Source organism: Desulfovibrio desulfuricans, from assembly GCF_024460775.1.
Classification (GTDB): domain Bacteria; phylum Desulfobacterota; class Desulfovibrionia; order Desulfovibrionales; family Desulfovibrionaceae; genus Desulfovibrio; species Desulfovibrio desulfuricans_E.
The window spans coordinates 1-57,671 of record NZ_JANFYZ010000015.1 but is presented as its reverse complement, the minus strand read 5'-3'; the positions used below and the strand labels follow the sequence as shown (position 1 = coordinate 57,671).

The 57,671-nt window shown below is 57.4% G+C and carries 51 protein-coding genes (1 of these 51 running past the window's edge); 35 read left to right on the top strand and 16 right to left on the bottom strand.

What is annotated here, in order from left to right:
• On the bottom strand, positions 1 to 161 hold the start of the coding sequence (moaA, locus tag NE637_RS13545) for a GTP 3',8-cyclase MoaA (protein ID WP_227118850.1). Its footprint begins 919 nt before the window's first position; 161 of the gene's 1,080 nt are visible here — the first part of the coding sequence; the start codon lies at positions 159 to 161; its stop codon lies beyond the left edge, outside the window.
• Between moaA and NE637_RS13540 the strand changes: the two genes are divergently transcribed.
• Positions 160 to 438, top strand: coding sequence for a DUF5334 domain-containing protein (locus NE637_RS13540; RefSeq protein WP_192113747.1), 279 nt, complete (start codon positions 160 to 162; stop codon positions 436 to 438). The two genes, moaA and NE637_RS13540, sit on opposite strands and share 2 nt — an antisense overlap.
• Positions 439 to 548: 110 nt before the next feature.
• On the opposite strand, the gene NE637_RS13535 is transcribed toward NE637_RS13540, so the two are convergent.
• Complete coding sequence (locus NE637_RS13535; protein WP_192113758.1) at positions 549 to 1,085, bottom strand: hypothetical protein; 537 nt, start codon at positions 1,083 to 1,085, stop codon at positions 549 to 551.
• Between the two features lie 427 nt (positions 1,086 to 1,512).
• Between NE637_RS13535 and NE637_RS13530 the strand changes: the two genes are divergently transcribed.
• The 5 genes from NE637_RS13530 (at position 1,513) to NE637_RS13510 (ending at position 6,376) form a co-directional block, all read left to right on the top strand.
• The gene (locus NE637_RS13530; RefSeq protein ID WP_192113746.1) at positions 1,513 to 1,887 is read left to right on the top strand and encodes a hypothetical protein; all 375 of its coding nucleotides are present in this window, start codon (positions 1,513 to 1,515) and stop codon (positions 1,885 to 1,887) included.
• A 9-nt stretch (positions 1,888 to 1,896) separates the two neighbouring features.
• On the top strand, positions 1,897 to 3,252 hold the full coding sequence (miaB, locus tag NE637_RS13525; protein ID WP_227118852.1) for a tRNA (N6-isopentenyl adenosine(37)-C2)-methylthiotransferase MiaB: 1,356 nt from the start codon (positions 1,897 to 1,899) through the stop codon (positions 3,250 to 3,252).
• Positions 3,246 to 3,860: a bifunctional nuclease family protein gene (locus NE637_RS13520; protein ID WP_022657265.1), complete on the top strand. Its 615-nt coding sequence runs from the start codon at positions 3,246 to 3,248 to the stop codon at positions 3,858 to 3,860. Before miaB ends, NE637_RS13520 begins: the two co-directional genes overlap by 7 nt.
• Before the next feature lie 316 nt (positions 3,861 to 4,176).
• Positions 4,177 to 4,575 (top strand): hypothetical protein, encoded by a 399-nt coding sequence (locus NE637_RS13515; RefSeq protein ID WP_227118854.1) that lies wholly within the window; start codon positions 4,177 to 4,179, stop codon positions 4,573 to 4,575.
• 229 nt (positions 4,576 to 4,804) lie between these two features.
• A complete protein-coding gene (locus NE637_RS13510; RefSeq protein ID WP_227118855.1) occupies positions 4,805 to 6,376 on the top strand; it encodes a response regulator in 1,572 nt (523 codons plus the stop codon).
• A gap of 154 nt (positions 6,377 to 6,530) precedes the next feature.
• Here the strand turns inward: NE637_RS13510 and NE637_RS13505 are convergent, their stop codons facing one another.
• Positions 6,531 to 7,937: an MATE family efflux transporter gene (locus tag NE637_RS13505; protein WP_192113741.1), complete on the bottom strand. Its 1,407-nt coding sequence runs from the start codon at positions 7,935 to 7,937 to the stop codon at positions 6,531 to 6,533.
• 494 nt (positions 7,938 to 8,431) lie between these two features.
• Entirely contained in the window at positions 8,432 to 9,277 is an 846-nt protein-coding gene (locus NE637_RS13500; RefSeq protein ID WP_227118857.1) for a 1,4-dihydroxy-6-naphtoate synthase, read from the bottom strand.
• 84 nt (positions 9,278 to 9,361) lie between these two features.
• Here NE637_RS13500 and mqnE point away from each other — a divergent pair, with 84 nt between their 5' ends.
• The 7 genes from mqnE to NE637_RS13465 all read left to right on the top strand — a co-directional run bounded on the left by mqnE (position 9,362) and on the right by NE637_RS13465 (position 17,380).
• Positions 9,362 to 10,501, top strand: a complete 1,140-nt coding sequence (mqnE, locus tag NE637_RS13495; protein ID WP_227118859.1) for an aminofutalosine synthase MqnE — start codon at positions 9,362 to 9,364, stop codon at positions 10,499 to 10,501.
• A complete protein-coding gene (mqnC, locus tag NE637_RS13490; RefSeq protein WP_192113739.1) occupies positions 10,498 to 11,628 on the top strand; it encodes a cyclic dehypoxanthinyl futalosine synthase in 1,131 nt (376 codons plus the stop codon). The genes mqnE and mqnC overlap by 4 nt, the downstream gene beginning before the upstream one ends.
• Before the next feature lie 117 nt (positions 11,629 to 11,745).
• Positions 11,746 to 12,597 carry a menaquinone biosynthetic enzyme MqnA/MqnD family protein gene (locus tag NE637_RS13485; RefSeq protein ID WP_227118861.1) on the top strand — a complete coding sequence of 284 codons (852 nt, stop codon included), beginning with the start codon at positions 11,746 to 11,748 and terminating at the stop codon, positions 12,595 to 12,597.
• A gap of 303 nt (positions 12,598 to 12,900) precedes the next feature.
• Complete coding sequence (locus NE637_RS13480; RefSeq protein ID WP_192113737.1) at positions 12,901 to 14,448, top strand: SLC13 family permease; 1,548 nt, start codon at positions 12,901 to 12,903, stop codon at positions 14,446 to 14,448.
• A gap of 30 nt (positions 14,449 to 14,478) precedes the next feature.
• Positions 14,479 to 16,251: an adenylyl-sulfate reductase subunit alpha gene (locus tag NE637_RS13475; RefSeq protein ID WP_227118863.1), complete on the top strand. Its 1,773-nt coding sequence runs from the start codon at positions 14,479 to 14,481 to the stop codon at positions 16,249 to 16,251.
• A gap of 15 nt (positions 16,252 to 16,266) precedes the next feature.
• The gene (locus NE637_RS13470) at positions 16,267 to 16,596 is read left to right on the top strand and encodes a 4Fe-4S dicluster domain-containing protein (protein ID WP_192113735.1); all 330 of its coding nucleotides are present in this window, start codon (positions 16,267 to 16,269) and stop codon (positions 16,594 to 16,596) included.
• Positions 16,597 to 16,684: 88 nt separating this feature from the next.
• Positions 16,685 to 17,380, top strand: coding sequence for a Crp/Fnr family transcriptional regulator (locus NE637_RS13465; protein WP_192113734.1), 696 nt, complete (start codon positions 16,685 to 16,687; stop codon positions 17,378 to 17,380).
• A 335-nt stretch (positions 17,381 to 17,715) separates the two neighbouring features.
• Here the strand turns inward: NE637_RS13465 and NE637_RS13460 are convergent, their stop codons facing one another.
• Positions 17,716 to 18,495 carry a hypothetical protein gene (locus tag NE637_RS13460; RefSeq protein WP_225530084.1) on the bottom strand — a complete coding sequence of 260 codons (780 nt, stop codon included), beginning with the start codon at positions 18,493 to 18,495 and terminating at the stop codon, positions 17,716 to 17,718.
• Positions 18,496 to 18,558: 63 nt separating this feature from the next.
• Positions 18,559 to 19,350: a sirohydrochlorin cobaltochelatase gene (locus NE637_RS13455; RefSeq protein ID WP_192113732.1), complete on the bottom strand. Its 792-nt coding sequence runs from the start codon at positions 19,348 to 19,350 to the stop codon at positions 18,559 to 18,561.
• Between the two features lie 196 nt (positions 19,351 to 19,546).
• Between NE637_RS13455 and rfbD the strand changes: the two genes are divergently transcribed.
• The 7 genes from rfbD to NE637_RS13420 all read left to right on the top strand — a co-directional run bounded on the left by rfbD (position 19,547) and on the right by NE637_RS13420 (position 28,793).
• Positions 19,547 to 20,434 carry a dTDP-4-dehydrorhamnose reductase gene (gene rfbD / locus NE637_RS13450; protein ID WP_192113731.1) on the top strand — a complete coding sequence of 296 codons (888 nt, stop codon included), beginning with the start codon at positions 19,547 to 19,549 and terminating at the stop codon, positions 20,432 to 20,434.
• The gene (locus NE637_RS13445; protein ID WP_227118865.1) at positions 20,431 to 21,600 is read left to right on the top strand and encodes a DUF3179 domain-containing protein; all 1,170 of its coding nucleotides are present in this window, start codon (positions 20,431 to 20,433) and stop codon (positions 21,598 to 21,600) included. The genes rfbD and NE637_RS13445 overlap by 4 nt, the downstream gene beginning before the upstream one ends.
• Before the next feature lie 67 nt (positions 21,601 to 21,667).
• Positions 21,668 to 22,462: an HD domain-containing protein gene (locus NE637_RS13440; protein WP_227118867.1), complete on the top strand. Its 795-nt coding sequence runs from the start codon at positions 21,668 to 21,670 to the stop codon at positions 22,460 to 22,462.
• Positions 22,459 to 22,956, top strand: a complete 498-nt coding sequence (locus NE637_RS13435) for a hypothetical protein (RefSeq protein ID WP_227118874.1) — start codon at positions 22,459 to 22,461, stop codon at positions 22,954 to 22,956. Before NE637_RS13440 ends, NE637_RS13435 begins: the two co-directional genes overlap by 4 nt.
• Positions 22,957 to 23,129: 173 nt before the next feature.
• A complete protein-coding gene (dnaE, locus tag NE637_RS13430) occupies positions 23,130 to 26,618 on the top strand; it encodes a DNA polymerase III subunit alpha (RefSeq protein WP_256267758.1) in 3,489 nt (1,162 codons plus the stop codon).
• A 6-nt stretch (positions 26,619 to 26,624) separates the two neighbouring features.
• Positions 26,625 to 27,788: a metallophosphoesterase gene (locus tag NE637_RS13425; RefSeq protein WP_227118876.1), complete on the top strand. Its 1,164-nt coding sequence runs from the start codon at positions 26,625 to 26,627 to the stop codon at positions 27,786 to 27,788.
• 54 nt (positions 27,789 to 27,842) lie between these two features.
• Positions 27,843 to 28,793, top strand: a complete 951-nt coding sequence (locus NE637_RS13420) for a radical SAM family protein (RefSeq protein WP_227118878.1) — start codon at positions 27,843 to 27,845, stop codon at positions 28,791 to 28,793.
• Between the two features lie 66 nt (positions 28,794 to 28,859).
• Here the strand turns inward: NE637_RS13420 and NE637_RS13415 are convergent, their stop codons facing one another.
• Positions 28,860 to 29,918 (bottom strand): DUF1848 domain-containing protein, encoded by a 1,059-nt coding sequence (locus NE637_RS13415; RefSeq protein WP_227118880.1) that lies wholly within the window; start codon positions 29,916 to 29,918, stop codon positions 28,860 to 28,862.
• 154 nt (positions 29,919 to 30,072) lie between these two features.
• Here NE637_RS13415 and NE637_RS13410 point away from each other — a divergent pair, with 154 nt between their 5' ends.
• The 12 genes from NE637_RS13410 (at position 30,073) to NE637_RS13355 (ending at position 42,483) form a co-directional block, all read left to right on the top strand.
• On the top strand, positions 30,073 to 30,240 hold the full coding sequence (locus tag NE637_RS13410; RefSeq protein ID WP_022657287.1) for a hypothetical protein: 168 nt from the start codon (positions 30,073 to 30,075) through the stop codon (positions 30,238 to 30,240).
• Positions 30,237 to 30,650 (top strand): 6-carboxytetrahydropterin synthase QueD, encoded by a 414-nt coding sequence (queD, locus tag NE637_RS13405; protein ID WP_022657288.1) that lies wholly within the window; start codon positions 30,237 to 30,239, stop codon positions 30,648 to 30,650. The genes NE637_RS13410 and queD overlap by 4 nt, the downstream gene beginning before the upstream one ends.
• Positions 30,651 to 30,663: 13 nt before the next feature.
• Positions 30,664 to 31,599: a WcbI family polysaccharide biosynthesis putative acetyltransferase gene (locus NE637_RS13400; protein ID WP_227118882.1), complete on the top strand. Its 936-nt coding sequence runs from the start codon at positions 30,664 to 30,666 to the stop codon at positions 31,597 to 31,599.
• 331 nt (positions 31,600 to 31,930) lie between these two features.
• Positions 31,931 to 32,554: a flavodoxin family protein gene (locus NE637_RS13395; protein WP_192113724.1), complete on the top strand. Its 624-nt coding sequence runs from the start codon at positions 31,931 to 31,933 to the stop codon at positions 32,552 to 32,554.
• Between the two features lie 717 nt (positions 32,555 to 33,271).
• Positions 33,272 to 34,624: an SLC13 family permease gene (locus tag NE637_RS13390; protein ID WP_192113723.1), complete on the top strand. Its 1,353-nt coding sequence runs from the start codon at positions 33,272 to 33,274 to the stop codon at positions 34,622 to 34,624.
• A gap of 36 nt (positions 34,625 to 34,660) precedes the next feature.
• Positions 34,661 to 35,506, top strand: coding sequence for a fumarate hydratase (locus NE637_RS13385; RefSeq protein WP_192113722.1), 846 nt, complete (start codon positions 34,661 to 34,663; stop codon positions 35,504 to 35,506).
• A 9-nt stretch (positions 35,507 to 35,515) separates the two neighbouring features.
• A complete protein-coding gene (locus NE637_RS13380) occupies positions 35,516 to 36,079 on the top strand; it encodes a Fe-S-containing hydro-lyase (RefSeq protein ID WP_192113721.1) in 564 nt (187 codons plus the stop codon).
• 100 nt (positions 36,080 to 36,179) lie between these two features.
• Positions 36,180 to 36,809, top strand: a complete 630-nt coding sequence (locus NE637_RS13375) for a succinate dehydrogenase/fumarate reductase transmembrane subunit (RefSeq protein ID WP_022657294.1) — start codon at positions 36,180 to 36,182, stop codon at positions 36,807 to 36,809.
• Between the two features lie 9 nt (positions 36,810 to 36,818).
• Entirely contained in the window at positions 36,819 to 38,675 is a 1,857-nt protein-coding gene (locus NE637_RS13370; RefSeq protein ID WP_215648006.1) for a fumarate reductase flavoprotein subunit, read from the top strand.
• Between the two features lie 10 nt (positions 38,676 to 38,685).
• Complete coding sequence (locus NE637_RS13365; protein ID WP_192113719.1) at positions 38,686 to 39,468, top strand: fumarate reductase iron-sulfur subunit; 783 nt, start codon at positions 38,686 to 38,688, stop codon at positions 39,466 to 39,468.
• Between the two features lie 96 nt (positions 39,469 to 39,564).
• Positions 39,565 to 40,251, top strand: coding sequence for a CBS and ACT domain-containing protein (locus NE637_RS13360; RefSeq protein WP_192113718.1), 687 nt, complete (start codon positions 39,565 to 39,567; stop codon positions 40,249 to 40,251).
• A 312-nt stretch (positions 40,252 to 40,563) separates the two neighbouring features.
• Positions 40,564 to 42,483: a sensor domain-containing diguanylate cyclase gene (locus NE637_RS13355; RefSeq protein ID WP_192113717.1), complete on the top strand. Its 1,920-nt coding sequence runs from the start codon at positions 40,564 to 40,566 to the stop codon at positions 42,481 to 42,483.
• Positions 42,484 to 42,654: 171 nt separating this feature from the next.
• Here the strand turns inward: NE637_RS13355 and NE637_RS13350 are convergent, their stop codons facing one another.
• Positions 42,655 to 43,542 (bottom strand): LysR family transcriptional regulator, encoded by an 888-nt coding sequence (locus NE637_RS13350; protein ID WP_227118883.1) that lies wholly within the window; start codon positions 43,540 to 43,542, stop codon positions 42,655 to 42,657.
• A gap of 173 nt (positions 43,543 to 43,715) precedes the next feature.
• Here NE637_RS13350 and NE637_RS13345 point away from each other — a divergent pair, with 173 nt between their 5' ends.
• A complete protein-coding gene (locus NE637_RS13345) occupies positions 43,716 to 44,108 on the top strand; it encodes a CidA/LrgA family protein (RefSeq protein WP_192113715.1) in 393 nt (130 codons plus the stop codon).
• A complete protein-coding gene (locus NE637_RS13340; RefSeq protein WP_227118885.1) occupies positions 44,096 to 44,797 on the top strand; it encodes an LrgB family protein in 702 nt (233 codons plus the stop codon). Before NE637_RS13345 ends, NE637_RS13340 begins: the two co-directional genes overlap by 13 nt.
• A 95-nt stretch (positions 44,798 to 44,892) precedes the next feature.
• On the opposite strand, the gene NE637_RS13335 is transcribed toward NE637_RS13340, so the two are convergent.
• Entirely contained in the window at positions 44,893 to 48,933 is a 4,041-nt protein-coding gene (locus tag NE637_RS13335; protein WP_227118887.1) for a response regulator, read from the bottom strand.
• Positions 48,934 to 49,224: 291 nt separating this feature from the next.
• Between NE637_RS13335 and rfaD the strand changes: the two genes are divergently transcribed.
• Positions 49,225 to 50,208: an ADP-glyceromanno-heptose 6-epimerase gene (gene rfaD / locus NE637_RS13330; RefSeq protein WP_227118889.1), complete on the top strand. Its 984-nt coding sequence runs from the start codon at positions 49,225 to 49,227 to the stop codon at positions 50,206 to 50,208.
• Between the two features lie 73 nt (positions 50,209 to 50,281).
• Here rfaD and rfbC read toward each other — a convergent pair whose 3' ends face one another.
• From rfbC to NE637_RS13295, 7 genes are all read right to left on the bottom strand, one after another.
• On the bottom strand, positions 50,282 to 50,827 hold the full coding sequence (rfbC, locus tag NE637_RS13325; protein ID WP_192113711.1) for a dTDP-4-dehydrorhamnose 3,5-epimerase: 546 nt from the start codon (positions 50,825 to 50,827) through the stop codon (positions 50,282 to 50,284).
• Positions 50,818 to 51,711, bottom strand: a complete 894-nt coding sequence (rfbA, locus tag NE637_RS13320; protein WP_227118891.1) for a glucose-1-phosphate thymidylyltransferase RfbA — start codon at positions 51,709 to 51,711, stop codon at positions 50,818 to 50,820. Before rfbA ends, rfbC begins: the two co-directional genes overlap by 10 nt.
• Positions 51,712 to 51,725: 14 nt before the next feature.
• Positions 51,726 to 52,805, bottom strand: a complete 1,080-nt coding sequence (gene rfbB, locus NE637_RS13315; protein ID WP_227118921.1) for a dTDP-glucose 4,6-dehydratase — start codon at positions 52,803 to 52,805, stop codon at positions 51,726 to 51,728.
• A 13-nt stretch (positions 52,806 to 52,818) separates the two neighbouring features.
• The gene (locus NE637_RS13310) at positions 52,819 to 54,129 is read right to left on the bottom strand and encodes a nucleotide sugar dehydrogenase (protein ID WP_192113709.1); all 1,311 of its coding nucleotides are present in this window, start codon (positions 54,127 to 54,129) and stop codon (positions 52,819 to 52,821) included.
• 470 nt (positions 54,130 to 54,599) lie between these two features.
• Positions 54,600 to 55,445 carry a glycosyltransferase family 2 protein gene (locus NE637_RS13305; protein ID WP_227118893.1) on the bottom strand — a complete coding sequence of 282 codons (846 nt, stop codon included), beginning with the start codon at positions 55,443 to 55,445 and terminating at the stop codon, positions 54,600 to 54,602.
• 151 nt (positions 55,446 to 55,596) lie between these two features.
• Entirely contained in the window at positions 55,597 to 56,613 is a 1,017-nt protein-coding gene (locus tag NE637_RS13300; RefSeq protein ID WP_227118895.1) for a glycosyltransferase family 10 domain-containing protein, read from the bottom strand.
• 53 nt (positions 56,614 to 56,666) lie between these two features.
• Positions 56,667 to 57,569 (bottom strand): glycosyltransferase family 2 protein, encoded by a 903-nt coding sequence (locus NE637_RS13295; RefSeq protein WP_227118897.1) that lies wholly within the window; start codon positions 57,567 to 57,569, stop codon positions 56,667 to 56,669.
• Positions 57,570 to 57,671: the final 102 nt, after the last annotated feature.

Genomic DNA, 57,671 nt, shown 5'->3' with positions numbered 1-57,671 from the left:
GTGCAGCGCAGGTTGCAGCGGTCAGTGACCGAAAGACGCAGATACCGCACCACGCGGCCATGACCATCGCACAGGGGGGCGGGGTGCGCCAGTGGCGCGAGTTCTTCACCGGGGGCGGCACAGTTGCCAAGAGGGGCAAATGGATTTACACATGCTTGCATGAAACACCTGCTATTCGGAGCCGCCCTGCTGGGCTGCCTTTGCATGACCATACCCGCGCTGGCCTGGGACGGCTTTGACGCCGATTCCGCCGACCTTGTCGAGGTCATCCCCGACCGTGTTCCCTCCAAGGGCGACACGGTGGATGTGCGCAACTATGACAAGGACGCCACGGAAACCTGCCTCGTTGAATCGGTTGCCCGCAATGCCCGCACTGTGGAACTTGTGGTGCGCACCCCGGCCGGAGTAACCCGCACCCTAGTGATGGAAGGCCGTTAGCGGCTGTTGCCGAAAAGCATTCTGTGCCCCACATGGCTGTGGCCCGCGCTTTGCGGCGCGCAGCCGGGAGCAGAAACGGCATTTTCAGAAACAGCCGCCCGTTCCAGCACCTAGTTATCGCCCGCTTCCGCCTCATGCCCCGGCAAAAGAATGCTCGGGCTTTCAGCCTGACCCTGCCCCTTGGGACACTGGGCCTGAAGATGGCAAATCTCGCAGCCGCCCTTGAAGGGATAGTGCGTCACCACGGCATAACGGCGCGTAAGGGTGCCGAATGCCTCGCGGTATTCAATGCCCAAGGAGGCCAGCGCCTCGCGCAGCGTTTCTGTAGGGCGCGGTGAAGGCGCGCAACCGGCGTCTTCCACCTGGGGCAGGGCTTCCTGCACGGCGGCCATGCACATGAACTGGGCAAGGTTGTTGATCATAAAGCCGTCAGAGGCAGATTTGCCCCAGGCTTCATCCACAAAATTTTCCACTTCTTCCGGCAGCCAGACAGCCAGATACGAAATTTTGCCAGCCGCAATCTCACAGACGTTCAGTTGCGGCAGCCATTCGCCCCACAGGCCCACAAGGCGTTCAAGAATAGCACCGCCAAGGCGCGTTTCCTTGCTCATGGACATGAAGGCTTCCAGATCAAAGTAGGGCTGCATTTCATGCCGCCGGATTTCATACGGTTTGCTGCTTGCCTCGCTCACTTGTTCTCCTTGGATGCTCATTGCCTGATTAGCCCGCGCGCTGCCGCGCCTGGCCGTGCTTATGAGCCGCAGCAGATATTCTATCCATGCAAGGCACATCGTCAAGAGCATGTTTGCCGCAGCAAGGCTGTTGCATGGGCCGCAGAGCCGGGCTGGCGCTGCTTTTTGCGGTGATTTGATTCTTTCGCTCCAAATTTTTTACAGCGGGCCGACCGGGCATGATGCATGCGAAGCAATGCCGCCCCCTGCGCGAACAGCATGTTGCCTTTACTTGGCAGGGCCTCTTTTTTATCATATGCAATTGCCGCACAGCTGATGTCGTTGCTAACGGAGCCTCAGCCTGCGGCCAGGCCCCTGATACCACACACCACAAGGATGCCGCATGAACAAGCCCAGTGACCACCCCGCAAAGATCCGCTATAAATATCAGATGGATGAAAACGCAAGACTGCAAACAGCCCACGGCGTTTGGGGCGGCATAAACCCGCAGGGCGAGATCGAAATGAATTTTTATCACGAAAGCGATGCCCTGCCCGCTTTCTCTGAGCAGCTGGTGGCCCCCGACGGCTCCATCGGCCACGAAATGACCCCCGGCGAGGTGGACGCGCGCGAAGTGAACCGCTGCATCCACAGCCGTGTGCTGCTCAACTACCACACGGCCCGCGCCGTGCTTGACTGGCTTGAAGACCGCGTGGCCGCCCTTGAAGAAGAAGGCGCGCATGGCATGTACGATGCAGACCTGGACATTGAGCAGTAATACAAGATCATGATTGAAAAGACCTACCATATCATCACTTTTGGCTGTCAGATGAACGTGCACGACTCCCACTGGCTGGGGCGTGCCCTCGGCGCGCGCGGTTTTTTTGAAGCGCCGCTTGAAGACGCCCAGGTGGTGGTGGTCAATACCTGTTCCGTGCGTGAAAAGCCGGAACAAAAGGTTATGAGCACGCTTGGCCGCATCCGTCAGGTTTCGGGCGGCAACCCTGCAGTGCTGGTGTGCGTGGCCGGATGCGTGGCCCAGCAGCTTGGCGAAAGCATCTTTGAAAAAGAAAGCCAGGTACGCCTTGTGGCGGGCAGCGACGGCATAGGTAATGCCCCGCAAGCCATCGAGCGTCTGCTGGAAAACCCCGCCCAGCGCCTCTCCCTGCTTGATTTTACAAGCCAGTATGTGGAGCGCGAGGGCACAACCGAACCCGGCGTGGTCAGCGGCTCTGTGGCCTATGCCAATATAATGCAGGGCTGCGACAATTTTTGCGCCTACTGCATTGTGCCTTTCACCCGGGGCCGCCAGAAATCGCGCAGCAGCACGGCCATTCTTGACGAATGCAAGGCGCTGATCGACAACGGCGCGAGAGAAATCACCCTGCTTGGGCAGAACGTCAACGCATTCGGGCAGGATAAAAGCGGCGACGGCACGAGCTTTGCCGCTCTGCTGCGCAAGGTTGCCGCCTTGCCGGGCCTTGAACGCCTGCGCTACGTTACCCCGCACCCCAAGGATATGGGGCCGGAAGATATCGCCGCCTTTGCGGAACTGCCCCAGCTCTGCCCCCGCCTGCACCTGCCCATGCAGGCAGGCTCGGACGCTGTGCTGGCCCGCATGAAACGCCGCTACGACAGCGCGGCCTTTCTTGATCTGGTGGAGCGCCTGCGCGCCGCCCGGCCCGATCTGGCCCTCTCCACTGATCTTATTGTGGGCTTTCCCGGTGAAAGCGAGCAGGATTTTCAGGACACGCTGCAGATGATGCGCGCCAGCAACTTCATGTCCAGCTTCTCCTTTTGTTACTCGGACAGGCCGGGAACGCGGGCCTCGCTCTTCCCCGACAAAATTCCCGCCGATGTGGCCCAGGACAGGCTGCTGCGCCTCCAGGCCCTTCAGGATGAACTTGGCGCGCGCTGGTTGCAGCAACGGGTGGGCGGGGAAACCACCCTGCTGATCGAAAACCGCAGCCCCAAGGAAGGCCAGGGGCCGGAGCCAAGCTGGCAAGGCCGCGACCCCTACGGCGCGCCCGTGCATGTGGAACTGCCATCGCAAGTGGACCACACGGGCTACATGGTACGGGTGAGCATTACCGAGGCAAAGAAACACAGCCTCATGGCCCAACGATTGGGGGAACCATGGTAGAAATGCGCGTTTTCGGCCTCACCATCGACCCGCAGAGCAAAACGCCCATCGTGGTGTTGCGCGAAGCCAGCGGCGATGCCGTGCTGCCCGTCTGGGTAGGAGCCATGGAGGCCATGGCCATTTCTTTGGTGCTCAACAACGAAAGCCTGCCCCGCCCTCTCACGCACGACCTCTTTCTCATGACGCTCAAAGCCTTTAAGGCCGAACTGCGACGCGTGGAGATCAACGATCTGCGCGAAGGCACCTTCTACGCGGTGCTTGTGCTTTCCGGCCCGGAAGGCAGAACGCGGGTGGACTGCCGCCCCTCGGACGCCATTGCCCTGGCCATGCGCGCAGGGGCGCCCATTCTGGTGGAGGAGGAAGTACTGCGCCTTTCTGCCGAGGAGCAGCAGCGGGCAGAACAAAGCACTGCCGTGGAAGTTACCACGCCGATTCCTGATGCCGCCACCGACATGGTGCGCCGCGTCGGCGCCCAAAAAGAGGCGGATATGCTGGGCGGCGCCCTGTTGCGCCACGGCGAGCTGCCCCCCTCCCTCTCCGCGGATGAAGAAACCCGATACCGCGAGATGCTGCGTTCTCTTGACCCGGTTTCACGCCGCAAGATGTAACCAGCCGCAACAATTCTCTTTATCTTTGCCACATCCGCGTTGCTTGATTGCGCGCGTGGGTTTGGGCACCTCCTGTTTCCCCCATTTTTCATACAGGCAGCACTTTTCAGAGGCAATACAGCAGCCCTTGCGGGCAAGCCTGCACCCGGCAAATCCAGTTTTTTTCCAGAACTCTAAAAATATTCTAAATAAAAAATTCCTCACCAACTGGCTAAAATCATGGGTAAATTTTTTCAGCCCGCGCCAATAGCCGATTTCCGTTCCCTAAAGATATAGCGTCTTGCTCCGATTATTAGCAGCAATGGGGAAGCGAACCATGCTGCACTATCGACTATTCAAAGAAATCAACGACCTTTTTGCCTCCGGGCATGTCGAACAGGCCCGCCGCCTGCTTATGGAAGTGCAATCGCGCAGCATAGCCCTGCACGACGAGCTCAACCTGTTGCAGACCCGCCTGAAGACCCTTGAAGAAGTCGTTGAGCTTGCCAGCAACCTGTTCCGCCGCAACGGCCTCTACTGGCTCAAGGCCAAGGACATAAATCTTGGGCCGTTCTGCCCGCGCTGCTATGAAAACGAGGGAGGGCTTATCCGCCTTGAACGGGCAGATGGCACGCTGCACTGCCCATACTGCCACGCCGTTCTTTCCTGCCCGCCGGAATATTGCGGCAGCGAGGATGCGCAGCAACGTGCGCGCATAATACCCTTTGCCAATTAGGCTGGTTTTGACAGATCAGACACATAAACACCTTGCCGCCACGACCAGCGACAAGGTGTTTTTTATGGAGGCACAAGCCATTACGCCCATTCGCGACAGGCTTTCATTAAATTTCACGGCCCTGTTTTCTTGCGCAAGCCCGCTCCAGCGGGTATAGTGCAGTTACGGAAGCCACTGCCTGCCCTTCCTGCCGGCAGCTTTTCAACTGGTTATTCCGACAAGGACAAGCATGACCCGCCCACGGCAGATCCATGTTCTTCTTCTCAGCGAAAGCGAATCAATGGCCGCTCTGGACAGACGCGCATTGCGCGAAGTCGGGGTTGACCGCATTGAAGGTCTGACCTCCGGCGTGGCGGCAGCCCGCATGCTGGCTGGCCTTGACGAATTTCCCCCTTCTTTCAAGCCCGATGTGGTCATCTGCTCGCAGCGTCTTTCTGATATGGACGGCGAACAGTTCTGCGCCATCCTGCGTCTGCACCCCCTGCTGCTCGACATGCCCATTCTGCTGATTCTGCCCCACGACAGCGAGGTGGAGCAGCTCCGCACTCTTGGCTGCGGCGCAAGCGCCCTTATATCAAGGCCCTACTCCTTCAGCCAGCTCAAGGCTCATCTTGATTTTCTGGCCAACTCGCGTTCTTCGCTTGATGATCTGGAAAAAGCCGCCCACCTTGCAGACACCAGAGCCTTTGACGAAGCCGTGGCCACCTACGGCATCCTGCTCAAGCCCATTCGCCAGCCCGAAGACTATTTTCGCGTGGGCATGCAGTGCCTTGAACAGCGCAAATGGAACAGCGCCATCAATGCTTTCCAGCGGGCCATGCGGGGCGCGCTTATTCAGGGCAAGGCGGAGCTGGGCATGGCCGCGGCGTGGAAGGGCAAGGGCGACATGGCCCGCTACCGCCACTATCTTTCGCTGGCGGCAGCCACATTTGTGCGCGCGCGGCAGTGGAACCGCGCCCGCGCTGTTTATGCCCGCATGCTTCAGGAAGATCCCGCAGCGCGAAGCCCGTTTTTGTCCGAGGCCTTGCAGCAGATACGCCAGGGCAACTTTGATTTTGCAGCAGGAATTTTGGCTCAGGGCTACGAAATCACCCCCAGAGAACAGATCAGTGAGCGCATGGCGCAGATTTGCCTTGCAACGGATACCCCGGACGACATGCTGAAAAGCATGGAAGCCTGCCTTGAGCAGGCTCTGGGGGCTGATGCAGAAGCCTTGAGCGCAGAAATCCGCACCACGCTTGAAACCCTGACCCGCGAGGCCGAGGCCAAAAAGCTTGAAGACGCGGCAGAACGCCAGTGGCGGGCAGGCCGTCAGGCCGCCAAGGAGCGTGGGGACGCAGAAGGCGCGCCCGCAGAATGGACAAATGACCCCCTGATGCAGGTGGGTCAGGCTCAAATGGGCAATGTGCAGGCCAATCAGGCTCAGACAGCAGGCACAGCCCCGCAGGCTGGAGCACGGCAACGCGGGCAAGTTGGCATTGCCCTTGCCGACGAGGACGAACCGGATATGCCCTCCCAGCAGGGTTCTGCCGCCAGAGCAGGTAATCTGCGCGCCGGGCAGGGCGCATCCTCGCCAGTTATCCCCTTGTGGGGCGAGCACGAGGGCGCAGCCCAGTCAACGCAGAACACCCGCACCGCGCAGGATGCGCAGCCTGCCATTTCAGGCAATACCCCCATCCCGCCGCTGCTCGACCCGCTCGCGCGGGGCAAAAGTTCCGGGAGCCTGCTTGGCGGCAAGAGCAGCCTCACGGATATGATGTCCATAGTAAAATTTACCTGGAAGCAGGCCTTCCGCAAATAACAGCTAAAGGCCTGACGGTATTTCTTCTCCAGCGTACCAGTATTGAAGAGGCGCAGGCGGGCTTTGCCCGCCTGCGCCTCTTTTTACGCTCATACTGGTGCCCGACCGCAGAAAAAGATGTTCTGGCACGTCGGGATAAGGCGATGATGCCGCTCTAACGCTTCACGCGCTGGAGCATGTCTTCGGTTGTGAGCGAGTGCAGATGCCGCACCCGCCAGAGGTAGCATGCCGCACCGAATCCCAGGGCCACGATGTAGGCAATCCAAAAGCCCGCCGCCCCCATTGAGGGGACCAGAAGATTTGTACGCGCCAGGGCAAAACCCAAGGGCAGCCCGATAATCCAGTAGGCTGCAAAGCAGATGACAGAAATAATCCGCGTATCATTATGCCCGCGCAGAATGCCTATGCCCGTCACCTGCAAGCCGTCCACAATCTGATAGGCGGCCTGGTAGAGCAGGAGCTGCATGGCCAGGGCGGCCACTGCCGCATCCTGGGTATAAATGGCCACAATACTATGCCGGAACAGCACGGTAAGGGTAGCAATGAGCAACGCAAAAACAACGCTCAGGGTCAGGGCCGTGCGGGCCACAATTTTAGCGCGCTCGGCCTGCTGCGCCCCAAGGTAGCGGCCAACGCGTATGGTGGCCGTCATGCTGATGGAAAGCGGCACCATGAACACCAGCGCCCCAAAGTTAAGGGCAATCTGATGCCCAGCCACCATGACCGTACCCAAAGGAGCCAGCAAAATGGCACTGAGGGCAAAGAGCGAAACTTCAAAAAACAGGGCCAGCGCGCCGGGAAAGCCAATGCGGAACACCCGCAAGACCAGCGCCCCGTCAAAGCGCGGCTCTTCTGCGCTGCCGCCACGGAACAGAGGCGCAAACAGCGGCCCCAGGCATTTATACTGCGGGTCGCGGCGCAGATAATACAGCATGCACAGGCCCATAAACCAGAAGCTGATGGCAGAGGCCACGCCGCAGCCCACGCCGCCAAGCTCCGGCAAACCGAACTTGCCGTAAATGAACACGTAGTTGCAGGGAACATTAAGCGCCAGCCCGAGCAGGCCTATGACCATGGCGGGACGAGTGCGGGAAAAGCCCTCAAGAAAGCTGCGCAGGTTCACAAAAAGCAGAAATCCCGGCAAACCCCACATGATGGCGCGCAGGTAGGCCCCTGCCATGTCTGCAAGCGCGGGCTCAAGCCCAAAAAGCTCCAGATGGAACGAGATGGCATAATAAAAGCCCACCAGCACAACGCTCATGGCCAGGGTAAGCCACAGGCCCTGCCGCAGCAGGTGCGCCGCGCGATCAGGCCGTCCTGAGCCAACAAATTGCGCGCTCAGGGGAGAGAGCGCCAGCAGGCAGCCAATGCCAAGCAAGGCCACAGGGGCCCATATGGAACCCGCAACGGCCACCGCGGCCAGAGCCTGGGCGCTGTAAAGCCCGCTCATGGCTGTATCGGCAAAGGTCATGCCCGTTTGCGAGAGCTGGGCGATGAAGATGGGCAGACCCACCGCATAAAAACGGCGAGCCTCGGAAAGAGAGAATATTTTTTCAAACATAGGGTTCTCGCAGGTGATCCGTGGCGGGCGTCAGGGCCAGCGCCAGAGCAAGCCGGAAGAGTCCGGGGTAAAATGTGTTCCGTCCGCGCCGCAACGCGCGAAACATGGAGAGGCAAAAGAGTTACGGGCCGGGTTTGCCCTGCCTGGCTAGAGCAGTTAACTCATTTCATTCGTAACCTGCTTCAGGGGTTGTCTCTAAATAAATGATTTTGTGCCAAGGGCAAGGAAAAAGGCTTTTTTACGAAAGGAGTGTACTCGCTTTAGCCGTTGCGACAAAGGAAGCTACGGATGCTTCAAGCGTTGTGACGCAGGAAACTACGCTTAAAGACAGCACGCGTAACGACACGGTTTCATCGTTGCAATCGCTGTCGCCATCCGTAGGCCCTTCGGGCAACGGCTGCCGCGAAGACAGCAGCGCTTACGGTACATGACTGGAGTAAAAAATGGCCTTTTGACGCAGCCAGTTGGCCAAAAGAATTATTTAGAAACAGCCCCTAGCGCAAAAACAGCCCTTCAGAAGGCAGGGGCTTGCCCATGATATCCGCGGCACGCCCCACAAGGGCTTCAATAGCCGTACGCCCCGCCGGGCCGAGATCAAGGCTGAAATCCGTCACAAAGGTCTTGATGTGGGCGCTGGTGACGCTTTCTTCCATTTCCTGCGCATGTGATCGGATAAATTCGCGCGAATCATCGGGGTGCGCGTTGGCGTAAGCCAGGCTGGCAGTAATGGTATTCTGCACGCGCCGGGCCAGGGGTATGGACAGGTCGCGCCGCACGGCAATGGCCCCCAGCGGCAGCGGCAGAGAAAACTCCGCCTCCCACCACTGCCCCAGATCAAGCAGTTTTACAAGTCCCTGACGCGCATAGGTAAAGCGCCCCTCGTGGATGATCAGGCCAAGATCAGCCTCGCCGTTGCTTACGGCAGACATAACGTCGCTGAACAGCATTTCTTTGCGCGGCCCCTGGAAACCGCCGTGCAGGGTCAGCAGCAGGTTGGCCGTGGTCAGCAGGCCGGGCACGGCCACAGTGGCATTGCGCCAGTCTTCGGGCTTGAGGTTTTTACGCGCCACCACAAGGGGGCCGCAGCCCCAGCCAAGGGCCGCGCCCGAAGACATCAGGGCATAATCCTGCATGATCTCGGTGGTTGCGCCAAGCGACATCTTGGTGACGTCCAGCGCCTTTTGCCGGGCAAGGTTGTTCAGTTCTTCCACATCTGCCATATGCGGGGTGATGGGCGCAGGAACAGGCACCAGCCCGTGCAGCATGGCATGAAAAATATAGGTATCGTTGGGGCAGGGCGAAAGACCGAATGACAGATTTGGCGGCGGCAAGGCAGACATTTTTCCCTCACGTTGACAGTGTGCGGCGGCGGGGCTTAATCTGCGAGCGGCATTTTGCCCCCAATCCATGCACAGGATTCAGATATGCTAGACGCAACATACTACGCCGCACTGGGCCTTTCGTCTATCCGCGAAAAGGTGCTCTCCGGGGAGCGGCTTTCGCCCGAAGACGGGCTGACACTGTTCAACTGCCCCGATATTACCGCCGTGGGCGCGCTTGCCCTGCACGTGCGCTGCCGCCTGCACGGGCACAAGGCCTTTTATGTGGTCAACCGGCAGATCAACTATACCAATGTGTGCGTCAACGGCTGCACCTTTTGCGCCTTCCGCCGCGACAGGGAGGACGAGCCGGGCGCGTTTGCCATGAGCCTCGATGACGTGCTGGCCCGTCTGCGCGCCGCAGACGCGACCCCCCTGCATCTGGACGAGCTGCACATTGTGGGCGGCTGCCACCCCACGCGCCCCCTCGCCTGGTTTGAAGACATGATCCGCGCGGTGCGGGCCTTTAACCCCAACCTGCCGGTCAAGGCCTTTACCGCCGTAGAGATTGAGCATTTTGCGCACCTTGAAGGCATCAGCACCCTTGAGGTGCTCAAACGCCTGCAGAACGCGGGCCTTGTGATGATGCCCGGCGGCGGCGCGGAAATTTTTGATGAAGAGCTGCGCCCGCAGATCTGCCCGCACAAGGCCGATGCCAAGGCATGGCTGCGCATTCAGGGCGAAGCTCACAGTCTTGGCATTGTTACCAACTGCACCATGCTGTTCGGGCATATCGAATCATACGAGCACCGCATCGACCACCTCTGCCGTCTGCGCGAGCAGCAGGACAAAAGCGGCGGCTTTACCTGCTTTATCCCCCTGCCCTTCCTTACGGATCACAGCCGCCTCAAGCTGCCGGAAGACAAGGTGGGCCCCCAGCGCGGGCTGGATCAGTTGCGCACCGTGGCTGTTTCGCGCCTCATGCTCGACAACATCCCCCACCTCAAGGCCTACTGGATCATGATGGCCCCCAAGCTGGCCCCCGTGGCCCTGTGGTACGGCGCGGACGATCTGGACGGCACCATCATTGAAGAGCGCATCGGCCACATGGCGGGCTCGCAGTCCGCCCAGGGCATGACCATTGAGGAGCTGGAGCACCTTATCCGCGAATCGGGCTTTACCCCGGTGCGCCGCAACGCCACCTTCAATACCCTGAACGACGAATCCACGGAGGCGCGCCAGTGAGTACGTTTTTCCCCGCGCACAGCCCCTTTGACGAACAGGGCGCAGAATTTGAAGACGTGCGCCAGGCCGCAGCCCTTGCCGCCAGTGGTCAGCGCCTTGACCGCGCCGCCGCCGAAGCCCTGTACTACAAGGCCAGCCTGCACACGCTTGCCCAACTGGCCCATGCCATGCGACTGCGTCTGCACCCTGAGCCCATTGTCACCTACGTGGGCGACCGCAACATCAACTATTCCAACGTGTGCGTGTGCGCCTGCCGCTTCTGCGCCTTTTTCCGCGCGCCCGATCAGGACGGCGGCTACGTCATCAGCCGAGAGGAAATGGCGCAGAAAATCGAGGAGACTCTTGCCCTCGGCGGTACCCAGGTGCTGCTCCAGGGCGGGCATCACCCCGACCTGCCGCTGGAATGGTACGAAGACCTGCTGCGCTGGATGCGGGCCACATGGCCGCAACTGCACATCCACGCCTTTTCGCCACCGGAGATCTTCTTCTGGGCTGAAAAATTCGGTCTTTCCGTTACGGAAGTGCTGCGCCGCCTGAAAGAAGCTGGCCTGCACTCCCTGCCCGGTGGCGGCGCGGAGATTCTGCACACGGGCGTACGCGCCCAGGTTTCGCCCAACAAATGCACTGCCGAGCAATGGCTCGGCGTTATGGAAGAAGCCCACAAGCTGGGCCTGCGCACCACCGCCACCATGATGTTCGGCCATGAAGAAGAACCCGCTCACAGGCTGGATCACCTCTTTGCCGTGCGCGAGGTGCAGGACCGCACCCACGGCTTCACGGCCTTTATTCCGTGGACATTCCAGCCAGCGCACACGCGCATCGACGTCGACCCGCTGCCCGCGCCCGCATACCTGCGCCTGCTGGCAGTCTCGCGTCTGGTGCTGGACAATATCGCCAACATCCAGGCCTCGTGGGTGACCATGGGACCGCAGGTGGCCCAACTGGCCCTGTTCTACGGCGCCAACGACTTCGGCTCGCTGATGATTGAAGAAAACGTGGTGGCCGCAGCCGGGGTTTCCTTCCGCATGGATCGCAGCGACATCCACAAGGTCATCCGCACGGCGGGCTTTACCCCTGTGCAGCGCACCATGGATTACACGCCCGTGGTTCCCCAGCCTGAAGTGTAAGGCTTCCGACGCACTGTTAATTCCACGTTTCCGGGGGTTCGCCCCCGGAAACGCGTTTTGGCCGCACATTCAAATCTCGTCCATCGGCTTTGCCCCTGGCAAAAGGTAATCCGCCCCATGACCGAGCAAAAAAAAACGCCCCCAGTACTGCGCATGGGCCGCATTGGCTATCTCAACGTACTGCCCATCTATCATCCGCTGGAAGCTGGCATTCTGCCCCACGATTACGAGCTTGTTTCCGGCCCGCCAGCCCTGCTCAACACCATGATGGCGCGCGGCGAACTGCACGTTTCGTCCTGCTCGTGTTTTGAATACGCCAGCCGCCCGGAGCGCTACCAGCTTGTGGAAGACCTCTCCATCGGCTCCCACGGCCCGGTCATGAGCGTGCTGCTGCTCTCGCGCGTGCCCTTTGAACAGCTTGAAGGGCAGGAAATCCTCATCAGCGGCGAAACACATACCTCGGTGGCCCTGCTGCGCCTCATCATGCGCGACAGGTTCAAGCTCAACGTCACATTCACCACCGGACAGGTGACCCCGGCCCTGCGCGGCAAAAACCCGCCCGTGGCCTTTCTGGCCATTGGCGATGAAGCCCTGCGCCTGCGCAACCATCCCGAGTATCCGCACCGTCTTGATCTGGCTGAGGCGTGGCGCGACTGGACGGGCCTGCCCTTTATTTTCGGCCTGTGGGTGGTCAGCCGCGCCGCCGCCGAGGCAAAGCTCTTTACCAGCGACCCTGGCGCGCTGCTGCGACAGGGCCGCGACTGGGGCCTTGGGCACATGGACGTCATCCTCGACCTCACGGCCCACGGCTGCCCCCTCTCGCGCGAGGAGCTGGCCTTCTACTACAGCAAGGGCCTTGTTTACACCCTGGGCGAGGAAGAACAGCGCGGCTTGAGCCTTTTTTATCAAATGCTGGCAGATGCGGGCATGATCGCCAAGGCTCCGGCTCTGGAGTTTTTCAAACTCTAATTTTGCGCCGCGGGTATTTTTCACCTGAAAAAATTTTTGCCGCAGGGCAAAAAAAAAATCGGCATGGAGCAGCCGGAGCACATGGTGCGGGCTGCTCCATTTTTTTGCCGTATTTACATAGCAATTCAGTAAGTTGTCATTATCCACAGAGGTATGCTCAGCCTTAAAAATTACCGCAAAGCCTACAGACAAGCCAAAATATTTTTCTCCGAATTATCATCCAGCACATGGAATGGAAGAGCAAACTAACCTAGTGTCAGTGCCCACGCGCGTACTGACACTCTTTTATCGTGGGGTAGGTATATGACTCAGGTTTCTTCCGCCGCAGGGCGGTCTTTTTTGGGCTATCTTTGTGAAAATATTCGTAATAGGGGCAAAAATCCCCTGCGCGCTTTCACGGGTTTTGCCCTGGCATGGGTTGCGTTTTTTCTGCTGTGGACTGTGATCCCCGCTTTTGACGGGCTGACGCACAACGGCATGGCCGTTCTCGGCATTGTGGTATGGGCCAGCATCATGTGGGTCAGCGAGGCCATGCCCGCAGGCGTGACAGGCATTTCCATTCCCACCATGCTGCTGATCACCCAGGCCCTGCCCTGGAACAACGGCAAGCCGCCCATGGCTACCATCTTTGCCGGATTCACCGACCACGTTATCTGGCTGTGCCTGTTTGCCTTTATGGTGGCAGCGGTCATGCAGCTCATTGGCCTTGACCGCCGCATCGCTCTGGGCATTCTGGCCCGTTTCAAGGCTTCGTCCGTATGCCGGGTTATCTGGGGCATGTTCTTTGTAAATATTGTTCTGGGCTTTCTGGTGCCTGCGGCAAACGCCCGCGCCGCCACCCTGCTGCCCGTGGTGCAGGGCATCTGCAATCTGCTGGGTGATACGCCCGAAGAACGCGCCGCAAAAAAGGCCCTTGTCATCCAGTCTCTGGTTTACGGCTCCATGATCTGCGGCATGTTCATCATGACCGCCCACCTGCCCAACATGATTCTGGTGGGTATTTTTGAAAAAAACGGCTTCACCAACATCAACTTTCTCAACTGGATGCTCCTGCAGTTCCCGTATCTGGGGATGTTTGTGCTGACCAACTGGTGGACGCGCTACTACTTCAAGACCAACTGCGTTTCCATTGCGGGCGGCTCCGCCACCATTGAAAAAAGCTACAAAGAACTTGGCCCCATGAGCATGGCGGAAAAAACCCTGCTGGGCATTTTTCTGCTGGTCGGATTCATGTTTGTGACGGGCAAGGGCAGCTTTATTTATGAACTGCACCGCCAGCCTTTGGGCGTTATCGGTCTTGTTGGTATGATGGTGCTTTTTGCCCCCGGCATGATGCCCTGCTCATGGAAGGCCGTGCAGCAAAAGACCATATGGGGCACATTCTTGCTGCTGGGCGGCGCAATGACCATGACCACCGCCATGACCCAGGCTGGCGTGGCCCAGTGGCTTGCCGACCACATCCACAGCATGGTTGTGGGCATGAACTGGTGGCAGACAGTGCTGACCATGATGGTGGGCACGCACATTATCCGCCTTGGCATGCTCTCCAACGTGGCTGCCGTGGCCATGCTTGCCCCGGTGGTATTTGCCATGGCGCCCAAGCTTGGGCTGCACCCCGTGGCCTTTACCCTGCTGGTGTGCGATACGGATACGTTCGCCTACCTGCTGCCCACGCAGATTACCGCCGCCGTCATCGCCCACAGCACAGAAACTTTCTCTACCTCTGATTACGCCAAGGTGGGTTCTGTGGCCGTGCTTATCGCCATTGCCTACGGCGTCTGCATCATGGCCCCCTGGTACGCGCTGCTCGGCATGCCCGTGTGGAACCCCGCCGCAGCCTGGCCTTTTTAATCGCCCCAACCCTTTGCCCGAGAGGACATTATGGCACGCATAAAAACAACACATGCGGTCGATTTTCGGCCAACCAGCCTGAACGACATTGAAACCGTCGAGGTAACCGCCGACCTGCTGATCATCGGCGGCGGCAATGCCGGTTGCTTTGTGGCAACGGAAACTGCGCGTCTCAACCCCGCAGCCAAGATCGTTATTGTGGAAAAGGCCGACATCATGCGCTCCGGCGCGTGTTCTGCCGGTATGGACGCCATCAACACCTATATTCCGCCCAACAAGACGCCCGAAGACCTCGTGCGCTGGAGCCGCTCGCAGGTTGGCGGCGGCCCTCTGCGCGAAGATCTGGCCCTCTCCAACGCTCAGGAACTCAACGAATGCGTTGAAGACCTGGAGCGCTGGGGCCTGCCCATTCTCCGTGATGAGCAGGGCAACATCCGCTACCGGGGCAAGTGGGATATTTCCATCCACGGCGAGCAGCTCAAGCCCATCATGGCTGAAAAAGCCCTTGAAACCGGGGCGGATGTCTACAACCGCGTGGCAGCAACGGGCCTGCTGGTGCACAATGGCCGCTGCACAGGGGCCACAGGCTTTGGCGTGCGCGACGGCAAGTTCTACGTGTTCCGCGCACGTGCTACAGTGGTGAGCACCGGCGGCGCGGGCACGCTTTACAAGTCCTACACCGCAGACTCCACCGACAGCGGCTCGCAAATCTGGATGTGCCCCTACTGCGTTGGTTCCGGTTACGCCATGGGCCTGCGCCAGGGTGCGGAACTCAGCAGCCTTGAGCAGCGCTGGGTCGCCACGCGCACCAAGGACTTTTGCGGCCCGGTGGATACCATCTCCGTGGGTTATGGCGCGCCCATCATCAACTCCCTGGGCGAGCGCGTCATGAGCCGCTACGCAAGCCTTGGCGGCGATGCGGCCCCGCGCTACATCCGCGCAAACGCTCCCATGGAAGAATGGCTGAACGGTCGCGGCCCCTGCTTCTGCGACACCACTAACATGACCCCGGAAAAAACCAAGGCCATGATGGAAGACTACCTCAACGAGCGTCCTTCCTTCGTGCTCTTCCTCGCCAGCCGTGGGCAGGATCCGTCCAAGGAACCCATCGAAATCTTCGGTTCCGATCCCTACATCATGGGCGGGCACACCGGCGGCGGCTACTGGGTGGACATGGAACGCATGACAACCCTGCCCGGCCTGTTCGCAGCGGGCGAAACCGCAGGCGGCAATCCCAACAAGTTTGTGGGCGGCTGCTGCGCCGAAGGCAAACTGGCCGCGCGCGGCGCTCTTGCCTACATGGCCGTGTCCGATGCGCCGGAGCTTGATGCCGCCCAGATCGCGCAGGAAAAGGAACGCGTGTACGCTCCCCTGCTCACGCGCGAAGAAGAGGGCGTAAGCCCGCTGGAAATGAAGGAACGCCTGCAAAGGCTCATGGATGAATACGCTGGCGGTTCCAGCCAGTTTTATCGCGTCAACGAGCAGCAGCTTGATTACGCCCTGCGGCACATCAAGATTCTGCAAAGCCAGTTCAAGCATCTGCGCGCCAGGGATCTGCACGACCTCATGCAGGCCAACGAAACCATGGACCGCGTGGACGTGGCCGAAGCCGTGGTGCACCACCTCAAGGCCCGCAAGGAAACCCGCTGGGCCGGCTGGCAGACCCGCTCGGACTACCCCCAGCGCGACGATGAAAACTTTGACTGCTTTGTGGAGTCGCGCCGCGATCCCGCCACAGGAGAAATGACAACCTTTACCCGTCCCTACGAGCAGTTGCTGCCCGGCGACAGGTACAAGCCCTAAGTCAGGAGAAAAACAATGCCGCCAAAAATTGACACGCACAAATGCAACGGCTGTAACGGGCGCGAAGAAACCCATTGCGAAGAAATCTGCCCCGGCGATCTCATGGCTCTGAACCCCGCCACGGGCAAGGCCTACTTGCGGGCCGCCCGCGACTGCTGGGACTGCATGTCCTGCATCAAGGCCTGCCCCGCAGGTGCGCTTGAAATCAAGATGCCCTACCAGTTGGGCTACTTTAAGGCCACGCTGCGCCCCATCATGGGCTCCAACTTCATTATCTGGAAATGCCGCGACATCAACGGGCAGGAACAGACCTACCGTTATGTGAACAGGCTGGACAAGGCCTGATAGCGCAGAGTAGTATTAAAAATAGTCGCCAGCGTCCCGCCGTTCCTGCACGGCGGGACGCTGGCGCACCACATAGGGAAGGGCATTCATGGACACATTCTGGCATCTGGAAAAGGAAGACTTTTTCAAGGGCATTGACGAGGCCAAGAGCGCCTTTTTAAAAAACGCCCAGCGCCTTGAACTGTCCAAGAATGAGATGGTCTTTCTTGAAGGTGACGCGGGAGACTCCTGCTTTTATATAGAATCCGGCCTGATACGTATTTTCTGCATGGACCGCGCAGGCAAGGAAATGACCTTCTCGCTGCGTATGAAGGGCGAAATATTCGGCATTTCAGAAGTGCTGAACAATTCCCCGCGCAAGGCCAGCGCGCAAACGGCCAGCGCATCCGTGCTGTACGCCATCAACCGGCAGGATTTTGAAAGCATGCTTCAGGAGCATTATCCGCTGGCGCGCAGCGTCATTACCCTGCTTGGGCGCAGGCTGCGCCAGATGGGCGATCTGGTGCGCCGCCAGAACAGCGACGTGGCCAACCGCTTGGCAAGCCTGCTCATTTCTCTGGCCTACGAAACGCTTCGCACCACCGAGGGCTGGAACAAACCCTGCGAAATTCCACTGAGCATTCCGCAGGAGCAACTGGCCTCCATGGTCGGCTCCACCCAGCCCACAGTCAGCGCCACCTTGCAGCAATTTCGCAATGCGGGGCTTATTGTGGGCGCAGGCAGGCGCATTGTGCTGCTCAATCCCATTGAAATGATCTACCGCCTCGACCACAACCTGCTGTAGCCGCGCCACCACGCACTCCAGCGCTACGGGCGCGCTAGCCAACCCTTCTGCACAGAAGAAAGTTTGCCGCAGACCCAATAATCTTGCAGCTTATAGTCTGCCCTGTCTGGAAATGGTAAGCCAGAACAAGGGCTGCACCCAGTGCCTGCCATATGCCCGCCATTTGGCTGCCTGCGGCCCCCTTTCATTCCACTCCATTCCGGTTTCTGCCCCTGCAACGGATTTTGCCGTCCGTGAAAGGTAAAAACAAAGCCCGCTCTTTCGAGCGGGCTTTGCGGCATTATGCGTGCAGTTTCAGAAGGCCAAAGGCCGTCCGAATGTTTTGCGTCAGGCGGCTATTCCATGGCCTTGAGAATGCTGCTGGCAGAGACGGACGACAGCACGTTGCCGTCAACAATCACGGCAGGCAGGGTCTTGATGCCAAAATACTGGGCAATCTGCTGGGCCTGATACAGGTTCACATTGCCCGCATTGTAGCAGTATTTGCCCACGGCCAGTTCCTCGGCGGGGTTCACCGGGGGACGCAGCTTGCTCATGTAGCTGTAGTGGATGGGGAAGTCAGTGGATTCCGCCGTGGCGTCGTATTCGTTGTTAAAGGCCACAACGTGTCCCTTTTTCTTTTGGGCAGCCTTGATCTCGTTCCAGCGAGAGAGCGCGTAGGTCATGTAGGCCATGCCCTGACCGGGGCGGGAGTAAGAAATCCAGATGCCCATGCCCATGAGGTCGGTTCCGTAGTATTCCTTGCTGTTGGCAAAAACCGCCACCTTGCACTGCTGGGGCGAAACCGAGCGGCTGGCCTCAGCCACGGCATGCCAGACCTTCTCGCTCTGCGGCGAGGCAAAATCAAGCAGCACCAGAACTTCGTGAGGGGCCTTGGGTTCGCCGAAAAATACGGGATATATCTCGTTTTTCCACTGGGGCCGATAGGCAGCTTCACCCTCGATGGACGTAACGCGCCCTCCCATTTTTTGCAGCATGGCCTGGCTCTCTGCATCGTTCGTGCGGAGGTTGGGCAAAGTAGTACGCAAGTAGGGGTTAAAGGCATTGGCCTTGGCGTTCTGCACGCCAGCCGCAAGGTTTACTTTTTCTTTGGGGCCGGTATCACCCGTTCCCATAGCGCCGCACCCCCCCAACAACAAACCTGAAACCAGTATAGCCGCCAAAAATCCGCGCATACGTCACCTCTTCTCCCAGCCAGCAGCAAGGGATTGCACGGCATCTTCAAGATGCCGCAGCCATATTTCAGCCACATCGGCGTATTCCGCCGTCCCCATGAGCACGGGCAGGCATTGGTGCCCTTGGGCCTCAATGCGACTGCGCCAACTGTGCCCGTTCTCGCCCGCCATGTCCTCCAGAGCATGACGGCCCACCACCGACAAAAGCGGCATAAGCCATACCCGGCGTGAAGCGAGATTGGGCAAAATACTTTCTAGCGTCACAGCGCCGTTCATGGCCCCCACATGCACGCGGCTGTCAAGCTCGCGCACAGCGCTGGCCAAATCCACATAGCGGGCAACCGCCTCGTGTTCCGCGCCGTGCCCCATAAAGACCACGTCTTCATCCGCGCTGCGCTCGGCGGGCAGATGCCGCACCAGCGCCCGCGCCGTCGCGCGCACATCGTCCGCTGTGGCCAGCAGGGGCGCGCCAATCCGGCAAAACAGGTGCTCGTGCTCGGCGGCTTCTTCAACTGCGGCGCGCACATCACCATGCTCCTGACCGGGTATGGTCTGCAAGGGCTGCACCGCTACGGCCTCGAACCGCTCAAGCCCAAGACGGCAAACTGCCTTGAACACGGAATCACTCTTCTGGCGGGCCTGCGCCATGCGCTCGCGCAAGAGCAGCGAAGTATAGGCCCAGCGTACCGGAATACCGGGATAACGCTGGCGCACAAGGGCGTCAAATCCCTTGAGGGCGTTCTGCCCCTGCGGGCTGCTTGCGCCAAAGGCGACCAGAAGAATAGCGTGTCTCATGGGGGTTTTTTGTACGTCACTTGCGCCCTTGAAGCAAGGACGGCGCTTGCGGCTGGCAATGCCCAAGCGGCTTCGTATGAAATTGATGTTGACCTGCCTGTATTGTATTGACCCCGGCATCAATGCGAGGATAATGTGCCGGAGAATGGCCTGGATACCGCCAGCACAGCGCTGGCGGGCAAACCTTGGGGGTCGCATGGCAAAAGCTCTGGTACTTGGGGGGGCAACTGGCCTTCTGGGCCAGGCCCTGACGCGAGTGCTTAAAGCCCGCGAGTGGGAAGTTGCAACACTTGGCCGCCAAAACGGCAATCTGCTGGACATGGCGTTTCTGCAAACTGCCATTGCAGAGGCGCAGGCGGATGTGGTGTTTAACACTGTGGCCTGGACGGCTGTTGACGATGCCGAAGACCATAAGGAAGAAGCCTGCCAGCTCAACCGCGCCTTGCCCGCCTCCATTGCGCGCTGCCTCAAGGCGCAGGGGGCCGGATTTCTTGTGCAGTTCAGCACGGATTTCATTTTTTCCGGCCCGGGAGAAACCGCGTGGAAAGAAACAGATACGCCCCATCCGGCCTCTGTATACGCCAGCACCAAGCTTGAAGGCGAAAAGGCCGTTCTGGAAACACTGCCGGACCGCTCGTGCGTCATACGCACGGCATGGCTTTTTGGCCCTGGTCGCAAAAATTTTGTGGATACTATTCTTGCAGCCTGCCAGCGCCGCGATTCCATCAACGTGGTGCATGACCAGACAGGCTCGCCCACCTATACCCTTGATCTGGCGCACTGGAGCATCGCTCTGGCGGAAAAAAGGGCCACAGGCATCTGGCATGCGGTAAACGGCGGGCAGGCAAGCTGGTGTGATCTGGCTTGCGAGGCTGTTTCTCTGGCCGGTGCCCCGTGCCGGGTTGTGCCCATTGATTCGGCGGAATGGCCCCAAAAAGCGCGCAGGCCAGTATTTTCCGTGCTGGACAACAGCAAGCTGGCCGCCTTTCTTGGCAAAGCGCCGCGCCCGTGGCCTCAGGCCCTGCGTGATTATGTTTTCAGCGACTATCTGCCCGCGCACACCGGCAAAGGCGGGGCGCAGTGACAAGCCCAAGCCCTGGCCCTGCGCGGCTTTCAGCCAACCTGCCCGCATTGCGCACGCTTTGCCTGATCATGGCGGGCCTCACGCTGCTCACGCTCGCAGCGCTCTGGAATGCCAATGATGCCCAGGCCAGACCACGCAGCTTGCAGGAGCTTGCCGCCATCAACGGCAAGCTGATTGAAACAGGCGTCAAATACGGCTCCATCCCTTCCCTGTACCGCCCGCGCTACGACCGCATTCAGGATGCAAACCTGAGCCTCAGCGATGACGAGGTGGTGTTTATCGCCATGTTGCAAGGGGGCGCGCGCGTTTACCCGCAACGCATCATGGTATGGCATCAGGTTGTCAACGAAATCGTGGACGACAAGGCCTACGCCATCACCTACTGCCCCACCACCGGCACCTTCATGGCCTATGATTCTTCCATGGGGGGCCTGAACCTTATTTTTGACACGGAAGGCCGCCTCTACGACGGCAACAGCGTTCTGATTGACCGCAATTCCGGCAGTCTCTGGCTACAGGAAACAGGCATGGCCTTTGACGGCCCCCTGCTGGGCCGAGGGCTCCCCATGGTGCCCGTATACTGGACAACCTGGGGCGCGGCAAAGCGCACCTTTCCGCATGCCTTGGTGCTTGCCAAGCCTAACGGCAACAAGCCCTACGGGCGCGATCCCTACGGCAACTACCTGCGCAAGGGAACCTACTACGATAACGACAGGCTCATTTATCCAGTGGAGCGCATGGACAAACGTTTTGCCCGCAAAACGCCCATGCTGTGCATTGAATATGAGGGGTATCTTTTGGCTATCGACATAGGCTATGTGCGCAAAAAGGGGGCCGTGAATTTTTTTGTGGGGCCCAATGCCCTTCTGGCAGTCTATGACCGGGGCCTTGAGGTGGTGCGTCTTTTTAACCGCCAGATATGGGCCGAGCCATTCCTGTTCATATCCCAGAACGGCAAGCTCATGGATCTGACCACGCGCAGCCAGTGGGATCCTGCCACGGGCGTGGCGCTTGACGGCAACATGAAGGGCGCGTCCATGCCGCAGTTTTACGGCGCGTATTCCATGTGGTTTGCCTGGTACAGCATGAATCCGGAAACACTGGTCATTCCCGGTCCCGGCGAGGTGCCTGAAAAGCTGCTTTCGCCAGCTCCTCCGGGTGAATAACCCCACTGCCCACGTGCCCCGGTCAAGCCATTTGCATTGCGCAAAACCAGAGCGTATTTGATTACCCATGAACTGCACTGTCACAGCATCCGCCGACATATCCTTGCATCTGGCGTGGTTTACTGCATATGCCGCCGCCAAAACAGCCCTGGAACAGGGCGATGCCTCGCCCATGGATCTCAAACTCCGGCACTCCCTTGAAGTGCTGGAAAATGCCCGGCACACCGTTGAAGGCGAGGGCTTTGACCCACAGACTGCGCGGGCCTGCCTGCTGGCAGCACTGTACCATGACGTGGGCCGGTTTGAGCAGTACCTGCGCTATCACACGTTCAGGGACAGGGAATCGTGCAATCACGGGCAGATGGGCGTGCGGGTTCTCAAGGCCGAACGCCGCCTCGTCAGCGAGACACCGCAAATGCGCAAGCTGGTCATGGCGGCGGTGGGCATGCACAACCGTTTTGCCCTGCCCAAGGGGACGCCGGAGAACATCGCTCTGGTCACCAATGTGGTGCGTGATGCGGACAAGCTGGACATTCTGCGGGTCATGGACGAGCACTTGAGCGGCCCAGCCCCGTATAATCCCACAGTGGTGCTGCAACAGCCGGACGACCCCACCATCGCCAGCGAGGCGGTTCTCAATGCCGTGCGGGAAAAACGCGTGGCAGCCTATGCCGACCTGCGCTGCGTCAACGATTTTCGCCTGCTGCTGGGAACATGGTTTTTTGATCTGCACTTTGTCTCAAGCCGCCGCAAATTTCTTGAGGACGGGCATGCGCAAAATCTGCTGCGCCGCATGCCGGACACGGTTCCGCAGGCCGAAGCCCGCGACTGCCTGCTGCATATTCTGGAGGACGCGCAGTGACGCATGCCCCTACGGCAGCCAGCCTTGATACTTTGCCAGCCTGCCCTGCATTTTTTCCACAGGCGGCGCTGGCGCGGCGTGTGCCGTGGCCGGATGCGTACGCGCATGCCCCGCTCAACCCAGATGTGCAGACACTGCGAAGCGCCAGCCATGCGCCCCTGGCCTGTGCGCGCTTGGCTTTTACGCTGTTTTATCTGCCTGCGGCACAGGCAGAAGCCCTGCTGCGGCTCGCGCTTGAAAGCGCTGAAGTAGTCCTGGTGGCTGATTTCAAGCTGGCGGAACGCAACCTTGAGCTGCCCGCAACGCTGGCTGCGCGCGGCCTCATGGCGCTGACAAAAGCACGCAGAACAGCGGCGGCAGACGGGGCACCTCAAGCAAGTTTTATTCAAAGGGGCGGCATTGAGGGGCTTGTGCACCAATGCAATGCGCTGGTGCACGAGCGCCGCCCCATTTTTGCAGGCGCTGCGACTTTGCTGCATTTGCAGCGCGCCTGAGGCGTTGGATCTCCTCTCGCGGCCCATCCTGCATTTCTGGCCTCATGGCCCCGCCTTGAAGGCCCCCCCTGCCTGTGCTATAATCTGCTCTGGCGCTGCCGCACCCTGTGCAGGCGCTCGCCTGTCAGGCCTTTGCGCCGGTAACGCCCGCCTTTTCCGCTTCTGGAGTTTTCATGTCAGATTTTGTCCATCTTCATTGCCATACCGAATACAGCCTGCTTGACGGCGCCATCCGCATCAAGGATCTGTGCGCCCGCGCCAAGGATTTCGGCATGCCCGCCTGCGCCATCACCGACCACGGCAATCTCTTTGGCGCGGCCTATTTTTATCAGGGTTGCAAGGATTACGGCGTCAAACCCATCTTTGGGTGCGAGGTTTACGTCTGCCACGACCACAAGGATAAAAGCACGGACTCGCCCCTGGCGCGCCGCCGCAACCACCTGATTTTGCTGGTCCAGAACACCACAGGCTACCACAATCTGGTCAAGCTGGTCACACAGGGCTACCTTGAGGGTTTTTATTACAAACCCCGCGTGGATAAACCCCTGCTGCGCAAGTATTCCGAGGGTCTCGTCTGCCTTTCGGCCTGCATTGCGGGCGAAATCCCCCGCGCCATTCTTGCGGACGACATGGACAAGGCCCTGAGCCTCACGCGGGAATACGCCGATATCTACCCCGACCGTTTTTATCTTGAGTTGCAGTCCAACGGCCTGCCGGAGCAGACCAAGGCCAACAACGCCCTGCTGGAACTGGCGGAAACCACGGGCGTGCCGCTGGTTGCCACCAACGACTGCCACTATCTCACCGCTGACGATGCCGAAGCCCACGAAGTGCTGCTCTGCATTCAGACGCAGACCACCATGGACGACCCCAAGCGCATGCGCTTTGGCACCCATGAGCTGTACTACAAGTCCATCGAAGAGATGGAAAAACCCTTTGCCCATGTGCCCGAAGCACTGGCCAACACCATGCGCATTGCCGAGCAGTGCAATGTGGAGCTGGACTTCGGCCACCACTACTTCCCTGTGTACAAGCTGCCGGAAGGGGCCAGCCTTGATTCCGAATTTCGGCGGCTGGCAGAAGAAGGGCTGGAAAAACGGCTGGAAAAACACCCCGACAGAGACACTATTGATGTTCAGCTCTACCGGGACCGCTTGCAGTACGAACTGCGCGTTATCCTTGAAATGGGTTTTCCCGGTTACTTCCTCATCGTGCAGGAATTCATCAACTGGGCAAAAAACCACAATGTTCCCGTGGGGCCGGGGCGCGGTTCCGCCGCCGGCTCGCTGGTGGCGTGGGCTCTGCGCATCACCAACCTTGATCCCATCCCCTACAATCTGCTGTTTGAACGCTTTCTGAACAACGAACGCGTCTCCCTGCCCGATATCGACGTGGACTTTTGCGAACGCCGCCGCGTCGAGGTCATCAAGCACATGGTGGAAACCTACGGCGAAGGCTCGGTGGCGCAGATCACCACCTTCGGCACCATGAAGGCCAAGGGCGTTGTGCGCGACGTGGGCCGCGCCCTGGGCATGAGCTTTGCGGAAACTGACCGCATCGCCAAGCTGGTGCCCGCCGACCTCAAGATGACCATCAAAAAGGCCCTTGAGGCAGAGCCGGAGCTGGAAAACATTTACCACTCCGACCCCAAGGTCAAACACCTGCTGGACACGGCCCGCCGCCTTGAAGGTCTGGCCCGCCACGCCTCCACCCACGCCGCCGGGCTTGTGGTTTCAGACAAGCCCATGGAGGAATACCTCCCCCTTTATCAGGGCAAACGCGGCGAACTTGTGACCCAGTTTGACGGCCCCATGACGGAAAAAGCCGGGCTGGTGAAGTTCGACTTTCTTGGCCTGAAAACCATGACCCTGATTCAGGACACCCTGGACAACATCACCCTTCAGGGCCATGAACCGCCAGATCTCGACAACCTGCCGCTTACGGATACGGAAACCTACGAACTTTACGCCCGTGGCGACACGGACGGCGTGTTCCAGGTGGAAAGTTCGGGCATGCGGCAGTATCTGCGCATGCTCAAGCCCTCGTGCTTTGAAGACGTCATCGCCATGCTGGCCCTGTACCGCCCCGGCCCGCTCGGTTCGGGCATGGTGGACGAATTCATCAAGCGCAAGCACGGGCAGGTGCCCGTTGTGTATCCGCACCAGTCGCTCACCGACTGCCTGCGCGATACCTACGGCGTCATCGTCTATCAGGAACAGGTCATGCAGATCGCCCAGATCATCGCCAGCTATACGCTTGGCGGGGCCGACCTGCTGCGCCGCGCCATGGGCAAAAAGAAAGCCGAAGCCATGGCCAAGGAACGCGTCAACTTTGTTACCGGCGCGGAAAAGAACAACATTGACAAGGACAAGGCCAACGAAATTTTCGACTTGATGGAAAAATTCGCCGAATACGGCTTCAACAAGTCGCACTCCGCCGCCTATGCCCTCATTTCGTACTACACGGCCTACCTCAAGGTTCACTACAAGGTCGAGTTCATGGCCGCCCTGCTCACCTCGGAAATGGGCAATCAGGACAAGCTGCTCAAGTATGTCTCGTGCTGCAAGGACATGGACATCAATGTAGTGCAGGCCTCTGTAAACCAGAGCCAGCGCGAATTTACGGCCCACGACGGGCAGGTGGTCTTTGGCCTTGGCGGCATCAAGAACGTGGGCGATGAAGCCATACGCGAAATTGTGGAAGCCCGGGCCGAAGGCGGCGACTTTGCCTCGCTGTTTGACATGTGCTGCCGGGTAAACCTGCGCAAGGTCACCAAGCGCGTGCTTGAATCGCTGGTCAAGGGCGGCGCGTGTGACTGCTTTGGCGTACCCCGCGCCGCCATGCTGGCTGCCATTGAGATTGTGGTTGCCCGCGCGCAAAAAAAGGCCAAGGACAAAACATCCAATCAGGTTTCGCTGCTCTCCATGGCTCCGGTTGTGGAAAGCGCGCCCCAGCCCGGCATAGGGCTTGACTGCCCCGAAGCCTCGTTGCCCGAAATGGCGGACGACGACAAACTGCGGGCAGAAAAGGAAGCCCTGGGCTTCTTTTTGACCAGCCACCCGCTCCAGCCATTCATACGCGAAATCCGCCGCCTGGGGCTCACCACGCTGGAAGACGCGCGCGAACTGTTCCCCGGTGCGGAAATCCGCTGTGCGGCGCTGGTGGTCAGCGTCAAGGAAGTGCTGACAAAGTCCAAGGGCGAGCGCATGGCCTTTGTGGGTATTGAAGACCTCACAGGGCACGCCGAAGTGACGTTTTTTCCACGCACGTACGCCGAATGCCGCGATCTTTTACGCTCAGAGCAGCCCATCTGCCTGGTGGCGCGCCTCGACAGCCAGACCGACAACGGCGACAACGCAGACATGGATGAAGAAGCTGACGAAGGCCCGCGCGAAATCAAGCTGCTGGGCCAGACCGTCCGCTCGCTGGCCGAAGCCTGCGGCCAGAGCGACACCCCCATATGCGTGCAGATACCGCAGCACCGCCTTGGGCGCGAAGACATGCTGGCCCTGCGCAACCTTCTGGAAAAATTCCCCGGCCCGGTGGAAGCGCATGCCCAGGTTTTTCTTGATGGGCACGTGTGCATTCTGCACCTCGACAACTCTCTGAAAGTACGCCCCGGGCCGGATCTGGATAAAGCTCTTGCCGCCTGGGCTTCATAAAACCATATGTTCCGATTTTTTCTGGTAACAGGCATAGGCCTGGCCGTTATCAACGGCTGGATATCCTGGTGGCTGTGGCGCGCGCTTTCCGGCACGGGCTGGCTGCGCATTGTGCTCTGCATCCTTGTGCTCGCTTTGGGTGCGGCTTTTCCCCTGCTCTACAAGGGGCATGGCGATACCCTTGCCCATGTGTGGGTGCTTCGGGCCGGGGCATTCTGGATGGGCGTGGCCTTCTACGCCTTTGCGCTTGTGTTGATTGCCGACATCTGGGGCCTTGGCGCACGTTTATTTGGCGCAATGCCGCCCGCCACCCCACGCTGGGGCGCTGTACTGCTGGTCATGGGCCTGCCCCTGCTGCTGGGGGTAGGCAGCTGGTTCAACGCGGCCTTTCCCGTGCTGCGGCACTACGACATCACTGTGCGCACGCAAGGCCCCGTACCCAGCACCTACGTTGACAAGCTGCTGAAACTGGGCGTTATTACCGACATACATCTGGGCCGCCTCCTCACAGCAGGGCGGCTGGGCAGAGCCATCGAACTGCTGGCCCCGGAGCAGCCGGACGCAATCCTCTATGTGGGCGACATCATTGACGACCATATAAAACTGGATGCGGAAGCCACCGCCGCAGCCCTTGCCGTGGCCCAGCCGCGCCTTGGGCATTGGGCTGTGCCGGGCAACCACGAGTATATCTCTGGTTCCATCGATAAAAGTCTGGATTTTCTGCGCGCTGTGGGCATGCAGGTGTTGCGCGACCAGTGGGCCGTGGTGGACAACAGCTTTGTGCTTGCTGGCAGGGACGATTTGAGCAAGCCCGGTTTTACGGGCATCCAGCGGGGCAGCATGGAGGAAATTTTGGCCGATCTGCCAGAACAGTACCGTGGGCTGCCCCTTGTGGTCATGGATCACCAGCCTGCCGCCCTTGACGAAGCGCGCAATGCAGGCGCAGCGCTCGTGCTGTCAGGCCACACGCACAACGGGCAGCTCTGGCCCTTTAACTTTGTGACGGAACTGAGATACGAAAACCCGCTGGGCCTGCTGACAAAAGGCAACTTCCACTCTATCGTCAGCGCTGGCACAGGCACTTGGGGGCCGCCCCTGCGTACTACGGGCCGCGCCGAGGTTTTGCTGGTTACGGTGCATTTTGCTTCTGCGGACAATGCCGCTCCATAGTTATCGCCATGAGATGATCGACGCCCCGGGCATCTGGTTCCGGAAGGAGGCCGCGTGTTATTCTGCTCCAGGTTTGTTCGGGAACTTGTGTTTGAAGAAAGGGCCTTGCAACCCTGCTGCAATACGCACAATATCGTTGTACCGAGTTTTTCTTTTGCAGGCGGCGCGGTGGATATGGAGGCATATACCCGCCATATCGCCAGCGTTGCGCAGGAAGTGCAGAAGCAGAATCCCCAGGTATGCGCGGGCTGCCCCGATCTTGTTCCCCTTTCGCATTCTGTCTGTGTGCCCAAGCTGCGATTTGCCGTTCTTTCCCTGAATCACCACAGACACATCTGCAACTGCCGCTGCGTCTACTGCGACCTGTGGAAGCCTGGACAGCACCCGCGCCCCATTGCCATTCTCCCCGCCATACAGAGCCTGTATGAGCAGGACGCACTGGAAAAAAACTGCGCCGTAAGCTGGGGCGGGGGAGAATCCACCCTGTTACCTGATTTTGAAGCCACAGGCCGCTGGCTGCGCGAGCATGACTACTTTCAGTACGTGCATACCAATGCGCTGCGTCATTCTGCCTGGATTGACGAAATGCTTTCCACCGGCGGAGGCAAAATCAACATCAGTCTTGATTCCGGCAATGCCGCAGCCTATGCCCGAGTTAAGGGCGGCGACTGGTGGAATGACGTGATGGCTTCGATGGAAAAGTATTTTGTTGCAGCAATCACGCCAGAACAAATTGATATCAAATACATAATTTTTGAAGAAAATAACAAGATCGCCGACGTTGAGCAGTTTTTCCAGATCTGCCGCCGCTTCGGCGTAGTGAATGTACAGTTGTCCTTCAATTTTCTGGAAGTAAATGCTGGCGCGGTCAGCGAGCATTCCATTACCGCAGCCGCGTATTTTATGCACCGGGCGCAGGAACTGGCTCTTGCCTGCGAGCTGTTTTTTGTGGATGCACCGTTGCGTGAACGCATTGACCGCGCACGCGGCAAATTTTTTCAGTAGCCCGCGCAGGCTCTGCGCCCCGCGCAAAATCAGCCCGATGAATCAGGCCCAATGTCAGGCCGGTCGTCAAGCTGTCCTCTCCGGCTCTGCAAAAATGCTCTCCCCCTCTGGATCATGCCGCCGGAAATTTCTGGCAGCCACGGCGGGAGAGGTATTGGCGTAGCAGTATACGCAGCCGTGGGGGCAGGTGTCGTACTGGCCCACATCCTTGCAGGGTACGCACAGACACACCGCCCGCTGGCCTGTGTCGCGCGGGTACTCATGTGCTGTGCTGGCAAGGTTCGCGCCTGAGGGCATTTCCAGGGGCAGGCCCAGTTGCCGTTGCGGCGTAATGCCGAAGAGACGCAGCATGTCCGGGTGTCTGTTGGTGAGCCTGAGGATAAGTTCCGGGTCGGTGCAGCGGTTATGGCTGATGCCCCAAGCCGAGAGGTCGCCCTTTTCGCCGCAGGTGCAGGGTTCCACGCCCATTTCCGCAGCAAGAGCGGCCACCCCCGCTGCCACGGTCTGCATCTCCGACTGTGTAAAATCACGCCAGTCAAGGCCCGCCCTGCGCAGATTTTCCCGCACCTTGCGGTAGTCGGCAATATCGGCAAAGCTGAACACCAGCTTGCGGGTACAGCCTTTCAGGGCTTTGCCGATGCGGGCCATTTTTTCCAGCAGCGCATGGCAACCGTCAGGATTTTGCGCCAATTGCCCGGCCAGCATCAGGGGATCAAAGCGCCACACGACCCTTTCCGGCCCCGCCGCATCCGCAAAACGGCGAAAGGTGTCGATGCGTTGGGCAAGCGGCGGTAAATTGGGTTCCCAGCCTTCAGCCTCATAATCATTGAGCGTAAATTCCAGATACCAGGCGAGGCCCCGCGCCTCCACCTCCGGCAGCAAGGGCAGCAAAGGCCGCGGATTTTTGCTCCAGAACACGACAACCCGCGTGTTGGCAAAAGACACAAACTGGGGCCGCCCGTTGAAGGGATTGATCCAGCAGGCATATCCCGCGCGCAGTCTGTTGATAAACCAGGGAGCGTAAAAGGCCGGAATATCCGTTGCCCGGCTGGCCGCAATAATCTCTGGAGCAACTGCGCTTGCCGGCCCCGATGCGGTGGTTATCTGCACTGTACGCCACTTCATGCCCAAAGTGTTTCAGGGCTGCGCGGCTTCGTCAACTGCACGGGGCATGCGGCCTGCATGAAACCATCACTCTGACGTGCATTTTGACTTATCCGGCGCAATTGTTATGCTTAAGGGCAAGCACAATCAATAACCTGTAACAAACTGGAAATTCATGTCTTTCTTTTCCTGGATGCAAAGCCTCTTCACGCCGCCCTCCACTGGCGACCCTGATCTGGATGATCCACATCCAGGCTTTGAATGGAACCAGAACGCCCGCATCATGCTGGCGATCATTGTTGTCATTATTTCGGCCTTCGTGGTCTACTGGATACTGTCATGACAAAGGGCGCTTTCTGGCGGCTGACCGTGCGGGACGATTTTTCTGCTGGTCATGCCCTGCGGCATTACGAGGGCAAGTGCGAGCGCATGCACGGCCACAATTTTGCGGTGGAACTGACCGTGCAGGGGCAGCGCCTGACCCCGGACACTGAAATGCTGCTTGATTTCAAAACGCTCAAAAGCGGTCTTAAAACCGTGCTTGACGCGCTAGACCACCGCCTGCTCAACGAAACGCCGCCCTTTGACGTCATGAATCCTTCGTCAGAAAACCTTGCCCGGCATATCTGGCGGGGCATGGCAGAGCTGCTGGCAACACATGACGATCCCCAGGCCCGGCAAGTGCGGCTTTACAGCGTCACAGTGTCTGAAAAAGCCGCGCAAAGCGCCACCTACATGGAAGTGGACGACTGATTCAGGGACGCGAATGGGGATGGACGCTGGCGCACCCCAAGAATACGGCCCCCTCACACCCAAGACAGACGGAACCAGCATGACCAAGGCTCTGTGTCTTCTGCACGCCAACTGCCAGGGCGATGCCCTGCGGCCCCTGCTGGAAAACACCCCGGCCTTTGCCAGCCGGTTTTATATCCGCCAGTATGTGAACTATACGCGGCAAAGTATTGCAGACAGCGATATTGAACGCTGCGAGCTTTTTCTCTACCAGCGCCTTGCGCCCAAGTGGGGCGACCTTTCCACAGAACAGATGCTGCCGCGCCTGCCGCAGCACTGCCTGTCCATTGAGATTCCCAACCTGTTTTTCAAGGGTTACTGGCCTTTCTGGTCCCGCGATGAACGCATCAACTTTGCCGACAGCCTGCTGGAGACGCTGCTGCAAAAGGTCACGCCGCAAGAGGCGCTGACCCTCTATCTGCGCGGCGCAGCCTCGCTGCTGGGCGATGCGGACGCGCTCAACGCGCAGGCTGAAGAATCGCTTGCGCGTGAGGAAGCCAAGGAGGCCGATGCCCCCATACGTTGCGCGCCGCTGCTGCGCGAGCGCTGGCGTGATGAACAGATGTTCATCACGGTCAACCACCCTGGCCGCGAACTGCTGTTCCACATGGCGGACAGCCTGCTGCGCCTGTTGGGCCTTGGCGCTCTGCCCCCCTCCACCCGCGGGTCATATGTCCACCCACTTGAAGATTTCTGGCTGCCCATCCATCCGGCGGTGGGGAGCGCGCTGCACCTGCCCTTTGCCAGCGCGGACAAACGCTGGCCCATCTTCCACTCCCTGCTCACGCACAGGGAATATACCCTGTGCTACATGGCCTGCCGCGCAAACAATGTGCCGGACTTTCTGACCTTTCTAAAAAACCTCTCCCCTGACGCCCTGCGGCTGGCCGCAAAAGATATGACAGACTGATTCTGACTTGCCGACATGGCTGTTTCTGGAGCCCTGGCTGGTGCAGAGCCGCGAACAGGCGGCACACAGCCCAAGGGGGCGGCAGGCCCCTGCGTGGCTTGCGCACGTGAAAGGCATTGCGTACTGTTGGCAGGTCAAAAAATCATGGACGAAATTACGCACAGGCCTGCAAGTACATTCACCAAGCCTGCGCAGCCCGGCATCTGCTGGCCTGACGTTCCCAAAACGTCAATATCTGGCTGGCTTTTTACCAACAAAATCATACGGGGGCTCTGGCCTCGCCGCTCCGCTCACAGCGGGGCGGGCATTTTGCACCCGAAAGGAGATTCTCATGAAGGTACTCATGCTCAACGGCAGCCCGCATCCCAAGGGCTGTACCTTTACCGCCCTGTCCACGGTTGCGGCGCAGCTGGAAAAAAACGGCGTTGAAACGCAGATGCTCCAGTTGGGCACAAAGCCCATACAGTGCTGTATTGGCTGCGGCAAGTGCAAGGATACCGGGCATTGCGTGTTCAATGCCGACCACGTTAACGAGGCCATTGACCTGCTGCGCGAGGCAGACGGCTTTGTTGTGGGTTCTCCTGTTTACTACGCCGGCCCCAACGGCGGCGTGTGCTCCTTTCTTGACCGCATGTTCTATGGCAAGTCCCTCCACTATGCCTTCAAGCCCGCCGCCGCCGTGGTGAGCTGCCGCCGTGGCGGGGCCAGCGCTTCCTTTGATCGGCTGAACAAATACTTTACCATTGCGCGCATGCCCGTGGTTTCTTCCCAGTACTGGAACGCCGTGCACGGCAATACGCCGGAGCAGGTAATGCAGGACAAGGAAGGCTTGCAGATCATGCGCACCCTTGGGGACAACATGGCATGGCTGCTCAAGTGCATCGCCGCTGGCAAGGCCGCGGGCGTGGCAACTCCAACCCCGGAGCCGTGGGATCCCACCAACTTTATTCGCTAGAACCAGACACCATGTGAGATACCGTGCAGATATTCCTGCAATATCTACCCGTTTGCGGGGCAAACGCACAACCACAGTAACAGGCAAATATCAGTGATCAGGGCTGTCCGAAATATTTTCGGACAGCCTTTTTTATTGTCTGGCTGTTCATTTTATATGCCCCTGTTTTATGCAACAGCATATCCGGTCAGGATGATCGTCGCGCATAAGCCTTCTACGCGCTCTGACGGAACTTTTCACACGCGCTGCACGCTGGCTGCTGTTATCTCAATGTCCCCAGTAAGGCTGATAAAGTTTTATCCGCGCATTCGCGCTTTATCTTTGGGCCTCCATACAGATTATTTTGCACTGAATATGTGTCTTGCACAAAAAAGCATACCTTCATTGAAAATTGCGATATAAAATTTATACAAAAAGACAATTAATGAAGATCAAACCACTACAATATTTATGACCGATAAATATTCATACCGCATAATATGAGTATTTGTGATTTTTATTACATACTGCTTAATATAAAAAAAAATTCCATCTTTCATGCTGCATACGTTGAAGAAATTATGAAGATTGATCAATCATTCAGCATAATACTGTTGCCACGATTTTTCATATCTGGCATTGTTTCAGGTATCCATTTATTTTCCCTGCCATTGTATACCATAAACGCGAAAAGTCGAGCAGGGACGCCGTAAATTTCATGATGCAGGAGGTTGGCGGATGAAAAGACCAGCTCTATGGGCGTTTATGCTGCTTGCGATTGTTCTTTTTGCCGGACATGAGGCCTTTGCAGCTTCCAGTCTTGGCATCAAGCTACCAGAAGACCCCACCAAGGCGTACATCACCCTGGGCATCCTGCTGGTTGCCGCGGTGATGTTTTTTACGGAAGTTGTCCCCCTGCCCATCACGGCCCTGCTTGTGCCGGTGGCTCTGTCTCTCACAAATGTGGTTTCGTCCAAGGTTGCCTTTGGCTACTTTGGCGACCCCACCGTTGTGCTCTTCATGGCCATGTTCATTGTGGGCGAAGCCACGTTTATAACCGGATTTGCAGACAAGGTGGGCGGCCTGGCAGTCAAGCTTTCCAAGGGAAATCCGGTCAAGCTCATCGTATACACCATGGCGGCCATCGGCCTGCTTTCAACCGTGCTTTCCAACACCGGCACCACCGTTGTGGCCGTGCCCATGGTGCTTGGCATGTGCATCAAGGCCAAACTTGCCCCCGGCAAGGTGCTTATGCCCGTTGCCTTTGCCTCGTCACTGGGCGGCACGGTAACGCTTGTAGGCACGCCGCCCAACGGCATTATCAACTCCATGCTGGCCCAGACAGGGCAAAGCCCCTTTGGCTTTTTTGAATTCGGCCTTATCGGCATGCCCTTGCTGGTCGTTGGCCTGCTCTATTATGCAGTTATCGGCCACAAGTTCTTGCCGGAAAAGCTGCATGACGACAGCGAAGACGACATTGAAGTTGACGCCAAAATCCGCCGCGAACACAAAATGTGGCATTCCGTACTGATTTTCGCCTTTGTTGTCGCCATGATGGCCAGCGAAATCATGCCCTTGACCACCGCCGCCGTTTTGGGCGCCTGCCTTATGGTCATCACAGGCTGCATGACCATGCGTGAAGCCTTCCGCAGCGTTGACTGGACAACGATTTTTCTGTTCGCGGGCATGCTTTCCATGTCGGCCGCCATGGACAAGTCCGGCGCAGCCGCCATTGTGGCTAACGCAGTGGTGAGCACGGTCAATGACCCGTGGATGCTCATGTTTGTATGTTGCGCCCTCACCGCCGCCATCACCAACTTCATGTCCAATACCGCCACTGCGGCCCTCATGGCCCCGCTGGCCCTGCCCATCGCCCTTGCCAGCGGCATCTCGCCCCTGCCCATCGCCATGGGCATTGCCATGTCGGCCTCATGCTGCTTCCTGACGCCCATTGCCACCCCGCCCAACACCATCGTGCTTGGCCCCGGCAGATACAGCTTCATGGATTATGTCAAGGCTGGCTGGCCTTTGCAGTTGATTTCGCTCATTATGTGCTGGCTGCTTATCCCGCTGATCTGGCCTTTCCATTGATAGGCCAGCAGCAGTCGTACTTATAAAGAGGAAGACATGAAGGAAATCAATGTTGAGGACATAGCGCGCGCCGTTGCCGACCTTGCAGTGCGCGCCTGTTGCCGCCTGCCGCAGGATATGGTGGACGGCATGCGCAGGGCGCATGAGGCTGAACCCTCGCCCGTGGGTAAAAACATTCTCGAACAACTGCTGGAAAATGCGTCAATCGCAGCCAGCGACGGCATTCCCATTTGCCAAGATACCGGCCTTGCCGTGATTTTTGCCGATGTGGGGCAGGATGTGCGCATTGTGGGCGGCGCGTTTGAAGACGCCGTCAATGAGGGCGTGCGCCGAGGCTATGTGGACGGTTACCTGCGCAAATCCTGTGTGGCGGAGCCATTGTTTGATCGCAAAAATACGCGCGACAACACCCCTGCAGTAATCCACACCCGTCTTGTGCCCGGCGATTCGCTGCGCCTGCGCCTGGCCCCCAAGGGGGCAGGCTCTGAAAACAAGAGCGTGGTCAAAATGCTCGTGCCCGCTGACGGCATTGAAGGCGTGCGCAAGGTGGTGCTGGATGCCGTGCTGGCAGCAGGGCCCAATTCATGTCCGCCCATGGTGGTGGGCGTTGGCCTTGGCGGCACCATGGAAATGGCCGCCATCTGCGCCAAGCGCGCCGCCGCCCGCGACCTTGAAAGCCGCAACCACGATCCGCGCTATGCGGCCTTTGAAGAAGAACTGCTTGAGCTTATCAACAAGACCGGCATTGGCCCTCAGGGCCTTGGCGGGCTGACTACGGCGCTGAAAGTGCATGTGGAGTGGGCGCCCACCCACATTGCCTCCCTGCCTGTGGCCGTAAACATCAACTGCCACGCGGCGCGCCACGCCGAAGTTACGCTGTAGGAGGCCACCATGTCGGAAAACCAGATGAAAAGAATACGCGCTCCTTTTGACGAAGCCACTGCGCGTTCACTGCGCGCTGGCGACCGGGTGCTGATTTCGGGCACCATTCTTGCCGCGCGGGATGCGGCCCACAAACGCCTGGTGGAAACACTGGACAAGGGCGAACCCCTGCCCGTGGATCTGAAGGGCGCGGTGGTCTATTACGTGGGGCCAAGCCCGGCCAAACCCGGCGAAGTGATCGGCGCTGCCGGGCCAACCACCTCGGGGCGCATGGATGCCTATACCCCACGGCTGCTTGATCAGGGCCTCAAAGGCATGATCGGCAAGGGCTACCGCAAGCCTGAAGTGGTGGAAGCCATGAAAAAGCATGGAGTGCCGTATCTTGCCGCCGTGGGCGGGGCAGGCGCCCTGATCGCCCGCAGCATTAAAAAATATACGGTGCTGGCCTACGAAGACCTTGGGCCCGAAGCAGTGGCCGCCATGGAAGTGGAGGATTTTCCCGCCATTGTGGTCATCGACAGCACGGGCGACAACTACTACGAAACAGGGCAGGCCCCGTACAGACGATCCTGACTTGCGGCCGCCCCTGTGCATGCCAAATGCTGAATGCTTAGAATTGGCGCAGTTTGTCGCGCCGTATTGTAATGCCTGATATCTTTATGAAGGAGTAGGTATGGCCTTGAGCAGATCCCCTGTCGATGACCGAACCCGCCTTGATTTCTGGCAAGCGGCTTCTGGCGCTGTACTGGCGCTGTTTGTATGTGTGCATCTTGTGCTGGAAGGAACAGTCGTCCTCAGCCCCGCACTGACCAACGGCATTGCATGGTTGCTTGAAGTCACCATGCTCGCGCAGGTGGCGGCCCCCGTTATCATGCTGCTGATCCTGTTCCACTTTTACATTGCGGCCCGCAAAATGCCCTTCCGCGCCAATGAACTTGGCGTGTTTGTGCAACACAGCAAGGGCCTCAAGGAAGTGGATACGTGGCTGTGGCTGGTGCAGGTTTTTACGGCCATCGTTATTCTGGCTGGCGCTTTCTACCACATTTACAGCGTCATGACAGACCTGCCCATCAATGTGGCGGGCAGCGCCAAGCGCCTGCACTCGGGCTGGCTGGCCTTCTACGTGTTCTTTCTGCCTTGCGTCATTCTGCATACGGGCATTGGCGTGTACCGCCTGGCCGTCAAGTTCGGCGTGTGCGTCAAGGCCACGCGCCCGGCGTGGCGCAAGTGGACCTGGATTGTCATGGGCTGTTATCTTCTGCTCGGCGCGGCGGCTCTGACCCGCGTGTGGTTCTTGGGATAGGGGGTGCGTATGCGAGTTTTTGAAAGCGATGTTCTTTGCATAGGCGCCGGCCTGGCCGGGGAACGCGTTGCCGTGGAAGCGGCGCAGGCGGGTTTCAGCGTTATCTGTCTTTCACTGGTGCCGCCCAAGCGGTCGCACTCATCAGCCGCCATGGGCGGCATGCAGGCGGCGCTGGGCAACTCCATCATGGGCGAGGGCGACTGCCCCGAGGTGCACTTCAACGATACAGTCAAAGGCTCCGACTGGGGCTGCGACCAGGAAGTGGCCCGCCTGTTTGCCGAGACAGGCCCCATCGCCATGCGCGAAATGGCCTGGATGGGCGTTCCCTGGAGCCGCGTTGTGCCCGGTGAACACACCTACTACAAGGGCGGCAAGCCCTTTCAGGCAACGGAAAAAAAGGAAAACGAGGGGCTGATCCACTCCCGCGCCTTTGGCGGCACTGCCAAATGGCGCACCTGTTATACATCTGACGGCACAGGCCACGCCGTGCTGTTCACCCTTGATAACCGCCTGCTGCAACTGGGCGTTGACGTACATGACCGCATGCAGGCCGAGGCCCTGATTCACGATGGACAGCGCTGCATGGGCTGCGTTGCCCGAGATCTGCGCACCGGCGAACTGGTGGGCTATTTCGCCAAGGCAACCCTTATCGCCACGGGCGGTTATGGCCGTATTTACCGGGCCACCACCAATGCCATCATCTGCGACGGCGGCGGCCAGATCACGGCCCTTGAAACGGGCGTTGTGCCTCTGGGCAATATGGAAGCCGTGCAGTTTCACCCCACAGGCACCGTGCCCACGGACATTCTGGTCACAGAAGGCTGCCGCGGCGACGGCGGCACCCTGCTGGACGTGAACGAATACCGCTTTATGCCCGATTACGAGCCGGAAAAGGCGGAGCTTGCCTCGCGCGACGTCGTGTCGCGCCGCATGACCGAGCACATGCGCAAGGGCCTTGGCGTACAAAGCCCCTATGGCGAGCACTTGTGGCTGGATATTCGCCATCTGGGCGAAAAACATATCACCACAAACCTGCGCGAAGTGTACGACATCTCAACGCACTTCCTGGGCGTAAACCCCATCCACCAGCTTATACCTGTGCGGCCCACCCACCACTACAGCATGGGCGGCGTACGCATCAACAAGGACGGCCACGCCTACGGCCTTGAAGGGCTTTTCTCCGCTGGCGAAGCAGCCTGCTGGGATATGCACGGCTTCAACCGCCTTGGCGGCAACTCGCTGGCCGAGACCATTGTTTCTGGCCGCATTGTTGGCGCAAAACTGGTGGAATTCCTCAAAGGTTACGAAACAGTGTTCTCAACCCAGGCCATGACGGACGCCGCCACCAAGGTCAAGGGGCGCATCGCTGCCCTGCTGCGCGGTACCGGCGACGACTGCTACACCCTGCGCAACGCCATGCAGGACATCATGATGGAACATGTGGGTATTTTCCGTAACGGCAAGGATCTGGAAGCAGGCGTTGCCAAGTTGCAGGAACTGCTGGAGCGCACCAAGAACATGCGGCTTGCCAGCGGCAACATCCCCGGCCCCAATGCCGAGCTTTCCATGGCCCTGCGCGTACCGGGCATGCTCAAGCTGGCCCTGTGCACGGCCTACGGCGCGCTGATGCGCACAGAAAGCCGTGGCGCGCACGCCCGCGAGGATTACCCCGAGCGCAACGACAAGGAATGGCTCAACCGTACCCTGGCCTACTGGAAGGAAGGCGACACCCTGCCCACCCTCAAGTACGAACCGGCAACGCCGTTCTATATTCTGCCCCCCGGCGACCGTGGATACGGCGGCGGCAAGATCATAACCGCCGACATCAGCCCGGAAAAAATTGTACCGTACGCACAACAGGGGTAAGGAGAGCCATATGGGACGCAATCTGACGTTTGAAATATTCCGTTACAATCCGCTGGATCCGCTCTCGCATCCCCATATGCAGACATTCCAGCTTGAAGAACATAACAGCATGACGCTGTTTATCGCGCTGAACATGATCCGCGAAACGCAGGACGCCTCCTTGCAGTTTGACTTTTGCTGCCGCGCTGGCATCTGCGGTTCGTGCGGCATGGTCATCAACGGGCGGCCCGGTCTGGCCTGCCACACGCAGACAAGCGACCTGCCAAGCCACATCACCCTGCATCCCCTGCCGGTGTTCAAGCTTTTGGGCGACCTCTCGGTGGATACGGGCACATGGTTTCGCAATGTGGGAGCCAAGATCGAATCGTGGATACACACCACCAAGGAGTTTGACCCCAAGGCGCAGGAAGAGCGCATGGACAACGAACTGGCTACCCAGATATTCGAGCTTGACCGCTGCATTGAATGCGGCTGCTGCGTGGCGGCCTGCGGCACGGCCCGCATGCGCGAAGACTTTATCGGCGCAACGGCAATCAACCGCATGGCGCGCTTCTACATTGACCCGCGCGACAACCGCACACCTGCGGACTATTATGAACTGATCGGCGATGATAGCGGCGTATTCGGCTGCATGGGGCTACTGGCCTGCGACAACGTCTGCCCCAAGCAACTGCCGCTTCAGGATCAACTGGGCATCATGCGCCGCATGGTGACAATGGAATCTGTGCGCGGTATTTTGCCTGAATTTATACGCAACAAATTGCAGGGCTGTGGATGCGGCTGTTCCAAATAACAACGCTTGCCTCATGGAATGGGCTGGCATAGTCCGCCCATTCCATTCCCACCAGACGGGAGGGGCAACCCTCGCACTACCCCCAGGGAGGATGCCATGCTGATACTCGACTGGATGCAATCCAAGGTAATTTCCATTCCGCCGACCGCAACCCTGCTCCAGTGCCGGAAGCTGTTCAAGGAACACAAAATAAACCGACTCCCTGTGGTTGACGCCAACAATGTTGTGGTTGGGCTCATCTCGTCTTCCGATGTCCGCAGTTTTGCTCCCAGCAAGTCCACGGGGCTCGAAATCATTGAGCTTCTGGAAATCATGAGCGAAACCAAGGCCAGAGATGTCATGGTGGTCGATCCGGTGACCATCACGTATAAAAGCACGATTGAGCAGGCGGCCAAAAGGATGATCGACAGGCACGTTGCCTGCCTGCCCGTGGTGAACGATGAGGAAAAACTGGTGGGCATCATCACGGGCTGGGATGTATTCAAGGCCCTGCTCGACATGAGCGGCGCAGAACAACCCGGCGTTGAGGTGGGCTTTGTAGTTCCCTATCAGCCCGGCACCCTGCGCGAACTGCTCGACAGGCTCAAGGCGCATGGCATGAGCATTATTTCTGTATTGTCGTCGGCTTCAACCGATGGCATGCGTCAGGTCAAGATACGTTTCAAAGGTCCCGATGCCATGTCGCAAAATGTTGCGCTTGAGCAGTTCCGCGACCATCCCGGCCTGCGTTACTGGGCGCGCGAGGACGAATTCTACCTTAAGTCAAACGTGGATCTGGGCTAAGCATCCCCCTGCCCGGCTCACGGAGAGCTGGCTGCGGGGCAGGCCCCATGAACAGCGGTAAAAGTGCCGCCACGGCTGCTGTGCCGTGGCGGTTTTTTCTTATGCCCATCGGCATATTTCCGAGTAGATGCCTTGGCTTCCTTTCTGCAATACGGTATACAAAACGGCATTCCGTGTTGCAGGGAGGGGGACATGCCACGCCCAGGGCAGAGGCCTTGCCCGTCCAGCATCGGCGCATTCACTTTCAACACATCCGGATACTGTCTTATCACTCCTTGCAGACATGTCTGCCTTCACGCTTCAGGACGCTCCATGCACAAGAACTATGCCTTCCGAACCAATTTCATAATCTGCCTGATTATTGTTATCGGCTTTTCCGTCACTTCTGTAATAGGCTACCGTTCCAATGTGGACACCCTGAAAAAAGAAGCGGAAAGCGTGACACGCCTGGCCTCAGAAGGCATGATGTATCAGATTGACGCCATTTTTGCCCAATCCATACATATTTCGCTGACAATGGCGCACGACAGTTTTTTGATCAATTTTCTCTCGCAGGAAAGGGAAAACCTGAAAAACCCGGCGTACACGCTGAATATCAGGGAATACCTCGCCGCTTACAGAAAAAAATACAATTATGATTCTGTTTTTCTTGTCTCCATGCAGACAGACCGTTACTACAACTTTTCTGGTGTTGACCGCATTGTTGACCATTCTAATCCTGAAAACAAATGGGTACGGGAATTTATTGCAAGCAATCAGGAATTTTCACTCAATATTGATAACGACAAAGCTGCGCACGACACCATTACAGTATTTGTAAACTGTGCTGTTAAAAACAAGAATAACGAAACCGTGGGCATTGTGGGCGTTGGTTTTACTGTAAACACCATACAGGCCATGCTTATCAAGTATGAGCAACAATTTGCGGTTAAATCCTATCTTGTGAACGCCGATGGGGCCATCCAGATATCTTCATCCGCTCAGGGCAGGCCTGCCGCGGATATTTATACCGCGCAAACCTTTGCCGCAGTCAAAAATACCCTGAAAAAGAACAGCACAGAAATTTCAGACACATGGTATTCTGGTCATGGCACCGATGGCTATGCCGTCACGCGCTACCTTCCTGCTCCTGATCTTTTCCTCATTACAGACAAAAACACCTCTGAAATAATCAGACAGATCAGAACAAAATACTACACTGGCGCTATTGTTGTTGGCTTTACAATGATAATTGTCATTTTTATTGTAACAGCAATAATACGTAGATACAAAAATAAGATAATTTCTCTCACTATTGCTGAAGAATTAAAGTATCATGCCATACTTCAAAACGCCACATCGCATATTTACGAAAGCATTGTTGAATTTGACATAACCAATGATGTTGCCTGCGGTGAAGGCACAAAAAAGTTTATGCAGCAGTTGGGCCTCAAGCCAAACACATCATACAGCACCATGCTGCAAACCATTGTGGCAAAGCATATCCTGCCCGAACATGTAAACCTGTACCTGCAAACTTTCAGCCCGGAATCCATACGCACAGCCCTTCAGGAGCAGCGTAACAAGCTAAGTTGCGATTTCCAGTGCATGCAGGGCAACGGCCAGTACATCTGGTTCAGAGAAACCGGCTATATTTTGCGCTGGGCAGAGAATGATTCCATCCACATTGTCATTTGCCGCCAGAACATTGACCACGACAAAAGACAGGAACTCAGCCTCCAGGATATGGCCCAAAAAGACGGCTTAACTGGTCTTTACAACAAGATGACCACAGAAGCGCTAATTGACAGACGCCTGGCGGAACATCAGTGCGACGCTGGCGCCCTGGCCATGATCATGCTTGATATAGATAACTTCAAGGAACTCAACGACTCATTGGGCCATGTTGCGGGCGACAGGATCATTCAGGAGTTTGCCCAGAGTCTGCGGGCGGCCTTTGCACCCGGAGATCTGGTAGGCCGCATCGGCGGCGATGAATTTATTGTTCTTACATGCCAGCAAAGCAGTGCTGCCTTGACCACAAAGCTTGAAGAACTCTGCAAGTGCATCCGCCACACCACGTATGGAGGCGAGGGGCAGCACCACATTGCCGCAAGCATGGGCGTGGCGCTCTTTCCCCTGCATGGCAAAAACTTCAGCGAACTGTATGCAAGTGCAGATACAGCCCTGTACCGCGCCAAGCAGAAGGGCAAGGACACGTATACCTTTTTTGAAACCGCGCCCTTGGTATAGGCCAAGACTGCCCCAACAGATACGGCAACAGGTTCGGGCCCAGTTTAGCTGGACAGGTGGACAGCAAGCACTGGCCGTTCCACAGGCTGTCTTGAGGCAATGCCAAAGGAGTGACTCTGGCTTGCCGCTGGTCCCGCAGCCACGGCGGCAAATGAGGGGTGCCCGCCTCAGCTATCCTGCGGGAATGGCAGATGTTTTTTTCTCACAGCTTGTGAGGCAGCGACAGATAGCCGCCACGTTGGCCGAGGCCATGCCCTTGCGCCACACAAGCTCGGTTACGGCATTGCACAGGGGGTGTTCAAGGGCATGCACGGAAAGCATGCCGTTGGTGCGGCACAGCTCAAGAACCGATGCCGGAACCACCCCAACCCCCATGCCCGCAATAACGCCTCCCACAATGGCGTGGTACGAAGCCAGCTCAACAATATGCTGCGGCTCCCACCCGTAGGCCCGAAACCAGTTCACCAGCCGGTTCCGGTAGGCGCACCCCCCCTGAAAAGCCAGCACGGCCTTGCGCCCTATGTCGTCCGGCGTATGGATGGGCGGATGCTCCCTGGTGGCAATCAGCACCAACCGCTCAGTAAATGCCTCCATTCTCTCCAGCCGTTCATCTGTGGGCGCATCAACCACAAATACCGCATCCAGCCTGTTTTCCAGAATATCCCCGTACAGGGAACTGCTGGTACCTATCACAAGCTCAAGCTCGATGCCGGGATATTCCGCATGCAAACGGGCCAGAACTTCGGGCAAACGCGCCGCCGCCGCACTTTCCAGTGCGCCAATGCGTAGCCTGCCGCCCGGCTCCATCCCCCTTACGCACAGCTCGGCTTCATCCACCAACGCGGTTATCCGGCGGGCATAGGTGTAAAGCGTCTGTCCCCTTGCTGTGGGCAGCAAGCGCTTTTTTTCCCGCAAAAACAGTTGGATGCCCAGCTCTTCTTCCATCAGCATGATGCGGGCGGTAACGCCCGAGGGCACCCGGTGCAAAGCCTTTGCGGCATGGCTTATACTGCCGGTTTCCATGACGGCCATGAATGTGCGCAGGTCTGAGACTTCCATTTATTCACCATTTATGACTGTTTCTTTCATTTTTATTCATTTGCTATGATGACTACCATCTCATAACGTATGCCGCAAGCCGCCCGTTGTCGTTGGCAGGAAAACCCTCACTTGCCAAATTTCTGCCAACGGCAACGGGAGGCGGCAGTAACCTCGAACATCAGGAATACCGTATGCGCGCAACATGGAAACTGCTTTGGCAGACCGCAATTCTGACAGCCATATTCTGGGGATGCGATCATCTCACAAGGCTGACAGGCATTCCCATCCCCGGCAATGTGCTGGGCATAATCGTACTGTTTTTTCTGCTTCTTACCGGCATTGTAAAAGAAAGCCACATCAGCATGGCGGCAGAATTTCTACTGAAGCATCTGGTCTTCTTTTTTGTGCCCATTGCGGTAGGGCTGATGCAATGGGGGAGCGTTTTTTATGATTACGGATGGGTGCTTGCGGCTGCCATAGTGGGCAGCACCGCCCTGCCGCTGGTGATTGTGGGTTTTATGGCCAGAGCCCTGCGCCGCGCTGCGCCTGAAAAGAAAGAGGAAGAAGCACCATGCAGATCATAAACACTTTTTTGTGCGTGACGGGCACCGTGCTGGCATATGTGCTGGTGCGCAGCCTGTACATGCGTTACAAACATCCGCTCATCAATATCGTGGCTGGCAGCGCCGCCATAGTCATTGCCGTGCTGGTACTGTGCGATGTTCCCTATGAAACCTATGAGCCAGCCCGGCAGGTCATGACTTTGCTCATTGGCCCGGCAACCGTCAGCCTTGCGCTGCCCTTGTACCGCTATCGACACCTGCTGCTGCGCAATGCCTTGCCCATTCTTGCAAGCGTGTGCGCGGGGGCCTTTGCAGCCATGCTCTCTGCCGGGGTTATTGCCAGACTGGGCGGCCTGCCCGAAGACGTGGTAATTTCCATTCTTCCCAAGGGGGTTTCCATCCCCTTTGCCGTGGAGGTGGCATCAATGTATGGCGGCATCCCGTCCCTGACTGCGGCCTTTGTAGTGGCTACCGGTACGCTCGGCTCCCTTTTGGGTTTGTGGGGCCTGAACGTCATACGCATCAGGGATCCCTTTGCGCGCGGCCTGACCATGGGCACAATTTCGCATGCTCAGGGGACAGCCGTTGCCTTGCAGGAAGGGCAGGAACAGGGGGCTATGGGCGGCCTGGCCATGATTCTGGCAGGCATTTTTACTGCCGCTCTGGCTCCTGTGGCAGTCTGGATAGTGCAGCGGCTGCCGCTGCTGTAACTGTATCTGCTGCTCTTGCGAGGGCGAACTTTTTTGCGATGCGGTCGGCTTGCCGACCGCATCGCTTTTTACAGATTATTTCCAGTTCTTCTGGCTTATTCAGGTTGAGTGGATTGGCCTGGATCACCAGCCTGGCCAATCTGATCTGCCCGCCATTCCAGCCACTGCACGGCCACTTCAATCAGGCGGTAGGGATCAATGGGTTTTGCAAGATGGTCGTTCATACCCGCTGCAAGGCTTTTTTCCCTGTCGCCCACCATGCTGTCGGCAGTGAGAGCAATGATCGGCGTGTGGGCATAACGCGCCTGGGCGCGAAGCAATTTTGCAGCTTCGATGCCGTCCATCTGAGGCATATGGATATCCATAAACACCATGGTGTAATCTGTTCCTTCCGCCTTTTGCAGCGCTTCAAGACCGGAACTGGCAATATCCACAACAAAACCAGCTGATTCCAGCAATTCTTTGGCCACCAGCTGATTAACCTCGTTATCTTCGGCAAGCAGCACCCTGCGGCCTCTGTATTTTGCCGGAATGCGCAACTCCTGGGGCAGACCGGATGAATCTTCATCAACTACCCGCTGCCCAAAAACATCCAGGATGGCGTGTTGCAACAAAGAAGGGCTGACAGGCTTGATAAGAAAATGGCTGATGCCTTCGGCCTGCGCCTCTTCCATAATTTCTTCCCGCCCATAGGCCGTGACCATGATGACGGTAGGGATATAGGACAGTTCACGGCATCCGCGCAGCAGCCGCACCACCTGAATGCCGTTATTGCCGGGCATCTTCCAGTCCATCAACACCAGATCATAGGGGTCGCCGCTTTCGGCGGCGCGCACCAGTTCTTCCAGCGCGGCATCGCCGCAGTCAGCCGTGCCGGACCGCAAACCCATATCTTCCAGCTCTTGCCGGAGTATTTCGCGGCTTGAGAAGGAATCGTCCACCACAAGCACCCTGCGCTCGGAAAGGTTTTTCATGGCCGGGACAGGCTTTCGCTGGGGATTTTCCTGCAAGTCCAGATTGACGGTAAAGTAAAACGTGCTGCCCTTGCCAAGTTCGCTTTCTGCGCCTATTTCGCCCCCCATCATCTCCACAATCCGCTTGCTGATGGAAAGGCCAAGGCCGGTGCCGCCAAAACGCCGTGTTGTGGATGAATCCCCTTGGGTAAATTCCTGAAACAGCTTGTCCAGCTGCTCTTGCCCCATGCCAATGCCCGTGTCTGCCACGGTAAAACGCAGTTGCGCCTTCTGGTCTTTTTGCTCCTCAAGCGCAACGCGCACCACAACCTCGCCAGCAGGCGTGAACTTGATGGCATTGCCCACAAGATTGACCAGTACCTGCCCCAGCCGCAGAGGATCGCCCTTGAAAAACAGGGGAACCTCCCGGTCGATACGCAATAAAAGCTCAATATTTTTACCGCCAGACTTGGTTGTATCCAGACTCGATAGTCCCAGAAGGACTTCTTCCAGGTTAAAATCCAAATACTCCATGTCCATGCGGCCAGCTTCAATCTTTGAAAAATCCAGAATGTCGTCAATGATCCGCAAAAGGGATTTTGCGGAACTATCAATATTTTTCAAATAGTTACGTTGTGTTGCATTAAGAGGCGTGCGCAGGGTCAAATGGGTAAGCCCCACAACGGCATTCATGGGGGTGCGGATTTCATGGCTCATATTGGCGAGAAATTCGCTCTTGGCCTTGCTGGCCTGTTCTGCCGCCTGCTGGCTTTCCACAAGGTCGGTAATATCCCGGCAATCTTCAATAATGCCAAGAAGCTCGCCATCCGGCGAAAGAAATGGCGTGGCAACCAGATCGCAAAATACCCATGTACCGTCTTTTTTTCGCCTCTGCTGGCGGATGGCAGCCCGCGGCTCGCCGTTAAGAATGCGCTTGCCCACGCAATCAGAGCCGCAATCAGTTCCACTGGGGTATTCGCCGCACCAGTGCCCCACCATTTCTTCACGCGAGTAACCAAAGCAGTTTACGTAGGTATCGTTGACTTCCTTGACTATATAGTTGCGGTCAATAACCCGCATGGCGCTGCCCGCAGCATTGAATATCTGTGACATTTCCATTTGGGCGCGGCGCAGGGCCTGTTCTGCGGCCCGGCGTTCCGTCACGTCTGTCCCCATGTAGACCATGCCGTAAACTGTACCGTCTGGCTCAAACAGCGGAACGCGCACAACATCCAGAATATGTTGTTCGCCAACGGCATCGTACCGGACTTCTTCAGTTTTATGCACCTTACCGGTTTCTATAACCAGTTTGTCCAAGCGCATTCCCTGTTCTGCAAGTTCAGGGGAAAGCAGATCGGCTATGTTTTTTCCCACAACGTAGGATTCGGCATAGCCCGTGAATGTTTCAAAAAACTTGTTCGCCATGATGTAGCGGGCTTGCGAATCCTTAAGCATCATGAGGCTTGGCAGGTTATCCACAATGCTGCGCAATTGCTGTTTGCGCTGCCATAGGGCTGAAGCGCTGGCTCTGGCCGCTTCCAGAGCTTTTTGCCGCTCTCCCGATTCCTGTGCGAGCTTGCGGTTCCAGATCAAAATAACCGCAAGCAGGCTGCCCAAAAACACTGCCGCCACCCCGCCGATCTGCAAAACGAGCATCCAGTTCATGGCGCGCTCAATCCGCAGATTGGCCCAGCGCTTCATGATCGCGGCCATCTGCTCATGGGGGATATTGTCCAGTGTTTTATTCATGATTTCGACAAGCTGCGGCCAGTCTGAGCGCACGGCCACCCGGGCGGAATACTGCAACTGCGGCAGCAGGCCCACGCGCAGATCGCGCAGGTTTTTGTTCACCACCGCATATTCCACAGAAAGTGCAATGCCCACCATAGCATCGATCTGCCCGCCCTGCACCGCAGAAAGGCCCTCTATCAAGCTGGAGACCTCCACGATTTTTGATCGCGGCAACTGGGCGCGCAAATACCCTGCAAGGCCTGCATGATCATGCACCGCCACACTTTTGCCGGCCAGATCGCCAGGGCTTGTGACCAAACGCTCGGAGTCAAGCGTTGCAACGGCTAACGGCAGCTGCAAAAAAGGATTGGTAAACAGCCAGGGGCCGCCCTCTGGCGGCGTCCCTTCCAGAAAAGGCTCCACGTCCGCCCGGCGGGGGCCTGTGGTTTCTTTCAGCACATTGGAAGAAACAGGCTGTATGGCAACATTAAGGTATCGCCCCACAACCTGCATGAGGTTCATACCAATGCCGTTGTATGTGCCCTCGCTATCCATAAATTCAATGGGATGCCAATCATCCTCCAGGGCAACACGCAGGGTCTGATGGCTTGCCAGCCATTCCCTCTCCGCTGGGGTGAGCAGCAGGGAGCGAGGCATGTCGCCCCAAACGCGGTGCGCCGGATTACGGACCCACCTTTCTTCAAGCGCCACCATTTCAGCGCGGGATATGCGCGAAAGCCCTTCATCCATCAACCGGGCAAGGTCATCCCTGTTACGCAGCACAGCCGGATGAAGGTTGCGCGAAAAAAGGGGGAATGCCTGAGGCATAAAAAAGCTGTTGAGGCCCAACCGGTCAATGGTGCCATAAGCCGAAGGAAAGTTGCTCGAAATGCCGTCAGCCAGCCCGTTGGCCACCGACATGAACATTTCTGCCCCGTTGCGCACCACCATCAATTGAACCCTGGGGAAATGCTCCCGCATGTAATCTTCCTGCAACGAGCCTTCAAGCACGACAATTGTCGCATCCCCCAACTGGCTTGGGTCAGTAATCCTTTGCCCGGCAGAGGTTGAAAGCAAAAGCCCTCCCATACCGGGAGAAATGGCCGGGCCAAACTTTGCCCAGCGGGCTCTGTCGGGAGTGATATACATGCTGAAGTGGATGTCGGCCCGCCCCGAATGGAGAGCATCAAGAGAATCCTGCCAGTCGCCCATGATAAATCTCACAGGTCTGCCAACTTTTTCGCCCCACAGTCGCCACAGGTCAATCATCAGGCCGACAGGTTCTCCTGTTTTTGAAACAAAAGACAGCGGCTCGTTGTCCTTCATGCAGACAATGGTAATGGGGTCGGCGCTGGCTGCCGTGGAAGAATCTGTAGCGCACAGTGCCAGATTCGCAGGAGCAAGAGCCAGCAAAAGCAGGCAGCAGAAAGCGGTGTGGAAATATTTGACCATGGCTACCTCGCTGGTTCTCTTGCAGGAATTATACTTAATTTCTTATAGCAGTAACAGCCGCATTGCAATATTCTCCCCTTGCCATTGCCCTTCGCCAAAAAATTTCTTGCGAAAAGGTATGTGGCAGGGGCAAAGATACGCGCAACCGCATAATGCCCTGCCCGGATCAGGCTCGGAGCGAGCTTTGACGCGTCTGGCCCGGCAGGGATATGTTTGGAGTGCGAGATTGCGCAACGCTGGCTCTCCGCCTTGCTCCGCAAGGAGCCCACATGCTGAATTAATGAGGTTTGTATGTATATTATCACTGGTGGCGCAGGTTTTATCGGCAGCGCCATGCTCTGGCGGCTGAACCAGGCAGGCATAACCGACATACTGGTGGTGGATAACCTCGGTTCAACGGAAAAGTGGAAGAATCTCGTTAACCGGCGGTACGCCCGCTATGCGCACAGGTCTGAATTTCTGGAAATGCTGCGCGGCAACGCGCTGGGCGGCAAGGTAGAGGCAATCGTGCACATGGGAGCCTGTTCTTCCACCACAGAAAAAGACGCAGACTTTCTGATGGCCAACAACACGGCCTATACTGTGGAGCTGTGCAGATTTGCCCTGGAACATGGAGCACGTTTTATCAATGCCGGGTCAGCCGCCACTTACGGGGATGGCTCACTGGGCTTCTCTGACAGGGCTGAAACGACCCGCCGCCTCAAGCCCCTGAATATGTATGGCTACTCCAAACACCTTTTCGATTTGTGGCTGCTGGATAACAAACTTACAGAGAGCGTGGCCAGCCTCAAGTTTTTCAACGTCTACGGCCCCAATGAATACCACAAGGGCGACATGCGCAGCGTGGCCTGCAAGGCCTTTCATGAAATCAGCGCTACGGGGCGTTTGCGGCTTTTCAGATCAAATACGCCGGATTTTGCCGACGGCGGCCAGATGCGCGATTTTGTCTACGTGAAGGATTGCGTGGAGTTAATGTTCTGGCTGCTTGAAAACCCGGCAACCAATGGCATTCTCAATGTGGGCACGGGCAAGGCGCGGAGCTGGAACGACCTGGCCTGTGCCATATTTGCCGCATTGGGCAAAGCGCCTCGAATTGAATATATGGACATGCCCGAAGCCTTACGCGGAAAATACCAGAACTTCACCCAGGCGGATATGAGCTGGATGCAGGAAACAAACTGCCCCGTGCGCTTTGCATCGCTGGAACAGGGCATTGCGGATTATGTGGGCAACTATCTGGCCCAGAGCGACCCCTATCTTGAAATGCCCGCGTGATTAAATGCAGCGGCCGCACGCTCAAGCGGGTAAAAGCCTGATGGGGGGTATGCCGCTGCCAGCCTTTAGAGGCTCAACGGCCTGCGGCCTGCATGGCCTCAGCCCACAACGGAGCTGTTTGATCCTTGGCGGAAAGCAGAGGTTCGTCCACGGGCCAGACAACGCCCAAGGTCGGGTCGTTCCAGCGGATAGCCGCTTCGTCCTCTGGACAGTAGTAATCTGTGCACTTGTAGTGGAAGTGGGCGATTTCGCTCGTTACCACAAAGCCGTGCGCAAGGCCGGGCTGTACCCACATCTGCCACTGGTTCTGCTGCGAAAGCTCTACGCCGAACCACTTGCCGAAGGTGGGCGAATCTCGCCGAATATCCACAGCCACATCAAATACACTGCCCAGCGAAACATAAACCAGTTTGCCCTGAGGGCGGGTTTTCTGATAATGCAGGCCGCGCAGAGTGCCACGAGCGGACATGGAATGGTTATCCTGCACAAAGGGCATATCAATGCCTGCCGCCTCGTAGCGCTGCTGCTGCCAGGTTTCCACAAAATAGCCGCGTTGATCACCCCATACCTTGGGTTTGATCAAGAGCACCCCGGCAATCGGCGTCTGAACTACTTCCACAGCCCAATCCCCGCATCCACAAGTTCAAGAAGATATTTCCCGTAACCTGTCTTGGCCATGGGCTTTGCCAGTGCGCGCACGGCGTCCGCATCAATATAGCCGTTGCGCCAGGCTATTTCCTCCAGACAGGCCACCTTGAGCCCCTGGCGTTTTTCCACAGCCTGCACAAAGGCCCCTGCATCCATGAGGGAATCATGCGTGCCGGTATCAAGCCAGGCAATGCCCCGCCCCATAAGCTCCACATGCAGATCGCCCTGTTGCAGGTAGGCGTTGTTCACGTCCGTGATTTCCAGTTCTCCCCGGGCAGAGGGGCGCACGGCACGGGCGATATCCAGTACCTTTTGGTCATAAAAATACAGGCCTGTCACAGCAAAGTTGGATTTGGGGAGGGCGGGTTTTTCTTCAATGCTGACCACATGCCGCTGATCGTCAAATTCCACCACGCCGTAACGCTCGGGGTCACGCACATGGTAGCCAAAAATGGTCGCTCCGCATTCGCGGGCCATGGCAGCGTGTGTAAGTGCCGGCAAACCGTGGCCGAAGAAAACATTATCGCCCAGAATCAGGCAGGTATTGTGCCCCGCAATGTGGTCTTCCGCCAATAAGAAAGCCTGGGCCAACCCTTCAGGACGGGGTTGCACTATGTAGCTGAAATTGCAGCCCAGTTGCGAGCCGTCATGCAGCAAAGCCTTATAGAGGGGCAGGTGCTCTGGGGTGGAAATAAGGCAGATATCCCGAATGCCCGCCATCATCAGAATAGACAGCGGGTAGTAAATCATGGGTTTGTCATAGATGGGCATGAGCTGTTTGCTCACGCTCAGAGTCAATGGGTGCAGACGCGAACCAGATCCCCCTGCCAGAACAATGCCTTTCCAGCCACTCATGCCGCCCCCTTCTTTCAGTTGGCCTCACCGCAAGCGCGATGGGCGTAGTTGGCCGCAATCCATTCCCTGTAAGCGCCGCTGCGGACATCTTCAACCCACTCGGAATTTTCAAGATACCAGCGAACGGTTTCACGCAGGCCGGAATCAAACTTGAGGCTCGGCTTCCAGCCAAGCTCAGCTTCTATTCGGCTACAGTCTATGGCGTACCGGAAATCATGCCCTGGCCTGTCGGCCACATATGCAATTTGATCGGCATAAGGGCCACGAGCCGAGGGTACCAACTGGTCAAGGATGGCGCACACGGCCAGCACAACCTCAAGATTGGTCTTTTCCGCATGCCCGCCGATGTTGTAACACCGCCCTACCCTGCCCGCCTCAAGCACCCGGGCTATGGCAGCGCAATGGTCTTCTACATGCAGCCAGTCGCGAATATTGGCCCCCTTGCCGTAGACAGGCAAAGGCTTGCCGTCAAGGGCATTGCAGATCATCAGGGGAATGAGTTTTTCAGGGAACTGGCGCGGCCCGTAATTGTTGGAACAATTGGTAAGCAGCACCGGGAGGGCGTAGGTTTCGTGAAAAGCGCGCGCCATATGATCGCTGGCGGCCTTGGACGCAGAATATGGGCTGTTGGGGCTGTAAGGGGTCGCTTCTGTAAAAGCCGGATCGCCCGGCTGCAACGCGCCATAGACCTCATCGGTAGACACGTGCAGGAAACGAAAGGCTGATGCGCACTCCGCAGGCAGAGTGCGCCACCACTGGGCAGCCACTCGCAACAGTGTGGCCGTACCCAGCACATTGGTGCGCACAAAAGCATCGGGGTCAACAATGGAACGGTCAACGTGGCTTTCCGCAGCAAAATTCACGATGGCATCGGGCTGGAAGGTTTTCAGCAGCCAGGCAACCAGCTCGGCATTGCCGATGTCGCCGCGTACAAAGACGTAATCCGGATCGTCATCCAGCGTTGCCAGATTGGCAGGATTGCCAGCGTAGGTCAGCTTGTCGAGGTTAATCACACGCACACCCTGCCGCCGGGCCTGAAGGACGTAACAGGACCCGATAAAACCCGAACCGCCGGTAACCAGCTGACAGGGCATGCGCGCGTTCAAATTACAACCTCCAGAGATCAAACCCGGCATCAAGCATTTCCTGTTTGTCCCAGAAACCCTTGATATCCATAAGCGTAACCGCATCGCCAGCAAACATGGCGCGTATGGCCGCATGATCAAGCTGGCGGAAACTCTCGTGCGATACAGCCAGGATAAGAACATCCAGATTTTTGAGGTCACTCAGGGGCAGCAGCGTCTGCCCGTATTCGTGCTGAGCTTCCGCAGCATCGGCCTCGGGATCATGCACCAGAGCCGTGATGCCGTATTCCTTCAGTTCCGCTATGATGTCCACCACGCGGGTATTGCGGATGTCAGGCACATTTTCCTTGAACGTAAAGCCCAGCAGGCCCACGCGCGCGCCCTTGACGTGTTTGTCCGCATTGATGAGGCGTTTGACGCAGATTTCTGCCACATACTTGCCCATGCCGTCGTTGATGCGGCGGCCCGCAAGGATCACCTCAGGGTGGCAGCCGATTTCTTCGGCCTTGTAGGTCAGGTAATAGGGATCCACGCCAATGCAGTGCCCGCCCACAAGACCCGGACGGAACGGCAGGAAGTTCCACTTGCTGCCTGCGGCTTCAAGCACTTCCAGCGTATCAATGCCCATGCGGTTAAAAATAAGGGCCAGTTCGTTCATCAGAGCGATGTTGATATCGCGCTGCGTGTTTTCAATAACCTTGGCGGCCTCGGCCACCTTGATGCACGAGGCCCTGTGGATGCCCGCCGTCACCACCGCGCCATAGACCTTAACCAGCAGGTCTGCGGTGGGGGCGTCAGAGCCGGAAACAACCTTACGGATGGTTTCAAGCCGGTGAACCTTGTCACCAGGATTGATGCGCTCGGGTGAATACCCCACGGTAAAATCCGCAGGAAAGCGCATGCCGGATTCTTTTTCCAGCAGGGGGATGCATTCGTCCTCGGTAACGCCGGGGTATACCGTAGACTCATAGCACACCACGCAGCCCTTGGGCATATGGCGTCCAACCGTGCGACTAGCGCCCACAACAGGCGTAAGATCGGGCTGTCGGTGACTGTCTACCGGGGTAGGCACAGCTACGATAATCACGCCCGCCTTGGCAAGCTCGGCCGCATCGCTGGTAAAACGGGCCGTGCTGGCGGCAAGGGAAGCATCATCAACCTCATTGGTGGCATCGTGTCCCTTGTTAAGTGCATCTACCCGCGCCACGTTGATGTCAAAGCCAATGACATCAAAGTGATGGGAAAGGGCAACAGCCAGGGGCAAGCCCACATAACCCAGACCAACCACAGCCACGGAAGATTTCTTTGCCAACAGGTCTTCAAATGAAACCATCTGATTGTCCTCAATACTACTGGATTCCTTCTATGCGGAACCACAGACGCAATCTTGTGTGAAATAAAAAAGTCCGCATCGCAGCGTGGGCCAACATGCCGCATGAACAGTAACGCTGCAACACCTTTGAACACTCTGTGAGCACCTGATTTTCACAAAAAACAATAATCACACAAAAATCAGCATGCTTTCCTTTCAGGCCCATACCATTTTTTCAGACGGCCTGGGCATGTGGGCCTCGGCGGCAGCGAGCAGTATCCGGGCTTTCCACTGAATGGCAGCCTGCATACATCCAACGGCTCTGCATTGTGCAGCCGCGCCAAGGCAATACAACAAGAAAAATTACACTAATGGCAGCGCATTGAAAAGAGAGAAATGAGCAACCTCCCGCTCCACGAGCAAACGCCTCACAGGCGGGCTATGGAGGCATTCCCCTTGCGCCTTAAACGCTGCCGCTATTCCCCCACTGGCTAATGCCAGTTGCGCAGACGCTCAACGAACATGCGCAATCGATAGCCGCCCTGCGCCCTTCCGTGCCGCAGGGCGTCCAAGGGGGCCAGGCAGAGAGGGTACAGCACATTGAACAGCATAAACAGCCATGAAAAACCGTGCTTTTTCAGCAAATACATGCGTCCGGCTGCATAGCTTGCCACTTTTTGCGGCGAGGGCTGATGTTCTTTCGGCGAAGGATGAAACACCCGAATCTTCGCATACCGGCGCACCTCTGTGCGGGCATGCGCATACAAAAGGTAGTCGGTGTCTTCGCCACAACCGTAGGGCAAGCCGGTCCCGGGCCCAAGCAGGGGATCAAAGCGGATGCCAGTCACTGCTTCTCTGCGGTAGAACTGTACGCATGTTCCCGCAAGTTGGAACAAGCCCGCCCGGCTGACGATCCCTTCGGCCACTCCTGAGGCATAAACATTGGGCGATGACGTCCACACTCCCAGCAAAGCTCCGCAAGAAGGATAGGCGGCAAACATTTCGCACACGCGCTCAAGGGTGTCCGGCGCATACCAGCAATCATCATCAGGAAAAACGATGATGTCTGCCTTGGCTTGTTCCAGCAAGACATTGCGGGCAACTGAAACTCCCTGCGGGGGCAGCATGATGCGAGTAATGGGCAAGCCGGAATGGCGGGCAAGCATATCATCCAGATACCCCGCAGGATTCTGATCTGCCAGAAGTATCCGGAAGTTTTTGTACGACTGTCCCTCAAGTGATGTAAACAGGCGGTCAAGCTCCTCATTACGGCCAATAGTGGCGATAAGTAGATCAAAGAGAGGATTATGTGCAAGACAAGGCAAAGGTAACGGCATTTCTGTCCCGCCTGAAAAATCAATTTAACGATGCGCGCACAGCTAATCCAAGCCTTTTACTAGTAGACAAGAGAGTTGTCCAATTTGCTCGCAGGCTGTAGGCGCTTTTCCAGAAAAAATACTTTCCTGAGGGAGCTAATGGTTTAGCAAGTCAGCAGCAATAAGGGTCATACAATCCCCAGCGTCTCAGCCGCTTTAGCAGGGCCCGCTGCCAGCGGCTGGATTGTTTCAGGGCAACAGGACTATTCAAAGATGGCGCAGCGAACATGTGCGAACCAGACTCGCCAATCAGCCGCTGCATGCGAGAAAAAACATTGGTCGTATCCAGCACCCACTGACGGCTCATCCTTAAAGCTGGAAGACTCTGCTCCCAAGGATCTTCTTGCAATAACCGCTCTATGGCGTCCAGGTTGGCTTCATCATTGTCCGGGCGCAGAATTAGCATTGCGCCAGACGGGCACTTTGCCGCAATATTGGGTGCACCGAGATAAATTGGATATGTGTAACCCAGCAACGTGTCTGAAAACTTTTCCGTCCAGAAGTTGTCGATGTAATTATTCTCAAGAACAAGGTGATACTTGTAAGATGCAATAGCAGTTCTTTTATCAGATATGGGGTTTCTGCCACGCCCATACAGATCCACACGATTCCCAAAGCGTTTCTGCAGTTTTTCCACAAAGGCAATGCGTTTATGCTGCGCCGCAGTGAATGTCTTTGTAGAACAGATAACAGAGAGCATTTTGTCCTTCGCGGGAATCGGCATGGAGCGAAAAGCATCAAGATTTGACAGATCACTGGAACAAGAATCGACATCAACGCCATAATGCCAGTTGAGGCAGGGGTTTTCCAGAAAAACAGTTCCCCGAGGAGCATTTCTAATGAAAAAGGGAGAAATAACCGTGCCAAATTGTCGCAAATAGGATGCAGGGTAAGGCTTTACCTCTGGCGGCTCTGTAATAAAAAGCACCCTGCGTTCCTTGGGAACCTGTGTTGTGGATTGTGCTGGGGGTTCATCAAAGACAGCAAGCCACTGAGTGTCTGCAGCCTCCCTGTTTAGCAAAAAGCGACAGCCGGGCATTCCCCCCCGGCCATCTTCGGTCTGCCGCATCCAAGGCCAGTGGGCGTGCATCGTATAAAAAGCGCAACTTGGCTGTTGTGCAGCGGGCATAAAAACTCTCCTGTCTAAATCCTGTTCGGCAGTCGTATATTCTGCGAGCAGGTTCAAAAAATCCGCCGCAACGCATGGCGCAGGGTCATTGAAATTTTACGTATCGGCAAGAGATAATTATTAATATTCAGTGGATCGCACACAACAGCCTTAAGATACCACAAGAGTGCACGCCCATACTGCCCCCCAGTAAACGCCATAATGACGGCACAACGAAAGGCCAAAGCAGACTCCGCCCTGCGCCGGACATGCCGTGGCAATGCGGCGTCAGCCAAATGCTCTCGCATTACCCGTATCTCACCAGCAAGCGCTGCATCAGCATTTTTACTGACGGAGGCTTCGTGCTGCCGACTGCGCAGCACTACTTTATTCAGCGGAATTGCAACTGCATTTTTTAGCAATCGCAGCAAAAAATCCCGGTCTTCTGCATGTGTCAAATCAGTCCGAAAACGCATTGTATCCGGCAAATCCTGCTTTCGTATACACACAGCGCTTATGGGGATGTAATGATATATGAGCATATCATACCAAGGGTTTCCCATGGGGAAATAATTCTTCCAAACGATTGGCTTGATCTCCCCTGTCTCCGTATCAAAGCGGATGGCTTCTCCCCATGTGACGCGACAGTCGGGGTTTTCATCCAGCAAGGAGCAAAAGAGCGCAGCGGTATTGGGTTCCCAAATATCGTCCGCATCAAGAAATGCCAAGTATGCCCCTCTTGCTACTTCAATCCCCTTGTTGCGCGCTGCCGAAACCCCTGAGTTTTTCTGTTGCAAAAGATGAAAACGGGGATCTACAGAGCAAAACCCCTGTGCTATTGTGGCAGTTCCATCAGATGAGCCATCATCAACTATGAGACACTCCCAATCTTGCAGAGTTTGCCCGACAAGAGAGGTGCAGGCCTCAGACAAATATTTTTCTGCATTATAGGCAGGGATAATTATGGACAACTTCATAGCGGCGGAACCCCAAATTATCTGGCACATCTGATTTTTTTGATACAGGCGGATTCAACTTGCAAGTGCAACACCCTCAAAGTTGAATGAAAAGGCAAGGTG

What these genes read in the sequence shown, in the direction of transcription:
- NE637_RS13540 (WP_192113747.1), top strand. Translation starts at nt 160, where the DNA reads ATGAAACACCTGCTATTCGGAGCCGCCCTGCTGGGCTGCCTTTGCATG.
- NE637_RS13535 (WP_192113758.1), bottom strand. Translation starts at nt 1,085, where the DNA reads ATGCAGCCCTACTTTGATCTGGAAGCCTTCATGTCCATGAGCAAGGAA.
- NE637_RS13530 (WP_192113746.1), top strand. Translation starts at nt 1,513, where the DNA reads ATGAACAAGCCCAGTGACCACCCCGCAAAGATCCGCTATAAATATCAG.
- miaB (WP_227118852.1), top strand. Translation starts at nt 1,897, where the DNA reads ATGATTGAAAAGACCTACCATATCATCACTTTTGGCTGTCAGATGAAC.
- NE637_RS13520 (WP_022657265.1), top strand. Translation starts at nt 3,246, where the DNA reads ATGGTAGAAATGCGCGTTTTCGGCCTCACCATCGACCCGCAGAGCAAA.
- NE637_RS13515 (WP_227118854.1), top strand. Translation starts at nt 4,177, where the DNA reads ATGCTGCACTATCGACTATTCAAAGAAATCAACGACCTTTTTGCCTCC.
- NE637_RS13510 (WP_227118855.1), top strand. Translation starts at nt 4,805, where the DNA reads ATGACCCGCCCACGGCAGATCCATGTTCTTCTTCTCAGCGAAAGCGAA.
- NE637_RS13505 (WP_192113741.1), bottom strand. Translation starts at nt 7,937, where the DNA reads ATGTTTGAAAAAATATTCTCTCTTTCCGAGGCTCGCCGTTTTTATGCG.
- NE637_RS13500 (WP_227118857.1), bottom strand. Translation starts at nt 9,277, where the DNA reads ATGTCTGCCTTGCCGCCGCCAAATCTGTCATTCGGTCTTTCGCCCTGC.
- mqnE (WP_227118859.1), top strand. Translation starts at nt 9,362, where the DNA reads ATGCTAGACGCAACATACTACGCCGCACTGGGCCTTTCGTCTATCCGC.
- NE637_RS13485 (WP_227118861.1), top strand. Translation starts at nt 11,746, where the DNA reads ATGACCGAGCAAAAAAAAACGCCCCCAGTACTGCGCATGGGCCGCATT.
- NE637_RS13480 (WP_192113737.1), top strand. Translation starts at nt 12,901, where the DNA reads ATGACTCAGGTTTCTTCCGCCGCAGGGCGGTCTTTTTTGGGCTATCTT.
- NE637_RS13475 (WP_227118863.1), top strand. Translation starts at nt 14,479, where the DNA reads ATGGCACGCATAAAAACAACACATGCGGTCGATTTTCGGCCAACCAGC.
- NE637_RS13470 (WP_192113735.1), top strand. Translation starts at nt 16,267, where the DNA reads ATGCCGCCAAAAATTGACACGCACAAATGCAACGGCTGTAACGGGCGC.
- NE637_RS13465 (WP_192113734.1), top strand. Translation starts at nt 16,685, where the DNA reads ATGGACACATTCTGGCATCTGGAAAAGGAAGACTTTTTCAAGGGCATT.
- NE637_RS13460 (WP_225530084.1), bottom strand. Translation starts at nt 18,495, where the DNA reads ATGGGAACGGGTGATACCGGCCCCAAAGAAAAAGTAAACCTTGCGGCT.
- NE637_RS13455 (WP_192113732.1), bottom strand. Translation starts at nt 19,350, where the DNA reads ATGAGACACGCTATTCTTCTGGTCGCCTTTGGCGCAAGCAGCCCGCAG.
- rfbD (WP_192113731.1), top strand. Translation starts at nt 19,547, where the DNA reads ATGGCAAAAGCTCTGGTACTTGGGGGGGCAACTGGCCTTCTGGGCCAG.
- NE637_RS13440 (WP_227118867.1), top strand. Translation starts at nt 21,668, where the DNA reads ATGAACTGCACTGTCACAGCATCCGCCGACATATCCTTGCATCTGGCG.
- dnaE (WP_256267758.1), top strand. Translation starts at nt 23,130, where the DNA reads ATGTCAGATTTTGTCCATCTTCATTGCCATACCGAATACAGCCTGCTT.
- NE637_RS13425 (WP_227118876.1), top strand. Translation starts at nt 26,625, where the DNA reads ATGTTCCGATTTTTTCTGGTAACAGGCATAGGCCTGGCCGTTATCAAC.
- NE637_RS13415 (WP_227118880.1), bottom strand. Translation starts at nt 29,918, where the DNA reads ATGAAGTGGCGTACAGTGCAGATAACCACCGCATCGGGGCCGGCAAGC.
- NE637_RS13410 (WP_022657287.1), top strand. Translation starts at nt 30,073, where the DNA reads ATGTCTTTCTTTTCCTGGATGCAAAGCCTCTTCACGCCGCCCTCCACT.
- queD (WP_022657288.1), top strand. Translation starts at nt 30,237, where the DNA reads ATGACAAAGGGCGCTTTCTGGCGGCTGACCGTGCGGGACGATTTTTCT.
- NE637_RS13400 (WP_227118882.1), top strand. Translation starts at nt 30,664, where the DNA reads ATGGGGATGGACGCTGGCGCACCCCAAGAATACGGCCCCCTCACACCC.
- NE637_RS13395 (WP_192113724.1), top strand. Translation starts at nt 31,931, where the DNA reads ATGAAGGTACTCATGCTCAACGGCAGCCCGCATCCCAAGGGCTGTACC.
- NE637_RS13390 (WP_192113723.1), top strand. Translation starts at nt 33,272, where the DNA reads ATGAAAAGACCAGCTCTATGGGCGTTTATGCTGCTTGCGATTGTTCTT.
- NE637_RS13385 (WP_192113722.1), top strand. Translation starts at nt 34,661, where the DNA reads ATGAAGGAAATCAATGTTGAGGACATAGCGCGCGCCGTTGCCGACCTT.
- NE637_RS13380 (WP_192113721.1), top strand. Translation starts at nt 35,516, where the DNA reads ATGTCGGAAAACCAGATGAAAAGAATACGCGCTCCTTTTGACGAAGCC.
- NE637_RS13375 (WP_022657294.1), top strand. Translation starts at nt 36,180, where the DNA reads ATGGCCTTGAGCAGATCCCCTGTCGATGACCGAACCCGCCTTGATTTC.
- NE637_RS13370 (WP_215648006.1), top strand. Translation starts at nt 36,819, where the DNA reads ATGCGAGTTTTTGAAAGCGATGTTCTTTGCATAGGCGCCGGCCTGGCC.
- NE637_RS13365 (WP_192113719.1), top strand. Translation starts at nt 38,686, where the DNA reads ATGGGACGCAATCTGACGTTTGAAATATTCCGTTACAATCCGCTGGAT.
- NE637_RS13360 (WP_192113718.1), top strand. Translation starts at nt 39,565, where the DNA reads ATGCTGATACTCGACTGGATGCAATCCAAGGTAATTTCCATTCCGCCG.
- NE637_RS13355 (WP_192113717.1), top strand. Translation starts at nt 40,564, where the DNA reads ATGCACAAGAACTATGCCTTCCGAACCAATTTCATAATCTGCCTGATT.
- NE637_RS13350 (WP_227118883.1), bottom strand. Translation starts at nt 43,542, where the DNA reads ATGGAAGTCTCAGACCTGCGCACATTCATGGCCGTCATGGAAACCGGC.
- NE637_RS13345 (WP_192113715.1), top strand. Translation starts at nt 43,716, where the DNA reads ATGCGCGCAACATGGAAACTGCTTTGGCAGACCGCAATTCTGACAGCC.
- NE637_RS13340 (WP_227118885.1), top strand. Translation starts at nt 44,096, where the DNA reads ATGCAGATCATAAACACTTTTTTGTGCGTGACGGGCACCGTGCTGGCA.
- NE637_RS13335 (WP_227118887.1), bottom strand. Translation starts at nt 48,933, where the DNA reads ATGGTCAAATATTTCCACACCGCTTTCTGCTGCCTGCTTTTGCTGGCT.
- rfaD (WP_227118889.1), top strand. Translation starts at nt 49,225, where the DNA reads ATGTATATTATCACTGGTGGCGCAGGTTTTATCGGCAGCGCCATGCTC.
- rfbA (WP_227118891.1), bottom strand. Translation starts at nt 51,711, where the DNA reads ATGAGTGGCTGGAAAGGCATTGTTCTGGCAGGGGGATCTGGTTCGCGT.
- rfbB (WP_227118921.1), bottom strand. Translation starts at nt 52,805, where the DNA reads ATGCCCTGTCAGCTGGTTACCGGCGGTTCGGGTTTTATCGGGTCCTGT.
- NE637_RS13310 (WP_192113709.1), bottom strand. Translation starts at nt 54,129, where the DNA reads ATGGTTTCATTTGAAGACCTGTTGGCAAAGAAATCTTCCGTGGCTGTG.
- NE637_RS13305 (WP_227118893.1), bottom strand. Translation starts at nt 55,445, where the DNA reads ATGCCGTTACCTTTGCCTTGTCTTGCACATAATCCTCTCTTTGATCTA.
- NE637_RS13300 (WP_227118895.1), bottom strand. Translation starts at nt 56,613, where the DNA reads ATGCCCGCTGCACAACAGCCAAGTTGCGCTTTTTATACGATGCACGCC.
- NE637_RS13295 (WP_227118897.1), bottom strand. Translation starts at nt 57,569, where the DNA reads ATGAAGTTGTCCATAATTATCCCTGCCTATAATGCAGAAAAATATTTG.